This window comes from Bradyrhizobium sp. CAR08 (assembly GCF_052871955.1).
In genome coordinates this window covers 1-57032 of the sequence record NZ_JBIXJX010000016.1, presented here as the reverse complement: position 1 = coordinate 57032, position 57032 = coordinate 1, and the positions used below count along the sequence as shown (strand labels likewise).

Sequence of the window (57032 nt, the reverse complement as noted above, 5' to 3'; positions counted from 1 at the left end):
CTCTCAAGAGTGTCACATAAGTCTGGAGATCGGGCGGCGAATCCGGTTTTGAAGCCGCTTTCGCGGGTTAGCGTTAAATTTGCCCTTCCCTGACGGCGCCACGGCCACCGAAAGGAACCGTGATTTCGCACTGGCAAAGTTAACCCAACGAGGGAAATCCCCGGCGTTGCAAGGCGTCGCTTGGTACGGTGGCGCGTTGGCTCCGATAAGGAATGCCGTGACCAGGCTCGACAGACGCGAATTTCTCCTCGGCAGCGCCGCAGCACTCGCGGCAGCCGCATCGGCGTCCGCAGCGCCGGCGTCGAAACTCGCCCAGCGCTATCAGGGATTTGGTGCCGCGGCCACGCTCTGGGATCTGCAAGCGGATCCCAGGCTCGGCGAAGCCATCAGCACCTACTGCACACAAGTCGTGCCGGTGCTCGAGCTGAAATGGCCGATGCTGCGTCCGGACGCGCACACCTTTGCCTTCGAACGCGCCGACGCGATCCTGGATTTCGCCCGGCAGAACGACCTGACGATGCGCGGCCACGCGCTCGCCTGGTATCACGACATTCCGGACTGGACCAAGCAGATCAAGGATACCAAGGGCGTCGAGCGCGCCTATGTCGACCACATCGGCACCGTCGTCTCCTATTACAAGGACAAGCTGACGTCGTGGGACGTCGTCAACGAGCCGATCCCGGACAATCCGCACAGCCCGAAAGACCGACGCGAGTCGTTCTGGACGCAGCATCTGGGCAACCGCTGGATTCCGCTGGCGTTCCGCACGGCGGCCGCGGCCGATCCCTTCGTCAAGCTCGCGATCAACGAATACGACATCGAGTCGGCTAAGGACACGTTCATCGCGAAGCGCGCGGCCTACCGCCATCTCATCATGGAGCTGCTCGACCAGGGCGTGCAGTTGCACGCCGTGGGACTGCAATCGCATCTGCATGCCGAGCTCGAGATCGACACCCATGGGCTTGCCGAATTCGTCACCGAGCTGCGCGCCTGGGGCCTCGAGGTGCTCGTCACCGAGCTCGATGTCGACGACCAGAAGCTGACGGGGACGCCGGCGGAGCGCGATGCCATCGTCGCCAAGCGCGTCGATGATCTCCTGACCGCGATCTCGACCAGCGGACCAGTGCGCTCGATCCTGACCTGGGGCCTCTCGGACCGCTACAGCTGGATCAACGGCACCTTTGCCCGCGCCGACAAGCAGCCGAACCGTCCTTTGCCGCTCGACGGCGAGTTCAAGCCGAAGCCGTTCATGAACGTGATCAGCAAGTTCACGAGAGACGTGTAAGGTCTAGCGAGCTTTCGGCACTTCGAACTGAGCCTCGTCGCCCATGTGCTCGGGCGAAAGACTCGGACCGCGACGGTCGCGCGAGCTGAGGCGGAACACGTCGCGGATGTCGTCGATGGAGGTCGACGAATAGGACTGGATGCACAGCGCGACCTGGTCGGGCGAAGCGGCGCGCATCATCGCTTCGATGGCGGGACGGTCGAGGCGGGTGTCGTCCCAATGCGAGACCGCGATGCTGTCCTCGGTGACCCGATGAGCGACCAGATGCGCGGGCGCGTTCGCGACGAAATGGCCGTACATGAGATATTCCGAGAACTTCTTCTTCCGGCACAGTGCCAGAACCCAGTTCAATCCCGTTGCCGACTTGATCGAATCGGTCATCGCGCGCGCGGTGTCCCTGTCCCAGACCAGCGCGTTGCCGACATAGTCGTCCGCGGGGAAGGACCGGTCCTTAATGCCAAGGAGCTGATCGACGGTGCGGAGCCACAGGACATGCAAGGGGTGGGCGGCGTCGATCCCGTTGCGCGTGACGAACAGCGGGGTCTTCTCGGCGCCGGCATACTCACCGACGTCGAATTCGCGGAAGAACAGATTGTCCGAATCCAGGATGCAGACGCGCTGCTCTGGCGCGTTGAGGACGCCGGCGATCTTGAGGATCTGCTGAATGTGCCAGCCATGAACAGGTGACGACAGCAGCGACAGCCAGACGCGCCGTTTGCTGATGAACTGCAGAGCCGGCGGCAACGCCCACAGCCATTTCGGCAAATAGCGCGAGGCCGGAACGATGACGCGCTTGTCGGAAGCGAACCGCGCGAACAGCGGCAGATCCTCATCGTTAACGAGAACATAATGCCGTGTGTAGCCCGTCAACCAGGTGTCGATGCTCTCGCTGAGCAGCGAAAAGCGCTCGATATCCTTGGCGTAGCTGGCGGTCAGCAGGGCAACGGAATGCATGGCGCGCGCTCGTATGGCGATCAGGCCGCAGTCATAGCGGCGCTGAGACGCGTTGGATACTTACATTCGCAATCAAGGTAAAATGAAACGAAGCATTAGCCATCCGACGGCAACCCCTGCTCGATGCCGCGAAAGCGCAGCGGCGCCAGCGCGGAGGCGCGCTGCCACCAGTCGGCGACGCGGTCGTCGAGCGCGGTCAGACCGCGGCCTTGGCCGGGAAATATCCGGATCTGCTGCACCGCCTCGGCTTCGAACCCCCTGCCCTTGCGGGTGATCTTGAGGGCGGCGCCTTCGCGGTCCCGCTGGGTCAGCGGCACCAGAAGCCGGCCGCGCGGACGAAGCGACCGAAGCCAGAGCGGATGCGGCTGCGAGAAGCCGGCATGAACGATGATCACGTCGGCGGGTTCGCCGATGTCCTCGCATCCGTCGCCATGGACGACCGCGACGTTGCGATAGGCGCCAAGATAGGTTGCGGCGCGCGCCGCAAGCCGCTCGTCGCATTCGATTGCCTGCACCCTGCCCTTGGGCCCCACGATCTTCGACAGCACGGCTGAGAAATAGCCGAGCCCGCAGCCGATCTGGACCACACGGTCTTTTTCCCCGACGTCGAGCAAATCGATGAAATGCGCCCACAGGCTCGGAAGTCCGGTATCAAGCTTGCGGCGCGCATCGATCGCGACCAGCACATTGTCCTGGAGATGAACGGGATCGGCATCCGGCGTCAGCCGATAGTTGCGCGCCGCCTCGGTCTTGATGCGCCACGGCCCCTTCGCCAGAAACTTTTCGCGCGGAACAGTGCCGAGGGCTTCGAGCAGGCGCGTTGAAGAGATCCGCTCGCGTTTTGAGATCAGCTCCACGTAACGCGCACGCGCGGCGGCAAGATCGCTCATCTCACGGAATCGGCCCGTTTACGAACAAGCGCGTCCACGCCGAGCTCGTCGATCAGTTGCATCGCCTGTTTCAGGTCCGGCGTGGAAAAGCCCTCGCTGAACTTGCCGATGATCGGTACGAGCAGGAGACGAGCGTGCTCGCGCTTGCCGGCTTGGTGCGACAGTCGCGCGAGGCTGACGGCGGTGCGAAGCTCCCAGGACAGAGCGCCCTGCTTGCGCGCGATCTCCAGCGACAGGTTGAACAGGTCCTCGGCCTCCTGCACCGAGGCCGGATTCTCATCCGACAGGGTGATCTCGCCTTGCAGGCGGTAGACTTCGGCGAGGTAGGAGTGGTCGCCGGTCCGTCTTGCGGTCGCGAGCGCACCGTCCAGCGCGCGCAAGGCGGCATCGCGCATTCCGACCTTGGCGTAGGCCTCCGCGAGCAGGCAGCGGAACCAGCAGCCGGCGAGCCAGGAATCCATCGCTTCGTATTCGTCGAGGCCGAACCGCATCTGGCTGAGGCCTTCGTCGGCCTCGCCGAGCTGCGCCAGCGCCCAGCCGCGCAGGATCGCGGCCTGCTGCTTCCAGTGCAGGAAATTGTGCTCCGTGGCGATGATCATGGCGCGGTTGGCATGGTCGCGCGTGCCCTCAACATCGCGCAAATGCTGGCAGAGATAGGCGCCGAACACGAGCGCGAAGGCGAGCGTGAATGGGTGGCGGATCTTCTCGGCGTTCGCGATCGCCTGTTCGCTGTGCTGGCGCGCCGCGTCGGGCCGGCCGAGGAACCACAGGAGGTAGCCGAGATAGGACAGCGAGACGACACCGGGATCGGTGCCGTGCCGCTCCATCAGATCGGAGTGCAGGTCGGGGCTGTAGAGGTTGATGCAGCGGTGCAGATGATGCTGGGACGCGGCAAAGCGCCCGCGATAGAGCATAGTCATCGCGATCGAGCGATGCGCCTCGATCAGATAGCCGGTCTGCTGCGCCGGTTGCGTCCCCTCGTTCAGCCGCTCGCGCTTGGCGAACTTCAACAGCTCGACGCTGAGATCGTGCGCGCGGGTCAGATCGGCGCGGATGAAATGACAGACCCAGAGCCCGCGCGTGGCGGCGAAGGCCTTTTCGTCGTCGTCGAGCTGCTGGCCGAGTTCGAGGGCGCGGACGTAGTTCTCCTCGACCTCCTGCACGGCATAGCCCTTGGCGGCGATCAGCGCGTTGCCGAGCGCGATGCGCAATTCGAGCTCCATCTCATCGGCGCCCTGCATGCGCGCATTGGCCTGCACGACGCCGAGGCCGCGGCCCAGATGCCCGATCGCCTCTAGATTGGCGCCACTCTTGGCCGCCTGCTTACCGGCCTTAAGCCAGAAGCTGGCGGCGCTCTCGCTCTGGCCGGATTCGGTCATATGATGGGCGAGCAGTTCCGGTTCGCGCTCGGTCTTCTCGGGATACATCTCGGCCAGCACCTGGGCGATCCGGGAATGCAGCTTGCGCCGCTCGCTGTGCAGCAAGCTCGCATGCGCGGCGTTCTGAATCATCACGTGCTTGAAGGAGTAGAGCGCGTCGGGCGGATGGCCGCGGCGCATGATCAGTCCGGCCTCCTCCAAATGATTGAGCGCGGCCTCGATCTGTTCGGCGGGTGTGTTGGCGACCGCGTGCAGAGTCTCGTAGGAGAATTCGCGGCCGATGGTGGCACCGATTTGCGCGATCCGCTTGAACGGCCCCATCCGGTCCAGCCGCGCCATCAGCGAGTCCGTCAGCGTCGCCGGGATCGCAAGCTGCCGCCACGGACCCGACAGCACGTAGCGCCCGTGCCGTTCGGTCAGGAGGTTGGATTCGAGAACCGTCTTGGTCAGCTCCTCCAGGAACAGCGGCACGCCGTCGGTCTTGACGATGATCTCCTCGATGACCTCCTTGGGAAGCTCGCGTCCCGCCACGCGCTCGACCAGCGTCGCGCGCAACTGCCGGCTCAACCGGTTCAGCACCAGGGTCGTGATATGCGAATGGGCGTTCCAGCTCGGCTGGAATTCGGTGCGCGCGGTGATGATGACCAGGATTGCCCGGTTCTGTGCCCGGTCGACCAGGAGATCGATCACCTCACGGGACGTCGGGTCGATCCAGTGCAGATCCTCGAATGCGATCACCAGCGGCTGCTCGCGCGCAAGGCCGAGGAAATGATTGACCAGCGCAGCGACGGTCGCATCCTTTTGCTGCTGCGGCGACAGCTCGAGCGGCGGATAGCGGTCGCCGGTCGGAATGGACAACAGCACGGCAAACAGCGGCGCAACCTGCTCGATGTCGCCATGAGCGGCGGCGATCGCGGTCTCCAGGCTCGCCAGCGACTGAACGGACGCATCCTCGCGATCGAGACCGAGAGAGAATTTGAGCTGCTCGGCGAACGGATAGAACGCCGTGGAGGTGTAATAGGGCGAGCACTGGAACGAGACCTGTCCATGGCGATCGCCCGCGATCCGGTCGAAGATCTCCTGGATGATGCGCGACTTGCCGATGCCGGGCTCGCCGAACTTGACCACGACCTGGCCCTCGCCCTCCTTGGCCTGCTGCCAGCGCCCCATCAGCAGCGCAATCTCCTCCTCCCGGTTGACGAGCGGGGTCAGCCGCGTGCCCATGGCGGCGGCGAAGCGGGTCTCCACCCGCGAGGCGCGCATCACGTGCCAGGCCTGGGCTTTCTCCGAGATTCCCTTGAGCACGTGGACGCCGAGATCGCGGTAGTCGAACTTCCCCTTCAGCAGCGACTGGGTCGACGTGGAAATCACCACACCGTTGGGCGGCGCCAGGCCCTGCAGGCGCGCGGCGAGATTGACGGTTTCTCCGACCGCGGAGTCGCGCTCTTCGGTGCCCTGTCCGACTAGGTCGCCAACCACGACGAGACCGGTTGCGATGCCGATGCGGACGGCGGGTGAGTGGCTGAGCGCGCCACGCGGCTCGATCGCGCGAGCGGTCGACAGCACCCGGACGATTTCCAGCCCCGCACGCACGGCGCGCTCGGCGTCGTCCTCATGTGCGGTCGGATAGCCGAAATAGACCAAAATACCGTCTCCGACGAAGCGGGCAGCAAAACCTTCGTAATGCTTCACGACGCGGACACAGGTTTCGCGGAAGCTCGCGATCATGTCGCGCACGTCTTCCGGATCGAACTGCACCGAGAGCGAGGTGGAATCCACCATGTCGCAGAACATGGTGGTGAGCTGACGCCGCTCGGCGCCGACCTCCGTCCGGATTTGCGGGCGCGCCGTCGCGTCGGCCTTCTCCGCGGTTTCGGCCCGGAATAACGCGGTCATGGCGCGCTGGAGCCGCTTCCGATCGCCGAGCGGCAATCCGAGCTCGACCAGATCGGATTCGGTCAGGTCCGGCATGACGTCGAGATCGAGACGGTGCTGCGCGAAGAGATCGGTATAGTGGCTAAGACCGATACCCTCGAGCCAGCGCTTCAGCCCGCCTTCCGCTCCCGTGCCCGGCTCATTCTCCAGCATGGTGATTCCGCCCGACCAATCACTCCGTCGAAGGGCTTAGGGCCCCGCAACCACAGATTTTGGGGCCAAAACTTCACCTCAGACTGGACGCGTTTCCTAACTTCTTGGAAGAATAGCCCAATCGGATCAAAAGGGAACGGAATTGTCGGACGCCACACGCCCAGCCCCGCGGGAAGCGAGTACGACGGCCGAAGCGAAGATATTCGAGGATATCGGCGGTCTTCTCGATTTCCATGCCCGCAAGATGCCGGTGGCCCCCGCCCTCCTCGCCCCCGGCCGGCCGGTCCTCAACTACGGCGGGATTGGCGTGCGGACGCAGGATCTCGTCCGCACGCTGCGCGGGCTTGGCATCGCTTCTACCGACCGCATCGCGGTTGCGCTGCCGCGCGGTGCCGACAGCGCACTGGCCCTGATCGCGGTAGCCTCGAGCTGCGCTTGCGTTCCCGTCAATCCCGATCTGACGGCGGACGAGCTGCAACGCTATTTCAGCGAATTGAAGCTGACGGCGCTCGTCACCCGGGCCGACACGAACTCGGCGGCCCGCGATGTCGCCAAGGCGCTCGATATTGCGGTGATCGATTTCGTGCCGGGGCCGCAAGACGATCTCGGCGGCTGCGCGTTGGTCGGGCCGGCGGTCGGACCGGCGAGCAGCAGCGGCGCCTCGCGCGGCGACGACGACGCGTTCATCCTGCTGACCTCGGGCACGGCGGCGCGACCGAAGATGGTGCCGCTGACGCATCGCAATGTGTGCCTCTCCGCCTACAATGCCGGCCGCGCGCTCTCGCTCGCGTCCCACGATCGTCTGCTCAACGTCCTGCCGCTGTTTCACGCCCATGGTCTGATTTCCGGCCTGCTGACGGCGCTGGCCGCGGGCTCCAGCGTAGTCTGTACCGAGGGTTTCGACGCAGCCTCCTTCTTCGGCTGGATGCGGCAGCTGCAACCGACGTGGTACACGGCAGTGCCGACCATCCATCGCGCGCTGCTGACGGCGGCGGAAGCCAACCCGGATCTTGCCCGATCGTCGTCGCTGCGCGTGATCCGCTCCGCCTCGGCCTCGCTTGCGCCTGCGATCCTCGACGGGTTGGAGGCGACGTTCGGCGTTCCCGTGCTCGAAACCTACGGCATGACGGAGGCGGCCTCGCAGATCGCGGCCAACCCGTTCGAGCTGCGCAAGGTCGGATCGGTCGGCCGCGCCGCGGGCCCCGAGATCACAATCATGGACGAGACGGGCCGCGCGCTCGCCAGCGGCCAGCACGGCGAGATCATGCTGCGCGGACCCAACATGAGCCGCGGCTACTATAATGACGAGGCGGCGACGCAGGCTGCCTTCCGCGACGGCTGGTTCCGGACCGGCGATCTCGGCTATCTCGATGCCGACGGCTATCTCTTCATCGTCGGCCGCATCAAGGACGTCATCAACCGCGGCGGGCAGAAGATCTCGCCTCTGGAGGTGGAAGAGGTTCTGCTCAGCCATCCGGCGGTGCTGGAGGCCGGCGTGTTTGCCGTCCCGCACCCGAAGCTCGGCGAGAACGTCGCCGCAATCGTGGTGCTGCGGCCGAATTCCGAGGCGACTTCGGACCAGTTGCGCCAGTTCGCCCGGAAACGGCTCGCGGCCTACAAGGTGCCGAGCCTGATCCGCAGCGTCGCGACGCTGCCGAAAGGCGCCAGCGGCAAGGTCAAGCGCAATGCGCTCGCCGAATTGATTGCAACGGACGGCGGCGAGGAGGAGGCCCGTCTGCCGCGCAAAGCGCTGGAGACCGAGCTCGCCGGGATCTGGGCCGATCTGCTGGAGCTGCCGCAGGTCGGGGGCGATCAGGACGTCTTTGCGCTCGGTGCCGACTCGCTCGCGGTGACGCAGATGCGTTCGCGCCTGCGCGAACGCTTCAATGTCGATTTCTCGTTCGAGGACGTTTTTGATTGCGCCACGGCCGCCGCGCTTGCGGCCCGGATCGAGACCGCCGCAATCCATCGCGAAACGATGCTACCGGCCTGGCGCCAGGCCATGAAGGCAGACGCGCCGCTGTCGTTCCAGCAGCAGCGGATGTACGTGCTCTCGCGGCTCGACCCCACGCGCTACAATTATAACGTCGTCGAAGTCGCGCTCCTCAAGGGTGGGCTCGACGTCGCCGCACTTGCTGCGAGCCTCACCGCGGTGTCGGCGCGCCATGAGGCGTTGCGGTCGGTCATCGTCGAACGCGAGGGCGAGCCGGTGCAGCTTGTGCTGCAATCGCCCCCGCGGTTCGAGCGGATCAAGCTCAAGCCCTGCCCCGCGAACAAGCGGGTCGCTGTTGTCAGGCGCGAAGCACTCCGGCTCGCGCAACATCCGTTCGACCTTGCGAACGAGGCACCGCTGAAGGTCACGCTGCTCTCGTTCGACAAGAGCAGCCATGTGCTGGTGGTCAACGTCCACCACCTCGTCACCGACGGCTGGTCGCAGCGGCTGTTCTGGGAAGAACTCGCCGCCCATTATTCGGCAGCGCGCAAGAACGACGTGGCGGCACTGCCTTCGCCCGCCTTCCTGTATCGCGACTTTGCGCCCTGGCAGCAGAGCTGGGCGCAGACGCCCGCGGCCAAGGAGCAGCTCGATTACTGGCGGGTGCAACTGGACGGCGTCACCACGCTGCCGCTGCGAACCGACCGCCCAAGGCCGGAGGTCTGGAGCGGCCACGGTGCCCGTCACTATCTCGAATTCTCCAAAACCCTGTCGGCCGACCTGCGCGCGCTGAGCCAGAACCAGGGCGTCACGCCCTTCATGACCCTGCTCGCCGTGTTCCAGTGCCTGCTGTTCCGTCACACCGGACACGAAGATGTCGCGACCGGATCGCTGATCGCCAACCGCAATCAGATCGAGAGCGAGCGCCTGATCGGACTGTTCGCCAACACCCTGATCCTGCGCAATGATTTTGGCGGCGATCCGAGCTTCGGCGACATGTTGCGCCGGGTACGGCAGGTCACGCTCGATGCCTATCGCAATCAGGATCTCCCGATCGAGGAAGTCCTGCGCTCGCTTCAGATCGCACGAAGGACGGACGGCAATCCGCTGTTCCGGATCATGTTCATCCTCCAGAATGCCTCGATCGAGGCGGCACGATTCTCCGGTCTGTCGACGCGGCGGATCGAGATCGATCCAAAAGTGGCGCGATTCGACATCACGCTCGAACTGGTCGAGGCCGACGGCCGTTTCACCGGCTTCTTCGAATACGCCACCGATCTGTTCGACGCGGCGACGATCGAGGGCATGGCCGCTCAGTTCAAAACCCTGCTCAAATCCGTCATCGCCGATCCGGAGCAGCGCATCTCCCGCCTGGCACTCCTGACTGAGGCCGAACGCCGGCAGCTGCTGGCGCAGGGCCGGGGCGTGCCGGCCAATTTCGTCGCGCGCGGCAATTTGAGCGAAGGTTTCGATCGCCAGGTCAAGAAGACGCCGAACGCGATCGCGGTGTCGGACGGCCGCACATCCCTGAGCTACCGCGAGCTGGCGCGCCGCAGCCAAGCGGCTGCGCGCTGGCTCACTCTCGAAGGCGTCGGCGCCGAGGCCGTGGTCGCCTTGCTTGCAGATCGCGGGCCCGACCTGCTCGCCGCGATGATCGCCGTACAACGCGTGGGCGCCGCCTTCCTCAATCTCGATCCCGACCAGCCGCGGGAACGGCTCGCAACCATCCTCGGATCGAGCGGGGCCCGCATGCTGCTGATCGAACGGGCGCAGTCATCCATGGCGGAGGCGCTGCTCGAACCGCTGGTCGAGCGCATCCAAATGGCCGAGCTCGAGGACGCGATCGCGCCAGCGTCGGCCAAGCCGGCCCCCGCAAAGCGGCGCGCGGCGTCGAGCCTTGCCTATCTCATCTACACCTCCGGGTCCTCCGGCGCGCCCAAGGGCGTCATGATCGAGCAGCGCGGGCTGTCAAACCATCTGGCGTCGCTCATCTCCGAGCTGAACCTCTCGTCCCGGGACGTGATCGCGCAGACCGCGCCACAGAGTTTTGTCATCTCGGTGTGGCAGTTCCTCGCGGGGCCCATGGTCGGCGCGCGCGTCCACATCTGCGGGACCGCGATCGTGCAGGACCCGATTTTGCTCGCGCGCGAGATCGAGCGCGAGGGCATCACGGTGCTCGAGATCGTCCCATCGCTGCTGCGCGTGATCCTCGATCGCATGGACGAGGCACAAATCCGACGCGCCTTTGCGAGGCTGCGCCTTCTGATCTCGACGGGCGAACCGCTGCCCGTCGATCTGTGCAAGGCCTGGTTCGCCCGCTGTCCGAAAGTGCCGCTGATCAACGCCTATGGTGCGTCGGAATGTTCCGACGACGTCTCGCTGCATCGCCTGACCAGGGCGCCCACGACCACGACGGGCAACGTCCCGGTCGGCGCGCCGCTGCCGAACATGCAGCTCTACGTGCTCGACGCAAACCTGCAGCCGCAGCCGGTCGGCGTGACCGGCGAGCTCTGCATCGGCGGCGCCGGTGTCGGCCGCGGCTATGTCAACGATCCCGCGCAGAACCGGCAGCGCTTCCTGCCCGATCCGTTCTCGCGCAAAGCAAGCAGCCGGCTGTACCGGACCGGCGACCTCGCCCGCCGCCGTGCCGACGGCACGATCGAATGCCTCGGTCGCGCCGACCATCAGGTCAAGGTCCGCGGCTACCGTATCGAGCTCAAGGAGATCGAGAACGCGCTTGCCGACCATCCCAGTGTGCGCGCCGGCATCGTCGAGCCGCGTCGCGAAGCGAGCGGCGATGTCAGGCTGATTGCCCATATCGTCGCAAGATCCGGCAGCCGGAGCAGCGCCAGCGAGCTGCGCGACTTCCTGAAGAGCCGGCTGCCGGACCATGCCATCCCGTCCGCGTTCTTGTTCCTGGATCAGGTGCCGCTCAATGCCCATGGCAAGATCGATCGGACCGCGCTGCTGGCGCCGGCGCAGCAGGAAACGTCCGGACCGGATGCGGCCGTGCCGGCGCGGCGCTTCACCGAAAAGGTGCTGTCCGACATCTGGATCGACCTGCTGAAGGTCGAGAGCCTCGGCGTCACCGACAATTTTTTCGACCTCGGCGGCCATTCGCTGCTGGCGGGCCAAGTCATGGCGCGCGTCGCTCGGGCGCTCGGCGCGTCGCTGCCGATCAAGACCATCTTCGAGGCACCGACGATCGACGAGCTTGCCCGGCGGGTCGACGAGGCCGTGGCGGCAAAGCCGCGCAAGCCGGCCCCAAGTGTAGCGAGGTTGGCTAGTGCGAGCCTGGCCGAAGGCAGCCCTCTCTCGATCGCGCAGGACCAGATGCTGCGGATCGAGCAGAATCTTCACGGACTGCCGCTGTTCAATCTGCCTTTCGCTTTCCGTCTCCAGGGGCCGCTGAATCCGGCCGCCCTGGCGCAGGCGATCGACGACATCGTGCGCCGGCACGAATCGCTGCGGACCCATTTCGGCTGGAGCGGCGGGGAGCCCGTCAGCCGCATCGCCGGGCCCGGCGCTCTCGGCCGTGTCCTGAGTGTCGAGACGATCGGCGACGGTCAGTCCCACAATAACAAGCGGCGCAAGGCGCTGGAGCTGCGCAAGATCAATCTCCTGATCGAACAAGAGACCTATGTCCCGATCGACACCACGCGCGCGCCGCTGCTGCGCGCCCGGCTGTTGCGGCTCCACGATGGCGATCACGTGTTGCTGCTGACGCTGCACCACGCCGTCGTCGATGGCTGGTCGATCGGCGTGCTGTTCGAGGAATTGTCCTACCGCTATGCGGCGCTGGCCGGATATTCGTCGGTGCCGCTGCCGAAACCGCCGCCGGCCTTTTCGGACGTGGCGCGCTGGCAGCGCTGGTGGTGCGGCACCGATGCCGCCCGCCGTCAGGCGGCCGACTGGACCGAGAATTTGCGCGGGGCGCCTCCCCTCTTCGAGGGCGAATCAAGCCCGGGCCCGTCCAGGGGGCACCATCCGGTCAGTCTCGAACGTGAGCTGATCGGCCGGCTCGCGGCTTTCGGCGGCCAGCATAATTGCACGCTCTTCATGTGCCTGCTGACCGGCTTGAAGGCCGTGATGCTGGCGCGGACCGGCCGCGACGACATCTCGATCGCCACCGCCATGGCCAATCGCGCCCAGCCGGACACCGACCGGATCGTCGGTCCGTTCGAGAACACGGTGATCGTTCGCACCAAAATCACGCCGGAGCTGTCGTTCGCGCAGGCCGTAGTCCGGGTCCGCCAGAGCGTGCTTGACGCGCATGCGCGCCAGGAGCTGCCTTTCAACATCCTGGCCGATCATCTGGAGCAGGAGGGGGTCAATCCAGCCTCGCTGCTCCAGGTCTATTTCACTCTGCAAAATCCGCTGCGCCAGCCGCTCGATCTGCCTGATCTCACGACAGGATCGATCGGCAACATCGCCCGCGAAGGCCAGCCGGTGCTGCCGATCGACCAGACATGGCTGTCGCTGATGCTCAAGGAGCGGCCGACGGGAATCACCGGTTCGTGCAATTACAAGAGCGAGCTGCTCGACGGCGCTACGGTCGGCCAGTGGATGGAGGATCTCGTCGCGCTGCTCGCGGCCGCCCTCGCCCAACCCAACACACCGCTCGGCCGATTGCTCAATCGCAGGGCGGCATGACCGGCCGTACATCACGGACGAATACGGGGTCACTCGTCAAAGCTGTGAACGACCAAGTTGCATCTTGATTATTTGGCGCCATCGCGCAAGATTATTCTCGCGTTTTGATTTGGACGAGTATTTTCAACCGGGGAGTTCGTTATGGGTTTCATCAAATTTACCAAGGGCACCTCGTTGAGCGACAAGGACCGCAAGGCCCTGCAGAAGTTGCTCGGCGCCGAGAAGAAGAAGCTGCAGTCCGCGCTGAAGGACGTCGACGCCAGCATTTCGATGTTGGGCGGCTCCAAGAAGTCCAAGAAGAAGAAGACGTAAGACTCGTCGGCCGACGCCGCACGAATCTTCAGGCTTCAGTTTTCGGGCTTCATTTTTCACATTTGGCCGCTCGCGTGTCGAGTTGGGGTCTCGCACAAGCTTGCGCCCGTAAACCGGCCAGCAATCGACAAGGATTCGCCCGAGTGGACCGCTAGAAGCGGTCCGCTTAGTTGATTCTTGCTCAGTTGATTCTTCCGTCATGGCAGGGGATTTGGCCCCGGCCTGGCGCCATGGGCCCAATTGATGGCAGACGACAGAATTGAACTGTTTGTCGGATTGATCGAGAATTTTGACACGCCAGGTGCGATCGATACGTGCCGGCGCCTGCTCTCGGTCGACGAACGGGTACGAGCCGACCACTTCGTGTTCGAGCGGCACCAGCGACAGTATATTTTCGCGCACGCGATGTTGCGCCTTGCGCTCTCGCACGTCGCACCTGAGGTCGCACCGACCGACTGGTCATTTGCGGCCGGGCGTTACGGGCGGCCGTTTGTCGCATCACCCAGGACATCGAGCACGCTGCATTTCAGCCTGTCGCACGCCGACGGCTGCGTCGCCTGCGTCGTGTCGGGGCATGAGACCGTCGGCGTCGATGTCGAGACCGTGTCGCGTCGGGTGGCGCCGCTGTCGACCGCGCTTCGGTTCTTCGCGCCGGAAGAGGTCGAAACGCTGCGCAGGCTGCCGGAGCCCGCCGCGACCGAGCGCTTCTTCGACTACTGGACGCTGAAAGAAGCCTATCTGAAGGCCAGGGGTTTCGGCCTCAATTTGCCGCTCGACGCCTTCGCGATGCAGGTATCGCGCGAGGCCATCGAGATCAGCTTCAAGCCCGATATCCCCGACGATCCGCAAGGCTGGCGATTCCAGCTGATCTCGCCGTCGCCCTCGCATCGTCTCGCGATCGCGGACGGCTCCCGCGCCACCGGCGGCCTTCCCATCACCCGCAATGGATGGCCGCTACAGGAGGCGGCTGAATGACGCCGCGGCGGCTGCGCGTCTTTCCCGCGATTTCGCGCAACCGCGACCCCAAGAAATATGTCGACGAGCTGATGCGGGTGGCGCAGTTCGCCGATCGCAACGGCTTCGAAGGCATCCTGCTATTCGAAGGCAACGAAGTGTTCGTCGAGCCCTGGGCGATGGCCCAGCACATCATCGGCGAGACGACCCGATCCTCGCCGCTGATCGCGGTCAATCCGGTCTACATGCACCCGTTCACGGCGGCAAAATTCGTCTCGTCCTTTGCGCAGCTCCACGGCCGCAAGGTCTATCTCAACATGATCACGGGGACGGCGGTCAGCGATCTGCAGGGGCTCGGCGACGAGCAGTCGCACGCCGATCGCTATGTCCGGCTCGGCGAATTCGTTGCGCTGATGCGCCAGCTGCTGGCAAGCCCGCGTCCGACGACTTTCGAGGGCCGGTTCTACCGCGCCAGCAACCTGCAACTTCGGCCGCGCCTGCCGCCGGAGCTGATGCCGGAATTTCTGGTCGCAGGCCAGTCCGAGCCGGCACAGCGCGTCGCAAAGGAGACCGGCTGCATCAAGATGCAGATGTTGCCGCCGGATCTCGACCGCGGCCTCGATGCGCCGGGCATGAATTTTGGAATTTTCGCCCGCGAGGGACGCGACGAGGCGCGGCAAGCGGCAAAGGCGCGTTTCCGCGATAATGCCGACGATCGCGAGCTGCTCGCGCTCACCGTGGAGAACAGCGATTCCGTGTGGAAACGGCGCCTCTACGAGAGCCAGAGCGGCGAGCTCGCGGACAATGGCTATTGGCTGCTGCCGTTCCTGACCTTCCAGGCCGACTGCCCCTACCTCGTCGGCAGCTACGCGGAGATCGGCGCGAAGCTGAAGGAGTTTGCCGCGAAGGGGCTGACCACGATCATGCTCGACATGGTCGCGGACGAGACCGAGATGCAGCACGTCTGCAAGGCGCTCGCGGCAAGCGGGATGTTTTGAGTTGTGGATGAAGTCGACCTAACCATCCACATCGTCATTGCGAGCGTAGCGAAGCAATCCAGAGTCCCTCCGCGGAAAGATTCTGGATTGCTTCGCTACCCTCGCAATGACGGAGAATGATGGGCTACTCAGCGAGAATCAGCGCGCCTCTTCGAAGCCGGCCAGCACCGAGGTCAGGTTCGCGCCGAGGATGTCCGAGAGGTAGCCGCCCTCCTGCACGAACACGGTCGGCAGGCCCATCTTCGCGATGGCCTGTCCGATGCGGCGGAAGCCCGGCGTGGTGACGGCGAGACCCTTGAGTGGATCGTGCTCGGAGGCGTCGAGGCCGAGCGCGATGACGAGGGCGCCGGGCGCAAAGGACTCGATCGCCTTGCGCGCGACGTCCATCGCCTGGATGTAGCCGTCATCGCCGGTGCCGATCGCCAGGGGAATGTTGAGATTTGTGCCAAGGCCGGGACCTTCGCCGCGCTCATGCGCATAGCCCCACACGTAAGGATAATACGCGACGGGATCGGCATGGATCGAGACCGTGTAGACATCCGGCCGCGCGTAGAAGATTCCTTGCGTGCCGTTGCCGTGATGGACGTCGACGTCGAGGATCACGACACGCTCGTGCCTCTGCCGCAGATGCGCCGCCGCGATCCCGCTGTTGTTGAGGAAGCAGAAGCCGCCGGCCATGTCGCGATAGGCGTGATGGCCGGGCGGCCGGCAGAGCGCATAGGTCGCATCCTCGCCGTCCATCACCATCTGTGCCGCGGTGACCGCGACGTCGGTCGCAGCGCAGGCCGCAGCCCAGGTGCCCGGGCCGATCGGCGCCGCGGTGTCGGCGGTGTGCCAGCCGAGCTTGCCGGTGATATGGGTGGGATAAGTCGCGGCATGGCGCACCGGATGGATATTGCCGATCATCTCCGGGCCTGAATCGCCGAGCGCGGTCCAGGCCTCCCAGGCCTCGCTCAGGAACGACAGATATTCCGGACTGTGGATGCGCGCACGCGGTCCCTGCCCGAATGTGGTCGGCTCGACCAGTTGATGCTTGCCGTCCTTGAGCCCTTTGAGCAGGCGGTCGGCACGTTCGGGCTGCTCGGTGGTGCGCTTGACCACACCGCGAACCAGGAAGAATTGCGGATCGTGGCTGCGATGCAGCTCGGTATGGACGGCTTTCACTCGAACACTCCGTGGTCGCTTTGAGGGTGCCACAGATGTCTAAATCCCCGCGGCGGCGAGATGCAAGCAAGAAGAATGCCGCCCCTGTCGCACCGCCCTGCGCCGGAAGCAGATCCCTCGTGAAGCTCAGCAGCGCCCGCGCTGAAGGCAGTGCTCGCGGCCCTGCTGGTCGGTGCGGAAGGACTCGACGAAGCCGCCCTGACGCTGAGTGACGAAGATCGTCTTGCCGTCGTGGCCTCCGAAGGCGAGGTTGGTCGGCTCCTTGGCTCTCAGCGTGATCTCCCGCTCCACCGCGCCATTGGCCTTCATCAACGTGATCGTGCCCTTGAGGATGCGCGCAACATACAGGCGGCCAGCGATGTCGGTGCGCAGGCCGTCGACAGTGTCGGGCTGAAATGCCTTGACGAGTCTTGGACTGGTGAGCTCGTTGCCGGCGACCGTATAGGACCAGATCTGACCGCTGCTGGATTCCCCGACATAGAGCGTCTTGTCATCAGGGCTGAGATCTATGCCGTTGGTCGTGCCCATCGCGCGCGGCGCCGACATCAGCTGTCCCTGCACCGTTCCGTCGGCTCCCTTCGCGATGCGCCAGATGTGGCCTTCGCGACCTTTCCAGTTCGGATCGCTCGCGTAGATCGTGCCGTCGCGGGCGATGGTGATGTCGTTGGGCTGGTTCATCTCGTCGGAGTGAAACCAGATGGCGGGCTCGGTCGATCCCTTCGGGATCGCGAAGATGTTGTGCTTCTTGTAGTCGGCGATGAACATGGTGCCGTCGCGCGCGAAGCGGATGGCATTGCCGACGCTGCCCTCGGGCAGCGCCGTGAACGGCTCGGACGCCGTGCCGCCGACGGGCAGCTTGCCGATGGTGCCGGGCTTGCCGAAATTGACGACGAAGAGATTGCCGTCGAGATCGGCGGCCGGCCCTTCGATGCCGAACGTGTATTCGCCTGATGGCGTCACCTGCACGCTTTCGAACAGTTTCGTTTCCGCTCGGGCCGGTGCCGTCGCAAGGACGAGAACAACGCTACTGCACAGGCACCAGAAATTCCTGCCGGATGTAATAGCCATCGCCGTCGCTGCACTCGCCATTCAGATAGGCATCGGCCGGTCGGAAGAAGCGGCTGAAACCGGGTTTGTCTACAGCGTTCCTTTGTGTCACGACGACGACCTTGGCAGCCGGTATTTCGCCGCATTCCTTGTTCGTTTTGCCAAAGAACTTGCGCTGCGGCGGGCCGGACTTGATCCGCATCCGGATGCCTGGAACCATTCTTGACACCAGCAGATCCGCCGTGTCGAGCAGGCGCGTGTAACCGGGTTCGGCCTTCGGCAGGCCGTCGCCACCCGGCGGCATCAGTTTCTCCGCGCCCAACCCACGAAGCCGCGTGCGCAACTTTCCGGAATCGGGATCACCAGGATAGATCCAGCCATCCTGCGACAGCATGAAGCGAAGCACCGTCGCGTCCTTCTGAGCGTCCGATAGGCCCGGCTTCAGGCCGAAATCCGAGTGACAGCCGACGCAGTGCTTTTCGACGAGGCCCTTGCGCAAATTGGTGAGCCGGACGCTGTTCTGCGCGTCCCTGGCCACGAAGACCGCCAGTTGCTCGATCAGCGCCTGGCTACGCACGTCGCAGGGCAGCGGCGACGGCGCATCGCCCGCGGCGCGGTCGATCCGGATCACGGTCTGGTTCTTGTCCTCGACCAGCCAGATTGCGCCGTCCTCCGCGACCGTCATGCCGACCGGCGCACCTTGCGGCCGCGCGCCGTTGACGCGGTGCCAGCCTGCGATCAGCTCCTCGAACGGCGCGGCGGCGACGGCGCCGGCCTCGGTCTGAAAGCTGTGGGTCGGATCGGCCGCGCAACTGACATGATAGCGTACCGGCGCCGGGGCGGGCTTCGGGAAGCCGTGATCGTCGACGTCATAGACGATGACGCGGCTGCCGGTCGGGCGATAGCCATGCAGGCCGACCAGCAGCTTGCCCTCGAGCTCCGGAAATTTCGCGCCGCGATAATAGAGCATCGCGAGCGGCGCGCCGTGCGGCGGCAGCAGCGAGAACGGCGCCTTGTAGAGAGCGTTGGCGGTGCACAGCGATTTGTAGACCCCCGACCGCAATACGATCCGGAATTCTAGACTCGGCGTCGACAAATCGTAGCAATAGGGCCAGCCGTAATGCCTGCCCTGCTCGATCGCGTTGATCTCCTCGTTCGGCTTGAAAATGTCAGGCAGGTCGCGGCCGTTCTCGCCTTGCAGAAAGGCATAGCCCGCATCAGGGAAGTTCGGATGCAGCGCCAGCGCCATCGAGTTGCGCAGGCCGCGCGCATAGACACCGTGCGGCGGGTCGGGTTCGCCAGGCTTCAACGCCGGGAAGATACCGCCCGGGGGCGGCGTGAACAGCCAGATCGACGCCATTGCGGAAACGCCCTCGGCCGCCGCGCAAGGTCTCGTGATCGGCGCCGGCGTGATGCAGTCGTCGCTGTGCGAGCCGACATTGACGAACAGCCGGCCGTTCTTATCAAAGACAAACTGCTTGAATGGATGCGCGCTCTCGTCGAGCTTTTTGCCGTCGGGCAATGTGATCCGGCGGCCGGGCATGTGACGGACGACGGTCTCGACCGTGTCGCGCGGATTGTCGGCGAGCGGATCGAACCGGAAGATCGTCTCCGCGCTCGAGGCATAGAGCTTCTTGTCCGGGCCGATCGCGAGGCCGAACGGATATTCGATTGCAGTCAGCAACTCCTTGAACCGCTGTCCCTGGGGTGCCCGCGGGTCGAGCAACAGCAGCCGGCCATCGGTATGGCCCCAGCCCGCCATGTCGGCGACCACGAACAGGTCACGACCGGGCACCTGGATGATCGAGCGCGGGAATTTCAGCCGATCCTCCTCGCTGGCGACGAGGCCAGCGCAGAATCCCGCCTTCATGTCGATCTGGATTCTGGGAAAGGCGAGATCGGCGCTGCCGCAGGTCTCCGTGCCGATCGCATAGCCGCTCTTGCGGACCGGTTCTGATGAGCCTACCGAGGCGAGGGCCAGGAGGACCACCAAGGCGCCCGTGCATGCGCGCAGGCTTCGGCTTTCACGCCAAAATGTGAGGTGGTTCACGGCGCCTCCCGGACGTTCCGTCCAGGGTTGTTCCATGCCGCGGGAACGCCGTCCAGTTGATCAACACCCCCTTGTGATCAAACCAGCAGGGGGCTTGGCGCCGACCAATCTCCGTAGATTCCCTTACCGGGCTCGACCCGAATGTTTCGCGAAGGCTTGGAATGGTATCGGTTTGCCGTCCCAATCGCTCCCAATAGGAGACGCATATGGTCCAGGTCTATTTTCACTGCTCCAACTTGGACGGCACGCTGATCGATCGCAGCGGCACAGCCGTGACCAACCTGACCGAGGCGCGCGACCGTGCCGCCCAGATCATGAACGCGATGATCCTGACGCCCGGCGCTGAGGATTGGCGCGACTGGGTAATCCATGTCAGCGGCTCCGACGGCGAGGAGATCTTCGACCTCCCCTTCACTGCCATGCTCGGCAAGCCGCACTGAGGTGATGCCATGTTGCTCGCGTCACTGACCCTGCTCCGCCAGCCCCTGAACTTCATCGCCAGCAAATGGCTGACGCTGATCCGGATCGCGGGCAATCCCTACCGCCCCGAGCTCCACTACATGCGCGGGCCTGGCCCGAAATGGCACGCCAGGTATCAGGCCAGCCGGCTGGATCGCGCGCGCTGAGCCCTGCGGCTTCCGCTTCCCACTGATCGGTCTCATAACTCGTCATGCCCGGGCCTGTCCCGGGCTTTCTCGTCTTGGCATCTACGTCTTGCCGACTGCGCCACCCCCGCTGTTACACACCAGCCATGCCGCGTCGCCCTTTCGATGTTCTCGATGGGGGCGATGTGCCATTCTTCGCGGAGCTCAGCGCAACGAAGCCAAACCGAAGACAGCACACAGACATCATCATGCCGCACCAGTTCAGCCACACCCAAACCGTCCGCAAGCCCGCCGTCACATCCAAAGGCGGCATCGTCGCCGCGCAATCGCGGCGGGCGGCCGAAGTGGGGGCGCAAGTGCTGGCGGCGGGCGGCGACTGTGTGGACGCGATCGTCGCCACCACCTTCGCACTTAACGTGCTGGAACCCTGGAACAGCGGCATGGGCGGCGGCGGCGGGATGGTGCTCTACCGTGCCGCGGAAAATCGCTACGAGGTGATCGACTACGGCATGTGCGCGCCGCAAAGCCTGGGCGCCGCCGACTATCCGCTCAGCGGCGAAGGCGCGGCTTCCGACCTGTTTCCCTGGCAGCGGGTGAAGAACGACCGCAACATCCACGGCCCCGGCTCGATCGCCGTGCCCGGCGTCGTCGCCGGCATGGAGGAGGCGCATCGCCGTCACGCCAGGCTGCCGTGGAAGGATCTGGTCGCGCCGGCCGTCGCCCTCGCCGGCGAAGGCCTGCTGGTCGATTGGTGGACCACGCTGACGATCGCGGCATCGGCGTCCGATCTTCGGCGCTATCCCGCGAGCGCGACAACGTTCCTGAAGGACGGCCTCCCGCCGAGCGCGCCGTGGGGCATCAAGTCCGAGACGCGACTGCCGCTGGACACGCTGAAGGCGACACTGGCGCACCTCGCCGACGCCGGTCCGCGCGATTTCTACCAGGGCGATCTCGCCAGGAGCATCGCATCCGACATCAAGGCCGACGGCGGCGCGCTGTCGGTGGAGGACCTCGCCGCGTTCCGAGCCCATCTGCGCGATCCGCTGGCGATCCCCTATCGTGGCGGCAACGTGTTTGCGACGCCGGAACTCACAGCCGGACCGACAATGGCGCATGCGCTGCGCCTGTTGCAGCAGAACCTGAAGCCGGGAAGCGCGCCCGACGCGGCCGCCTATGCCGAATATGCCGCCGCGCTGCAATCGGCCTATCGCGAGCGGCTCAAGGATATGGGCGATGCCGACGGCAAGCGCTCGCTCGGCGCGGAATATCTGGCGCCCGCCTGCACCACGCACTTCTCCGTGGTCGACCGCCACGGCAATATCGCGGCGGTGACGCAGACGCTGCTGTCATCCTTCGGCTCGAAATACGTCACGCCGCACACCGGCATCGCGATGAACAACGGCATCATGTGGTTCGACCCGAAGCCAGGCACCACCAACTCGCTCGCCCCTGGCAAGCGCTGTCTCACCAACTACACTCCCGTCATCGCCGAGGCCAAGGACGGCAGACGGCTCGCGGTCGGCGCCTCCGGCGGTCGCCGCATCCTCCCGTCGGTGATGCAGATCGTGTCGTTTGCGATGGATTTCGGCATGGATCTCGATGCCGCGATCCACCAACCGCGCATCGACGCCAGCGAAGGCGCCATCGTGATCGGCGATACCAGGCTGCCGGCGGACACACGCGAGGCGCTCGCGGCGCGATTCGACTATGAGGAAGCGCGGGTGCAGTCCTTGCCGCAGAAGTTCGCCTGCCCGAGCGTCGTGATGCGCGACGGTGACACCAATTCCGGCGCGGTCGAGATCTTCCAGCCCTGGGCCGACGCGGTGGCGGAGGGCTGAGCCTAGATCCCCAACCGGTCGCGCAGGCGACCAGCGATCACTGCCGTCGTCACGCCGACCGGCCAGAAGGCATGCATCGGGATCGGCTTGATGCCGGTGACGGGCATGTCGAGCTCGGCCTTGGCGCCGCCGATCAGACGCCTCGCGAGCTGCGCGCCCATCGCGGTCGAGAGCGCGACGCCGCGACCGTTGCAGCCGAGCGAGATCAGGATGTTGTCCGCGGGCTCGTGCACATGCGGGTAATGATCCGCGGTGATGGCAAGCCGGCTGTTCCAGCCATGGGTCCAGGCCACGCCCTTGAGCTGCGGCCATAGCCGTTCGGCGTATCGCATGAGATAGGCGACGTCGCGCGGCGAACTGATCCAGCGCATCGGGCCGCGGCCCCCCATCAAGAGGCGGTTCTGCTGATCGATGCGGTAATAGACGGTGATGTGGCCGCTCTCGTAAAGGACGGGACGCGCCGGCATGATCGAACGGGCCACGTCGTCAGAGAGCGGGGCCGTGGCCGCGATCGAGGAAAACACCGGCACGATGGTGCGGCGAAGCGCCGGCCAGAGATCGTCGGTAAAACCGTTGGTCGCGAGCAGCACCTTGTCGGCATGCACCACCGCGCGCGGCGTCTCGATGCGCCAGCGGCTGCCCTCGCGACGGAGTGATAGTGCGGGTGTTTCGCCATACACCTTCGCGCCCGCGGAGATCGCGGCGCGCGCGAGGCCGCGGGCATAGCTGAGCGGATGCAGATCGCCGCCGCGGATATCGAGCATGGCGCCGATGTAGCGATCCGTGCCCGTCATCTCGCGCAATTGCTCGCGATTGAGGTACGACACCGGCATGCCACGGGCGATGCACTGCTGTGCGGTTGTCTCGATCGCGGCGGCGCTGGCCTCGTTATAGGCCGCGCGCAGCGTGCCGTTCTGCCGTGCTTCGCACGGGATCTGGTAGCGGCGGATCAAATCGTGGGTGAAGTTCGTCGTGCCGTAGGAGAACGCGACCATGCGGCGGCCGAGCTCAGCGCCGAAATCCGCCTCGATCTGATCGGGATCGTGCTTCAGTCCGGGATTGGTGTGACCGCCATTATTGCCGGATGCGCCCCAGCCCGGCTCCTGCGCCTCCAGCACCAGTGCCTCGACACCCTGCTCCGCCAGATGCAACGCGGTGGACAGGCCGGTGTAGCCACCGGCGATAATGGCGACCGAGACCGTCTTGTCGGTTTCGAGCGGCGGCGTGGCCACCGGCGCAACGGCGGTGTCGGCATAGAGAGACGGCGGCAGAGGCAGGCGCGTGGTCATGGCGAAGACCGGTCAGAGCGGATGCAGCACGCGGCGCAAAAAGTCCTGCGTGCGCGGATGCTGGGGTTGATTGAGCAGCGACTTGGCCGGCCCCTGCTCGACGATGACGCCGCCGTCGATGAACAGCACGCGGTCGGCGACGTCGCGGGCAAAGCCCATCTCATGGGTGACGACGACCATGGTCATGCCGTCGTCGGCGAGCTTGCGCATCACGCCGAGAACGTCGCCGACCAATTCAGGATCGAGCGCCGAGGTCGGTTCGTCGAACAGGATGGCCTTGGGCTGCATCGCCAGCGCCCGTGCGATCGCGACGCGCTGCTGCTGGCCGCCGGAGAGCTGGGGCGGATGCTCGTTGGCTTTCTCGGCAAGGCCCACCTGGGCGAGCAGCGCGCGGCCACGCTCGAATGCGGCAGCGCGTGGCTCCTGCTTCACATAGAGCGGACCTTCAACCACGTTCTCCAGCACCGTCCGGTGCGGAAACAGATTGAAGCGCTGGAACACCATCGAGACCTGGGTGCGGACTTTCACGATCGACGGCGCGTCGCGGTCGACCTTCAATCCCTCGACGCTGATCTCGCCGCGGTCGTAGCTTTCGAGACCGTTGATACAGCGCAAGATGGTGGACTTGCCGGAGCCGGAAGGGCCGACGATGCAGACCACCTCGCCCTTCTGGACGGACGCCGTGATGCCCTTGAGCACCTCGTTCGCACCGAAGCTCTTGTGGACGTCGGTCAACTCGATCATTTCTTGCCGGCCCGCTTCTCGAAGTGACGGACCAGCAGGATCAGCGGAATGCTCATGGTGAGATACATCAGCGCGACAAGCGTGAACACGTTGGTGTTCTTGAAGGTCGAGGACGCGATCAGCTTGCCCTGAAGGGCGAGCTCGGCGACCGTGATGGTCGAGGCCTGCGAAGAGTCCTTCAGCATCATGATCATGACGTTGCCGTAGGGCGGCAGCACGATCCGCACCGCCTGCGGCAGCACGACCCGGCGCATGGTCAGCCACCAGCCCATGCCGATCGATTGCGCGGCCTCGATCTGCCCTTTGTCGATGGCCTCGATGCCGGCGCGGAAATTCTCCGCCTGATAGGCCGAGTAGGCGATGCCGAGCCCGAGGATCGCGGCCTGCAACGCGGACAGGGTAACGCCGAGATCGGGCATCACGAAATAGAGGTAGAACAACAGCACGATGATCGGAATGCCGCGGATCACGTTGATCAGGCTGGCGCTGAGCAGCGACAGGACGCGGATGCCGGAGACCCGCATCATCGCCCAGACGAGGCCAAGAACCGTCGAAAGCAGCAGCGAGCCGATGGTGACGACGATCGTCAGCGCGACGCCGCTCATCAGGATCGGGAAGAATTCGGCCGCGTCGTGCCAGAAGCCTTTCATCGATCAGCTTTCATCGATGGCCTCTGCCGATCAACCCTGTGCCTTCAGACCCCATTTATCGAGGATCTTGTCGATGGTGCCGTTGGCCTTCAGCTTGGCGAGCGAAGCGTTGATCTTGCCGAGCAGCGCGGCCTCGCCCTTGCGCACGCCGATGCCCACCGAACCGACGGTGACGGGCTTGTAGCCATCGACCAGGCGCACCTCGGGGAAGCCGCCCTGCTTCAGATTGTAGGCGAGGATCGGATAGTCGGCGTAACCGGCCTTGAGGCGGCCGGTGTTCACGTCGCGCAGGATGTCGGGGATGGTGTCGTAGGCCTTGACATCGGCGAACAGGCCGGACTTCTTCAGCGCGTCGACGAAGGCGGTGCCGACCTGAGCGCCGACCGTCTCGCCCTTCAGATCGTCCTGGGTGGCGTAGGCCTTGGTGTCGCTCTTGGGGACCACGAGGCCTTCGCCATAGGTGTAGATCGGGTCGGAGAAGTCGACGACCTCCTTGCGCGGCGCTGTGATGAACATCGCGGCCGCGATGATGTCGATCTTGCTTGATGTCAGCGACGGGATCAGGGCCGAGAACTGCATCGGCTCGATCTGCACGTTGAAGCCGGCATCCTTGCCCACTTCAGTGACGAGATCGACCATGATGCCCTGGATGCTATTGGTCTTGGTGTCGAGGAAGGTGAAGGGAATGCCTGTCGGCGTCGAGCCGACCTTCAGCACTTGCTGCGCCGAGGCCGGCGCTGCTGCGGCAATCGCGAGTGCCGCGAGCGCGGCCAGACCAAAACGCTTCATCGCATCCCCCTTGGGCCCGACCGATGGCGGCGCTCGCAAACCTCGTCATCGCAGACGTTGCGGGCAAAGCCGTTTCGGCCTATTTTCACCAATATGAAAATTTGGTCACACTTCTGCGGCCGATGCAAGTGGTTTTCATGCACATGAAGGAAGCGGTTTGACGTGAGCGGTGGCAAGAGAATGCACAGGCCGGCCGCCGCAAAGCCGGTGAAGAAGGTGAAGGTGAAAGCCTCCGCCCGGGCTATCGCCAAAGCGGCCGAGCCGGCGATGGATGTTGCGGTCGGCCGCCGCATCCGCGATCTCAGGCGCATCAGGCAATTCTCGCTCGAGACGGTTGCCTCGCGCACGGAGCTGTCGATCGGTTTCCTCAGCCAGATCGAGCGCGGACTGTCGTCGCCGTCGCTGCGCGTGCTGGCCACGCTCGCCGACGTGCTCGGCGTCGGCATCGCCGCGCTGTTCGGCGCGAGCCCGAACGCCGACGGTGCACCAGATCAGGTGGTCACGCGCGGACTGCAGCGGCCCGAGCTGAAGCTCTGGCGCACCGGCGTGTCCAAGCAGTTGCTGAGCCCCGCCAGCCCCGACAACCGGCTCAACCTGTTCCTGGTGCATCTGGAGCCGGGCGGCTCCACCGGTGACGAGCTCTACACCCATGACGGCGAGGAAGCCGGCCTCGTTCTCGAAGGCGAGATGATGCTGACGGTGGACAGCGAGACGTGGTCGCTGAAGACGGGCGACAGTTTTCGGTTTGCAAGCCGTCGGCCGCACCGGTTTTCAAATCCAGCCAATGACGCGAAGGCGGTGGTGCTGTGGGTGAATTGCGTGACGGGGACGGCGTAGCGCAGCCGTCATTGCCAGCGAAGCGAAGCAATCCACATTCTCACCGCGGAGACACTCTGGATTGCTTCGTCCCGAGAGCTCCTCGCAATGACGGGAGGATAGAGTCTTAGCCAAACCGGTACTTGTACCGGTCCACTGTCAGCGCACTCACATCAATGTCCGGCTTTTTGCCTGACAGCATGTCGGCGAGCACGCGGCCGGAGCCGCAGGACATGGTCCAGCCTAGCGTGCCATGGCCGGTGTTGAGGTGAAGGTTGGCGTATTGCGTCGGGCCGATCACGGGCGGGCCGTCCGGCGTCATCGGGCGCAGGCCGCTCCAGAACGTCGCCTTGGAGAGATCGCCGCCTCGCGGGAACAGATCGGTCAGCGAGTGATCGAGCGTGGCGCGCCGCGCACCATAGAGCTGGCTCGAGAAGCCGGAGATTTCGGCGGTGCCGCCGACGCGGATGCGATTGCCGAGGCGCGTGATGGCGACTTTATAGCTCTCGTCCATCACCGTCGATTCCGGCGCGCCGGAAGCGTCCTTGATCGGTACCGTGATCGAATAACCCTTCACGGGATAGACTGGCAGCGAAATATCGAGCGGCGCGACCAGCCGCGACGACCAGCTTCCGAGCGCGAGCACGTAAGCGTCTGCCTGCAACATCCCAGCGCTGGTCGCGACGCCGCTGACGCGCGCCCCGTCGGTGACGATGCGGTCGATGCCGGTATTGAACATGAAGCGCACGCCGAGCGCTTCGGCATGCTTGGCCAGTGCCTGCGTGAACATGTGACAATCGCCGGTCTCGTCCTGCGGCAAGCGTAGTCCGCCCGCGAACTTCTCCTTCACGCCCGCCAGCGCCGGCTCGGCCGCGATGCAGCCCTCACGGCTCAGCACCTCGAACGGCACGCCGTATTGCTTGAGCACGGCGATGTCCTCACCGGTGCCGTCGAGCTGGGCCTGGTAGCGAAACAGCTGCAGCGTGCCCTGTGAGCGCTCGTCATATTGAATGCCGATGTCGCGGCGCAGGTCGCGCAGGCAATCGCGGCTGTATTCCGCGATCGGAATCATCCGGCTCTTGTTGATCGCGTAGCGTTCGCTGGTGCAGTTGCGCAGCATCTTGAGCAGCCAGACCCACATCACGGGATCGAGCTTCGGCCGGATCACCAGCGGGCCGTGCTTCATCAGCAGCCATTTGACCGCCTTCACCGGGACGCCGGGACCGGCCCACGGCGAGGAATAGCCGGGCGACACTTCGCCGGCATTGGCAAAGGAGGTCTCGAGCGCCGGTTCGGGCTGACGGTCGACAACCGTCACCTCATGGCCGGCACGCGCGAGGTAGTAGGCAGAGGTGACACCGATGACACCGCTGCCGAGGATCAGAACTTTCACGCTTGGTCAAACTCCCGCGGCATCACGCTCGCCGCTGCAAGAGGAACTCGGCAACGGCGAGAGCAATTATCAGGCCACCCGCTTGATGGCATCGCCGAGGATCGACACGATATCGTCGATGTGGCTCGTCTCGACGATGAGCGGAGGCGACAGCGCAAAGCTATCGCCGCTCATGCGGAAGTACAGCCCGCGATTGAAGCAGTCGACCATGACGTCGTAGCCACGCACGCCGACGGTGCCGTCACGCGGCGACAGCTCGACCGCGCCCATCAGGCCGCAATTGCGGATATCGACGACGTTGGGCAGGCCCTTCAGCGAATGCAGCGCGTCGCGCCAGTATTCAGAGATCGAAGCACCGCGCGTCAGCAGGCCTTCATCCTTGTAGATGTCGAGCGTCGCGATGCCCGCGGCGCAGGCGACCGGGTGCGCCGAATAGGTGTAGCCGTGGAACAGCTCCATCGCGTTCTCCGGGCCGACCATCAGGCCGTCGTGAACCTTGCGGCTCGCAAACACGGCGCCGCAGGGAACGGTGCCGTTGGTGATGCCCTTGGCCGTCGTCATCATGTCAGGCGTGACGCCGAAGAAGTTGGCGGCGAACGGCGTGCCGAGGCGGCCGAAGCCGGTGATGACCTCGTCGAAGATCAGGAGAATACCGTGCTTATCGCAGATGTCGCGCAGGCGCTGGAGATAGCCCTTCGGCGGCGGCAACACCGCGGTCGATCCGGGCACTGGCTCGACGATGACGGCGGCGATGGTCTCGGCGCCATGCAGGGCCACCAACCGCTCGAGATCATCGGCGAGCTCGGCGCCATGCTCGGGCTGATCCTTGGCGAAGGCGTTGCGGGTGAGATCGTGGGTGTGACGGATGTGGTCGACGCCCGGCAGCAGGGTCGCGAAGGCGCGGCGGTTGGCGACCATGCCGCCGACCGAGGTGCCGCCGAAGCCGACGCCGTGATAGCCGCGCTCGCGGCCGATCAGACGGGTGCGGCTCGCCTGGCCGTTGGCGCGGTGATAGGCGAGCGCGATCTTCAGCGCGGTGTCGACCGACTCGGAGCCGGAATTGGTGAAGAAGATGCGATCGAGGCCCTTCGGCGCGATCTCGGCCAGACGCTCGGCGAAGTCGAATGCCAGCGGATGGCCCATCTGGAACGACGGTGCGAAATCCAGCGTCATCAGCTGGCGCTCGACGGCGGCGGCGATCTGCTTGCGGCCGTGGCCGGCATTGACGCACCAGAGGCCGGCGGAGGCGTCGATCACCTTGCGGCCGTCGACGGTGGTGTAGTGCATGCCCTCGGCCGAGGAGAACAGGCGCGGCGCCTTCTTGAATTGCCGGTTGGCCGTGAACGGCATCCAGAACGAGTCGGTCTTGATGGTGTTCGGAATCTGATGAAGGGTCACGGGCCACGCTCCTTTGCTGACCTGCTACCAGAGGCACGGCTTGAAAAGCGCAACAAGTCCTTTTCTGAGAGGCTGCAAGCCATTGATTTAACTGGGGCTGCCGGTCCATATTTGCGCGATCCGCAACACCTGCAACACGGGACAGGGACATGAGCGTCGATATCGGTGGACGGCTGCGATTCATCCGGGCGCGCCAGAAGCTGTCGCAGCGCGAACTCGCCAAGCGCGCCGGCGTCACCAATTCGACGATCTCGCTGATCGAATCCAACCAGATGAACCCGTCGGTCGGCGCCCTCAAGCGCATCCTCGACGGCATTCCGATGGGGCTCGCCGAATTCTTCGCGCTGGAGCCGGAGAGCCGGCGCAAGATATTTTACCGCGGCGAAGAGCTGACCGAGGTCGGCAAGAAGCCGATCTCCTATCGGCAGATCGGCGACAATCTGTTCGGTCGCAGCCTGCAGATCCTGAAGGAGCGCTACGAGCCCGGCAGCGACACCGGGCGCGTTCACCTCGTCCATGACGGGGAGGAAGGCGGCATCGTGATCTCGGGAAAGCTCGAAGTCACCGTCGAGGACGAGCGCCGCATCCTCAATCCGGGCGATGCCTATTACTTCGAGAGCCGGCGTCCGCATCGCTTCCGCTGCGTCGGCGGCAAGCCGTGCGAGGTGATCTCGGCCTGCACACCGCCGACATTTTAAAGTTATCCGCGATCCTACGGAGCCACCGGTATCTTACGGAGCTTGAGCCATCTCAATTTCCGCAGCCTGATCCTCTATATATTTCGAGCCATAGCCAAGCAGCCTCCGCTTTCCGGAGCCGCTTCGTAACAGGGCTCGCTATGAAGATCACGCTCGCAAATGCAGAGGCCGCACTCGATGAAGTGCAGCGCGACAACGACAAGCTCCATTCGGAGGAGCTGCGCAAGGCCATCGCGAACTACATCGAGTCGCAGCGAGAAGCGCTCAAGGCTCTTCGCAAGAAGCTGCACTAGCAGGCGGAGAGCGAGACAGCCTCGCCGGCCCGCGGCCTCAGGCTACGTCAGCAACTCCTCGATCCGGATCGGAAAACGGCGGACACGCACCCCAGTCGCATGCCACACCGCGTTGGCGACCGCGCCCGCACTGCCGGTGATGCCGATCTCGCCGACACCCTTGATACCGAGCGCGTTCACGTGCGGGTCGTGCTCATCGACCGTGATCACGTCGAGCGGCGGCACGTCGGCATTCACCGGGATATGGTACTCGCCGAGATTGGCGTTCATGATCCGGCCCGTGCGGCGGTCGGTGATGGCTTCCTCGTGCAACGCAAAGGACAGGCCCCAGATCATGCCACCGAACAGCTGGCTCTGCACCATACGCGGGTTGACGATGCGTCCCGCGGCGAAAGCGCCGACCATGCGGGTGACGCGGACCTGGCCGAGCTCGGGATCGACCTTCACCTCCGCGAACACCGCGCCGTGGGCGTGCATCGCATACTCCTCCATCGCCGCCGGATTCGGCGCGCCCGTGCCGCGCGCCTCGAGCTCGGCGACGCCGGCGCGCGCGAGAATCTCGGAATAGCTTTCGCCGCGGCTCTCGTCGTCGCGCCGGATCAACCTGCCATCGCGCGCGATCACGCCGGCATTGCCGGCGCCAAACAGCGGCGAGCGCTCATCGTTGGTGGCGAGATCGGCGAGTTTTGCAATCACGGCCGCGCCTGCGCTGTGGATCGCGGCACCCGCGGTTGCCGTGTGTGCCGAGCCGCCGGCGATGCCGGCATCGGGCAGGTCGGATGAACCCGCCTTGAACTCGACGCGGTCGATATCAAGCCCCAGTTCGTCGGCCGCAATCTGCGCCAGCGCCGTCCAGGCGCCCTGCCCCATGTCATGCGCGCCGATTTCCATGGCGCCGGAGCCGTCGCGGCGAAGCACTGCGCGTGCCTCGGCCTGGAACATCAGCGCCGGGAACGTCGCGGTGCCCATGCCCCAGCCGACCAGAAGGCCATCGTCGTCGCGCATCTGCCGCGGCTGGAGCGATCGCTTCGCCCAGCCGAAGCGCGCCGCTCCCTGCTCGTAGCAGGCGCGCAATGCCTTGGACGAGAACGGCTTGCCGGTGATGGGCTCGACCTCGGCATAGTTCTTCAGACGAAAGGCGAGCGGATCGATGCCGCAAGCCCACGCCATCTCGTCGATCGCGCTCTCTAGCGCGATCGAGCCGGTGGCCTCGCCCGGCGCGCGCATGAACAACGGCGTGCCGGTGTTGACGCGCACGGCATCATGCGAGGTGCGGATCGCGGGCGCCGCATAGAGCGTGTGCGAGGCATCAGCCGCGGGTTCGTAGAAATCGTCGAACGTGCTCGACACGGTCCTCGCATGGTGATCGAGCGCGGTCAGGCGCCCCTCGCCATCTGTGCCGATGCGCAGCCGCTGCCGCGTCGGCGCGCGATGGCCGACCGGGCCGTACATCTGCTCACGGCGCAGCACCAGCTTGACCGGTTTGCCGACGAGCTTTGCCGCCATGATGCCGAGCACCGGAGGGCCGGCCATGAGCCCCTTCGAGCCGAAGCCGCCGCCGAGGAACGGGCTGCGGATGTGGATCTTGTCGTGCGCGATGCCGAATAATTCGGCAACGCGCGCCAGCGACAGCATGAGACCCTGGGTCGGCATGTCGATCTGCAGACTGTCGCCGTCCCAGGCAGCCACGATCGCATGCGGCTCCATCGCATTGTGATATTGCGGCGGCGTCTCGTAGATCGCGTCGATCCGCTTGTCGGCGGAGGCAAGCCCCGCCTCGACATCGCCGCGGTGATTTTCCGTGGGGTTGCCGACACCGACGACCGGCGGCACGAAGCTTTCACCCGCATCGAGGCCGATGAGCGCGGGCAGCGTCTCGTAGCGCGGCGCCAGCAGCGCCGCGCCTTCGGTCGCAGCCTCCAGCGTCTCGGCGATCACGACGGCGATCGGCTGGTTGGCGTAGCGGACCTCATTGCTCTGCAACACCTCCATCCGGAACACGAAGGGATTGGTCTTGATCTCGGGATCGATCGCGAGCCCAGGCTTGTGGTCTGGCGTCATGACATCGACGACGCCGGGGTGGCGCTTGGCGGCGCTGACGTCGAGCGAAGTCACGCGGCCGTGCGCGATGCTGGAAACGGCCATCACTGCAAACAGCATACCGGGCGGATGATTGTCAGCGGCGTAGGTCGCCTGGCCTTTGACCTTAAGCACGCCGTCGCGGCGGGTCAGCGGCTGGCCGATGTTCGAGCCGTGGCGCAGATGAGCGGGCGCGCTGGTGAGATTAACCTCAGGCATGAATGGCTCCGGACGTCGAGGCAAAGGGAGAGGCCGGCAGCGCGGGGATGCGCGCAGGCGTACCGGCAGCGGCGAGGCTCAGCGCGCGCACGACGATGCGGCGCGCGAGCTCGATCTTGAAGGCGTTGTCGCCGGACGGTTTTGCGTCGGCGAGCGCGCGCGAGGCGGCTTCCTGGAAAGCGTGCACCGTGGGCGCGACGTTCCTGAGCATGTCCTCCGCAGCGCGGGCGCGCCAGGGCTTTGCGGCGACGCCGCCGAGCGCAAGCCGCGCCTCCGCGATCTTGCCGTTCTCGATCCGCAGCGCAGCCGCAGCCGAGACGACGGCGAACGCGTAGGACGTTCTATCGCGGACCTTGAGATAGCGCGCATGAGCGGCAAAGCCGCGCGCCGCGGGCGGCAGACGCACCGCGACGATGAGATCCCCCGGTTCGAGCGCCGATTCACGCTCAGGCGTATCGCCGGGCAGGCGATGCAGTTCGTCGAGCGCGATCTCGCGCCGCCCGTTCCTGCCTTCGATCTCGACGATGGCGTCGAGCGCGACCAGCGGCACGCAGAAATCGGACGGATGCGTGGCGATGCAGTTTTCGCTCCAGCCGAGCACGGCGTGGGTGCGGTTCTCGCCGTCGCGGGCGTCGCAGCCGCTGCCGGCCTCGCGCTTGTTGCAGCGGCTTGCGGTGTCGTAGAAATACGCGCAGCGCGTCCGCTGCAGCAGATTGCCGCCGACGGTCGCGGCATTGCGCAGTTGCGCCGATGCGCCGGAGAGCAGCGCTTCGGCGACGGCCGGATAGGCCTTGGCAAAGTCTGCGTCATGCGCAAGATCGGCGTTGCTCACCAGTGCGCCGATGCGGATACCACCGTCGGCGAGGCGCTCGACCCGATCGAGTCCGTCGAGATGGGTAACGTCGACCAGACGATCCGGACGGCTGACGCCGCCCTTCATCAGATCGAGCAGATTGGTGCCGGCGGCGAGATAGACGGCGCCCGGCTGCGTCGCGGCCGCGACGGCTTCGGCGACCGTGGCGGGCCTGACATAATCAAATTGCTTCATGCGGAGCGCCTCTGATTGGATTCGTCCATGCCGGCCTGCGCGTCGAGCACGGCATCGACGATGCCGGCATAGGCGCCGCAGCGACACAGATTGCCGCTCATGCATTCGCGAATGCGCTCGGGATCGTTGCCGGCCTGTGCCTCGCTCATCATGCCGATCGCGCTCATGATCTGGCCGGGCGTGCAGAAGCCGCACTGAAATCCGTCGTGGGAGATGAAAGCGGCCTGCACGGGGTGAAGCTGGTCGCCGCGCGCCAGGCCCTCGATGGTGAGAATGTCGGCGCCATCATGACTGATGGCCAGCGCGAGACAGGAGTTGATGCGCTTGCCGTCGACGAGAATGGTGCAGGCGCCGCATTGGCCGCGGTCGCATCCCTTCTTGGTTCCGGTCAGGTGGAGGCGCTCACGCAGGAGATCGAGCAGCGTGACGCGCGGATCGTCGAGGACGAAGTCGCGCCGCGCACCGTTCACGGTGAGGCTGATGGAGTGGTTCATACAAGGCTCCGATCAGGAATAGACATGAGTGATCGCGCAGCGCGCCACCGCCGTGGCCGCCGTCGATATGCGCCCCCCGAACATCATCCGGGGCAACGACTTCAGCGAAGATACGGAGGCAGCCTCCGCTTAACAAGGGCCGGCGGGAAATATTTGGAATTCGTCAAAAGCCCGTGCGCATCAGCGCGATGCAGCCCCGTAAGGGTTCAATCTAACCAATTCGTGATCTACATTGCGTGGATGGACGACCACACCACCGACCAGACCCGCAAGCCCCGTGCCGATGCCGTGCGCAATCGCGAGCGCGTGCTCGAGGCGGCCAAGGCCGTGTTCAACGCGGGTGGTCCGGAGGCGAGCCTGGAGGCGGTGGCAAAACGCGCCGGCGTTGGCATCGGCACGCTCTATCGGCATTTCCCGACCCGCGAGGATTTGTTCGAGGCGGTGTACCGGCGCGAGGTCGAGCAGCTCAGCGAGCTCGCCGAGCAGTTGAAGAACGCCAGTGACCCGGTCGACGCGCTCAGGCGCTGGCTGCGCTCAGGAGTCGAATTCGTTGCCACCAAGAAGGGCATGGTGGCAGCCTTGGCACTCGCGGTGCAGAGCGGGTCGGAGTTGCATGCCTTTTCCTTTGAGCGCCTGACCAAGGCGATCGGCTCGCTGCTCGATCGCGCAGCCGCGGCCGGCGCGATGCGCGCGGACGTCAGTCCCGAGGACTTGCTGCGCGCGTTCTTTGGCATGTGCTACATGCACGACCAGCCCGGCTGGCAATCCTCGGTGCTGCGGATGCTCGACGTGTTCGTTGACGGTTTGCGGGTGCAGCCTGCCATGAAAGCCAAGGTCCGCGCGTCCGCCAAGCCTGCGAAGCCGGCTGCAAAGCGGAAGCGATAGCCCTCGAGATGTGCTAGGATCGGCGCCGCCGGGATTTCAACGCGGAGCTTGTCATGCGCATCGCCGCCTTGCTGGTCTTTCTCAGTGTCGCCTTCGGTCCCATCTCAGCGCGCGCCGACGATGTCGCGACGGCACAGAGTATCATCCGCGCCCAGGAGCAGGCATTCGGCCGTGACGACGCGCGCGGGGCCTATTCCTACGCCGCTCCTGCGATCCAGGAGATCTTCCCCGCGCCCGACATCTTCATGTCCATGGTGCAAAACGGCTATCCGCCGGTGTACCGGCACAAGAGCTTTGAATTTGGCGGCAGCAAGAGCGAGGGCAGCCGGATTGCCCAGCACGTCCATATCATCGATGCCAATGGCGAGGCCTGGGAAGCGCTCTACACGCTGGAGCAGCAACCGGACGGCAGCTACAAGATCACGGGTTGTTCGCTGCTGAAGGTGGGACAGGCAGTCTAGGTCGCAAAACCCGGACCGGTCCTGACTGCATTGATCCGCGAGCGGATCAGCAGCGTCAAGACGATGCCGATATTGAGCGCGTTCCACGCCACGCCGTTGGCGAACGCCGCCGCGTAGGAACCTGTCGCGTCGAAGATGACGCCCGAGACCCAGCCGCCGAAGGACATGCCGAACACGGACGCGAAGATCACGATGCCGACGCGGGTTGCGGCCTCGCTCGCCGGCATCGCCTCGCGTACGATGATGGCATAGCTCGGAACGATCCCGCCCTGGAACAGGCCGAACATCGCTGAGATCAAATAGAGCGAGGTCAGGCCGTCGAAGAACAGATAGAACACGAGTGCGAAGCCTTGCGCCACCGCACCGATCAGCAGTGTGGGGATGCCGCCGATCTTGTCGGCGAGGTAGCCCGAGCCGATCCGGCTGACGATGCCGCAGGCCATCATCAGCGACAGCATCTCGGCGCCGCGCGCCACGCCATATCCGAGATCGCCGCAATAGGCGACGATATGCACCTGCGGCATTGCCATGGCGACGCAGCAGGAAATGCTGGCGATCGAGAGCAGCACCGTCAGCGTGTTGGTCGAGAGCTTGAGGTCGACCCGCGGCGGCGCTGCATTGGCATGATCGTGAACCTTGTCGTCGCCCATCTGCGCGCGCAGGACCAGCACCAGGATGGTCATCAGGCTGACGCAGACGAGGCCGATGCCGATATGAGTGAAGCGCCAGCCGATCGTCTGCATGCCCGTGCTCACGAGCGGCGGCCACATCGTGCCGGCGACATAATTGCCGCTGGCGACGATCGTCACGGCCAGGCCGCGATAGCGCTCGAACCAGTGCGAGGCCTCCGCCATCAGCGGCGCAAAGGTCGCCGACGTGCCGAGCCCGATCAGGAAATACGCCGCCACGAACTGCCAGAGCTGGGTCGACAGACCCGCCAGCACATTGGCGACCCCGAGGAAGGCAATGCTGATCGCCATAGCCGCCACGATGCCGAAGCGGTCGGTGATCCTGCCGGCGATGACGCCGCCAAGCCCGAAACCGAACATCATCAGGGTGAAAGCCAGCGACACCGCGCCGCGCGTGGCGGAGAATTCGGCTTGCACCGCGGGAATCATGACGACGATCGCCCACATGCCGACGCCGCCGATCGAGCCGATCAGAAGCGCAATGACGAGGCGCATCCAGGCCTGACGCGAATCAGGGGTGAATGCTTCGGGTGTTTGTCCTGACTGATTTGGTGCGTGCACGGGCGGGACCATGGCCCGCGGATCACCACAGGGTCAACCATTGTGGCGCGATATTGGGCATGCACGGTGCACTGCGGTAAGATGGAGCTTGGCGAACGCGCGTTTTGTCATTATTTTGCAAATCAGCGCATGCAACACGGCGGCGCGGAGAGCATGTCGGCGGAATGTTGCTGCGATTGACACGATCGATGCGGATCAAGGTGGGGCGCTTCATTGCCTTCGCCTATCTGTTCTGCGTGATCGCGCCGGCCGCAAGCCTCGCCTGGGGTAGCGCTCCAGCACCGTGCCTCGACGACGCGCTTCTCGCCGACCGCGTGCCGGTGCATCACCAGATGCAGGCCGGCCACACGCATGACGGCGCCTCGCATGACCACGCCAGGCCGCATGCGCATCATCAGGGCGCCGCGCAGGACGCGCCCCCCACCCCTCATCATCACGGCGGCAAGGGTACGGCGGGACCGTGCTGCGCGATGATGTGCGTGAGCGCGCTGCCGGCCGACCTGCCCAGCGTCGCAAAGTCGCTTCAGCCGGTTTCCGCCTGCTCGCCCGAGATCGTGGCCAGCCTGCACAGCGCGGCGCCGCCCCTGCACTACCGCCCTCCGATCGCCTGATCTGACGCGCGACGACGTCAGGCCGAGCGCGCATCCGCGCGCGCGCACCTGTGGTCTCCAGACAGATCAGGGATGACTCATGCTTACGCTTTCCGGGGCGAAGTCCGCCGCTGCATCCGCGGCGCGGGGACGACACTTTCGATTCAATTGGCCGCTGCTGGCCGCGACGGCCTTGGCGTTGTCCGGCTGCATGCCGGCAACGATACAAGTCGCTGGCGCTGATCCTGCCGATCCCGCGGCCAAGATCGCGCGCGCCGGCTATCGTTCGACGATTGCGCCCTACACCAGCCTGCGGCCCGCGACGCCGGCACCATGGCGCGAGCGCAACGAGAGCGTCGCGCCGCAGCTCAAGCAAGACCGGTAGGAGCGCGCCATGACACATCGTCTCGCGCTAAGCCTGCTCGGTCTCACCTCGTTTGGACTTGCAGGCTGCGCCGCCTTCTCGCCCGACAGCGGCATGAAGGCCGTCTCGGAACTGACGAGCCAGACCATCAACAAGGATGTCGCCTTTGTGCGAACAACCGAAGGAGCCGGCGCCGTCGACGCGCGCGGTCGCCAGCTGCTGTCGCGAACACTCAGCATCGAGACCGCCGTGCAGATCGCACTGCTCAACAACAAGGGGCTTCAGGCCGCTTATAACGAGCTGGCGCTGGCCGAGACCGATCTCGTCGAGCAGAGCCTGCCGCCCAATCCCGTGTTCTCGGTCTCCCGGATCTCGGGCAACGGCGCCAGCGAAATCGAGCGTCAAATTGTCGGCGACATCCTCGCGCTCGCCACCCTGCCGTTCCGCTCGGAAATCGCCCGCGACCGTTTCCGCCAGGCGCAATTGCGCGCAAGCCTGGCGACGTTGCGGCTTGCCGCCGATGTCCGCCGCGCTTATTGGCGCGCCGTTGGCGGCAACGAGATGGTGGCGTTGCTGACGGATGCGAAGGCGACGGCGGAATCAACCGCGCAGCTCGCGGTCAAGCTCGGCGAAACTGGCTCGATCAACAAGCTCGATCAGGCCCGAGAACAGGTGTTTTACGCCGAAACCACCGCCGACCTCGCCACCGCGCGACAGACGGCGACGAGCGCGCGCGAAAAGCTGGCGCGCCTGATGGGGCTGTGGGACGGCGGCCTCGACTTCCGGCTGCCCAATCAACTGCCGCCGCTGCCACGCCGGCCGCAGGCTTTGCCGTCGATCGAAGCCGACGCGGTCGCCCATCGCATCGACCTGCAGATCGCGCGGCTCGAGCTGAGCGCGCTCGCAAAGTCGCTGAACCTCACGGAGGCGACGCGCTTCGTGACCCTGCTCGATCTCGCCGGCATCTCCCGCCGCACCCGGGATCCGGAAGGCGCGCCGTTCCGCGAGCGCGGCTTCGACGTGCAGTTCCAGATCCCGATCTTCGACGGCGGCGAGGTGCGGGTGCGGCAGGCGGCGGAGACCTACAATTTCGCCTTCAACCGGCTGACCGAGCGCGCCGTGAATGTACGCTCCGAGGCACGCGATGCTTATCGGGTCTATCGCTCCGGCTACGACATCGCCAGCCATTATCAGCGCGAGATCATCCCCTTGCGAAAAATCATCACCGAGGAGATGCAGCTCCGCTTCTCCAGCATGCAGGTCGATATCTTCGCGCTGCTCACCGAGGCGCGGCAGCGGCTCGCGTCGCTGCGCGGTGCAATCGATGCCAGGCAAAGATTTTTCCTTGCCCAATCCGACTTGCAGACCGCCGTCAATGGCGGCGGCGCGCCTGCTGACGGCGACAATTCAACCACTCTCGCCGCGGCAGCGCCTGCCGATGGCGGTCACTGACATGGAGGCCAACATGTTTTCCCGCCGAGGATTTTTGGGTAGCGCCGCGCTCGCCGGCGCATCCGTCGTCAGCGGCCGCGCCCAGGCCGCCTCGATTCCGGAAGCCCCGCACATGGACAAGGTCGTGATGCAGCCGCCGCTGCACCCCGTCAGCGGGCCGGACTATCGACCCGTCGTCACGCTGAACGGCTGGTCGCTGCCGTTCCGGATGAACGGCGACTGGAAGGAATTCCATCTCGTTGCCGAGCCCGTGGTGCGCGAATTCGCCGAGGGCATGAAGGTGAATTTGTGGGGCTATAACGGCCAGTCACCGGGCCCGACGATCGAGGCCGTCGAGGGCGACAAGGTCCGCATCTTCGTGACCAACAGGCTGCCCGAATACACCACCGTGCACTGGCACGGCATGATCATTCCCAGCGGCATGGACGGTGTCGGCGGACTTACCCAGCCGCACATCCAGCCGGGAAAAACCTTCGTCTACGAGTTCGAGATGAGGAAGAGCGGGACCTTCATGTACCATCCGCATTCGGACGAGATGGTGCAGATGGCGATGGGCATGATGGGCATGGTCGTCGTGCATCCGCGCGACCCGAGCTTTCGGGCCGTGGACCGCGACTTCGTCTTCGTCATGAGCACCTATCGCGTCGATCCCGGCACTTATCTGCCGAAGGTCAACGAGATGACCGACTTCAACATGTGGACCTGGAATGCGCGGGTGTTTCCCGGCATCGATCCGCTGCCGGTCAGGCTCGGCGACAAGGTGCGCGTGCGCATCGGCAATCTCAGCATGACCAACCATCCGATCCATTTGCACGGCCACAGCTTTGCGGTGACCTGCACCGACGGCGGCTGGATTCCGGAGAGCGCGCAATATCCGGAGACGACGACGGACGTACCGGTCGGCGCTGTCAGGGTGTTCGACGTGCTCGCCGACAACCCCGGCGACTGGGCGTTCCACTGCCACAAGTCGCATCACACCATGAATGCGATGGGACACGACATGCGCAATATGATCGGGGTGTCGCGCAAGGATCTCGTCAAGGCGGTCGGCAAGCTCGCGCCTGACGGCATGGCGATGGGCTCGACCGGCATGGCGATGGGCAACATGGAGATGCCCGCGCCCGACAACACGCTGCCGATGATGACCGGCACCGGTCAGTTCGGCCCGATCGAGATGGGCGGCATGTTCACGGTGATGAAGATCCGCGAAGGCCTCGCGCGGGACGATTATCGCGATCCCGGCCCCTACCAATTCCCGCAGGGCACCGTCGCCTACGAGGTCACGCCGCCGGCCCCGGAGCCCGTGCGGCAACAACCAGGCGGACCGCCGATGAAGAACATGAAGATGTGAGCGTTTCGATGAACCACCACCAACTGGAGCTACCAATGAAGACGACGATCAAGCTCGGTCTCGCGCTGGCCGCGCTTTCCACCGCGCCGGCCTTGGCCCACGACCAGCACGGGCACGGCACCTTTTCGGCCGGCGAGCCCGGCGATCCCAAAAAGCCCGCGCGCACCATCGAGATCCTGCTGAACGAGATGGACTATGCCCCCGCCAGGATCGAGGTCAAACGCGGCGAGCAGATTCGCTTCGTGCTGCGCAATGTCGGTAAGGAGGACCATGAATTCCTGCTCGCCACCACAAAGGAGAATCTCGCGCATGCGGTGGAGATGAAGAAGCACCCGCACATGGAGCATGACGATCCCAACGGGGTCAGGCTCGCGCCGAGCAAGACAGCCGAGATCCTCTGGAAGTTCAGCAAGGCCGGCACGTTCGAATTTTCCTGCCTGATTCCCGACCACCGCGACTACGGCATGGTCGGCCACGTCACCGTGAAGTAACGCAAGGGAGGCTCCCATGAACCGCATCATCCGTATCGCCGCCGCGCTGGCGCTGGCCGTCGGCCTTGCCACAGGTGCCCTGGCAGCCCAGGGCGCCGCGATCAGCGGCGAGGTCAAGAAGATCGACGAGGGCGCCGGCAAGATCACGCTCAAGCACGGGCCCGCGAAGAACCTCGGCATGGATGAACCCATGACCATGATCTACCGCGTCAAGGACCCGGCCGTGCTCAAGCAGGTGAAGGTCGGCGACAAGGTGACTTTCGAAGCCGAAGAGGCGACTTCGGGCTATACGGTGACCCGGATGGAGAAGGCGAAGTAGGGCCACTTCCTCCGTCCGCCGATATCGGCCCCAGACGCTTCCACAAATCATGGCCGGGCTCGTCCCGGCCATCCACGCCTTCGGCGGGACAAGCCGGGCATGACGACTGCTTGCCTGCCAGATGGCCGAAATACCCCGGTCAGCCCCCATGCCGCACCCTTTATTAACCCTTTGCTAACCATACACCCGGCAAGAATTGCCCAGTGGAGTCGAGTGTCGTCAGCCGCGTAGAACGGGAGCTCCCGTGGACGCCAGTGCGGTGCCTCACTTTCGGAACGGCGGCCCCTCGGCCGCCGCGCAGACATTTGGGGCGCGCGGACGGCAGTCGCGCGGAGGGGCAGCTACCATGGTCGACGTCACCGCAGGACAGGGCGTAGGCAGCACGAACGCCGGTTTCCCGACCCTTGCCGAAGTCGGCAACATCCTCAAGCGCGGCGATATCGCGCTCGCGCTCGGCGTTCTCACCATCCTGGTGGTGCTGATCCTTCCGCTGCCTGCGATAGTGCTGGACCTGTTCCTGGCGATTTCGATCACACTCTCGATCCTGATCCTGATGACGTCGCTGTTCATCCAGGCGCCGCTGGAATTCTCCGCTTTTCCGACCGTTCTGCTGATCTCGACCATGCTGCGGCTGTCGCTCAACATGGCCTCGACCCGCCTGATCCTGTCGCACGGGCACGAGGGCACGGATGCCGCCGGTCACGTCATCGAAGCCTTCGGCAGCTTCGTGATGGGCGGCAATTTCGTCATCGGCATCATCGTCTTCGCCATCCTGATCATCGTCAACTTCGTCGTCATCACCAAGGGTTCGGGCCGTATCGCCGAAGTCGCGGCACGCTTCCACCTCGACGCCATGCCCGGCAAGCAGATGGCGATCGACGCCGACCTCTCCGCCGGCCTGATCGACGAGACGGTCGCCAAGCAGCGGCGCAAGGATTTGGAGGACGAGAGCGGCTTCTTCGGCGCCATGGACGGTGCCTCCAAATTCGTCCGCGGCGATGCCATCGCCGGCCTCCTGATCGTCTTCATCAACGTCGTCGGCGGCATGATCATCGGCGTGGCGCAGCAGGGTCTGTCCTTTGCCGATGCCGGCCGCAGCTACACGCTGCTGACCGTCGGTGACGGCCTCGTCACCCAGGTGCCGGCGCTGATCGTTTCGACCGCGGCCGGCCTGCTCGTCTCCAAGGCCGGCGTGTCCGGCGCCGCCGACAAGGCGTTGATGAAGCAGTTCTCCGGATATCCGCAGGCGCTCGCGATGTCCGCGGCGGTCATGCTGGTGCTGGCGGCCCTGCCGGGCATCCCGACCCTTCCCTTCCTGGCGCTCGGCTCCGGCGCCGGTGCGCTCGCCTGGCACGCCCGCAACCGCAACCGGGCGACTGCCAGGGCTGAGGAAGTCGCGAAGACCGCACCTGCGCCGGGAACGCCGGGCGCAGCCGGCTCCGCTGCGGCGGAGGAGCCGATCTCCGCGGCGTTGAAGATGGACGATCTCAAGATCGAGCTCGGCTATGCCCTGCTGCCGCTGGTCAACGGCCCCGACGGCACCGATCGCCTCACCGAGCAGATCAAGGCGCTGCGCCGCTCGCTCGCGATCGAGATGGGTTTTGTGATGCCCGCCGTGCGCATCCTCGACAACGTCCAGCTCGAAGCCAACACCTACATCATCAAGATCAAGGAGGTCGACGCCGGCACCGGCAAGATCTGGCCGAACCAGTTCATGGTCATGGACCCCGGCGGCAGCCAGGTGCAGGTGCCCGGCATCCACACCACCGAGCCGACCTTCGGCCTGCCCGCGACCTGGGTCGATGCCAGCCTCAAGGAGGAGGCCTCGCTCAAGGGCTATACCGTCGTCGACGCCGCGACCGTGCTCTCGACCCACCTCACCGAGCTGCTCAAGGCCAACATGTCGGACCTGCTCTCCTATGGCGAGGTGCAGAAGCTGCTCAAGGAGCTGCCGAAGGAGCAGGGCGAGCTGGTCAAGGACATCGTGCCCGGACAGGTCACCGTCTCCGGCATCCAGCGCGTGCTGCAGCTGCTGCTCGCCGAGCGCATCTCGATCCGCGACCTCTCGACCATCCTCGAAGGCATCGCCGACTCGCTCGCGTTCTCGCGCAATCCGGCCACCATGGTCGAGCACGTCCGCGCCCGCCTGGCGCGGCAGATCTGTGCGCAGAACACCTCTTACAGCGGCTACCTGCCGCTGATCGCGCTGTCGGCGCGGTGGGAACAAGCCTTTGCCGAATCCATTATCGGCCAGGGCGAGGAGCGCAGCCTCGCGATGCAGCCCTCGAAGCTGTCGGAGTTCATGACCGGCGTGCGCGAGGCCTTCGAGCGCGCGGCGCGTGAAGGCGAGGCCCCGGTGCTGGTCACCTCTGCGGCAATTCGTCCCTTCGTGCGCTCCCTGGTCGAGCGGTTCCGGGCCCAGACGACCGTGCTGTCGCAGGCTGAAATCCACCCTAGGGCCAGGTTGAAAACGGTCGGAAGCATCTGATTTGCCTTAAGAAGCCGTGTGTTTTTTGGCCACAGGCAAATGGTTTTTCAGGTTTTGGCGCCTTGCCGATCGACAGCGGGCAAGGCGCTTGGCAGACACATTACAGCTTTGAAATAATTGCTAAATTGCACGATCAAGGGTCGTTTCTGATCGCGGCTTCTCACGTCCTGTCACGCCCTTGTGATCGCCTCTTGGGAACGAATCCCCCCAGTACTAGGTTGTTGGGCACCGGAAGCATGAACCTGCCCAAGCACGCAGGCGACTACTTCGGGTAGATGGCGGCAGGAGCCTTCCATGAACCACTCGATTTACAGCGCAGATCGCTCGACCCACCTCAAGATCGTGGTTGTCGCGCTCGTTGCCGGCATCACGGTGGCGGGTCTCGGGATCACCGCGCGTACGAGTTCAGATGAAGGCCTGACCCAGACCGCTCGCGTCATGAAGGCGGGCAAGCCGATCGCTATCACCAGCTCGAACGTTTCCCTCGTTCGCTAAGGAGATTTGAGTTTCAGGAATTCACGCGGCTCTTTATCAGCCCCCCAAAGTCGCCACGTGGATATGTAGACGACCCCAACCCCAAGTCGACTACAGAAAGCGCCCGCCCCCCACGGGCGCTTTCTCATGTCTGGGGTATGTCGTCACCGTGAGCGCACGCGCGTCCAGCTCCGTCATTGCGAGGAGCTCTTGCGACGAAGCAATCCAGAACCCATCCGCAGAGACATTCTGGATTTGCTTCGCTACGCTCGCAATGACGAAGAAAAACGTACCGCCGTCATCCCGCAACGGCACCGATACTACCGCGTCCCATAAGTCGGCGGCGGCGCCTGCACGGTTGGCGCAGCAGCCGCGAACAGCTCGTCCTTGCGTCCCGAGAGCGGCGGATAGATGCGCTTGCGGTTGATCGTCTGCTTGGTTGCCTTCGCGGCCGCGCCGGTGGCGCGGACTTCGCGGTCCCACCCTTCCGTGTAGAGCGCGCCCCAGCCGCCGAGATCGAGCACGGTCACGTACCAGTCGATCCGCAGCGGCAGCATCGGCAGGCCCGCGAGATCGGCGACCACATTGTGGCCGGCGAAGCGGCCCATGGGACGCGCGAACTGGCAGGACATCACGGTTGGATGCAAGCCGTCGACCACGCTCGAGGCGACGTCGCCGGCCGCGAACACGCCGCCGACATCCGCGACCCGCATCATGGGATCGACCAGAAGCCGCCCAAGGCGATCGCGTGCGTCCGGGAAGCTCGCCGCCAAAGGGCTCGCGCGCATCCCGGCACACCAGATCACCGTCCGTGTCGGAATGAACTCGCCCGAGCTCAGGCGCAGGCCGGCGGCCTCGACGGAGACGACGCGGACGCCAAGCCGTGTCTCGACGTCGAGCGCGGCCAACGCCGTATCAATGACGGGACGTGCATGTGCGCCGATCGTGGCGCCCACCACCGGATTGGGATCGACCAGGATGATGCGGCGGCTGCCGGTAATGCCGGCGCGCGCCAGCCTGTCGGGCATCTCGGCCGCGACCTCGATACCGGTGAAGCCGGCGCCGACCACGACGATCGTCGAGCGCCCCGGCGAAGGCGCGCTGCGTCCGAGCGAATTGAGATGATCCTCGAGGCGGAGCGCTGCTGCATAAGTGTCGACATCGAAAGCATGCTCGGCAAGGCCGGGAATGTCCGGACGCATCACTTCGCTGCCGAGCGCCAGCACCAGCCGGTCATAAGCCAGCGTCTCGTCGCCGCCATCCGTCACCAGCGAAATCTCGCGCCGTACCGGATCGATGGCTTCGACCTCGCCGATCCCGTGACTGACGCCGATCGGATCGAGCAGCTGCGGCAGCGGAAGCGCGACCTCGCTGAGGTCGGCCTCGTAATTGCGGACGCGGATGTTGTGATAGGGATTGCGATCGATGACACGAATCTCGATGTCACCGCCGGCCGCGCCGATCTCCTCGCGCTTGCGTGCGGCACCGATGGCCGCCCACAGACCTGCAAACCCGGCGCCGAGCACGACGATACGCGCCATGTCCGTTGACTGCATTTCCCAAGAGAGCGACGACGAAGCGACGAACGATCAGGCGGTCTGACCGCGCAGACAGATATAACTCATCCAGCCCGGCGGACCAACTGCGGTGGCACCGGCGCGCCGCACAAATTCTCGGCGCGGCTCAGGCCTCGCGCAGTTCCGACGGCGTCGCGGCAAAGCGCTTGCGGAAGGCGCGGTTGAAATAGGACAGATCGGAGAAGCCTGACGAATGCGCGATGTCGCTGATCTTGCGGGTCCTGGCGCGGGGATCACTGAGCAGCTTGCGCGCCTGCAGCAGGCGCTGTTCCAGCACGAACTCGGTGAAGGTCGTTCCGGCCTGCTCGAACAGACGCTGTGCCTGGCGCGGGCTCAAGCCGGAGCGCGTGGCAATCTCGGACAGGCAGAGATCGTTGCGGCCAAGCGCAGCCATCACGTCGGCGCGCATGAGATCGAGACGGGCCGCCGCATGACCTCGCCCGCGCGCGAGACTTGCATGTTCGGCGTCGGTGCCGAGCAGCAGGCCGACGAGATCGACCATGTGCTGCGCGGTGAGGCGCTGGCCGACGGCATCGAGATGCGGCGCATGATGGGCGGCAAGGGAGTGGTAGCGCAAGATCGTCTCGGCGAGCGCGCCGTCCGAGAGCACTTGCGACAGCTTGTCCTCGGCGCGCGGATTGATCTCGAGCAGCGCGCGGCGCGGCATGCGGATGGTGGTGAAGCGATCTTCCTCGGTGTGGCCGACGGTGCCGGTGATGCCCATGTCGACGAGCACCATTTGCGCGGGCGCAAGCTCCACGGCATGGCCGTTCTGCCCGACGCGGACGAGGCCCGCATGCGCGGCGATCAGGACGAGATCGTCGCTACCGTCGGCAAGGTGGCTCTGGGTACGTGAATATTGTGCGGAGGCGCCTTCGGGAATGGCGAGCGCGATATTGTCGACCACGCTGACCTGGAGCCGGCAATCGATGCTGTCGCCCCGGCTCGGCCCAATATCCAGGCCACAGGCCCCGAAAATCCGCTCGCGCCAATGTTCGAAGGCCGGACCGTGTGGCAGCCCCGCATATTGGTGAATGAAGATGCCCGACGTTTTCGCTGCATCCATCTGATTTCTCGCCCCTCTCCGGCACCATGATTGGGGGGCGCCGACTGCAAATTCCGGGCATTTGACGCCGCGAAACGCGGAGAGGTTCAAATCGGGGGCGGATTCGGCGGAATTTGTCGGAAGACGACGGCGGGACGGACCGTGGCGACAGAACCGATCAGGCATTGCCACCACATGTTGAAGCGTCCAATGCCCCCCGGGGTCGTCCTGGACAAGCGAACAGAGCGAGCGCCGATCCAGGACCCATTACCTCGGGGATTGAGTGGTTGCTCACCCGTGTTGCCAGCGCTCACTCTTGCAACAAGCTCTTGGGGCAATGGGTCCTGGCTTTCGCCAGGACGACAATGGAAACCTACTTCTTCGCGGGCGCCTGCGGCTGTGACGGCGGCACGGTTTCGATCAGCTTGCCGGAAAACACCGGCGCCGAGGTCGGCTGGCCGTTGGGCGAACCGCCCGCCTGCTCGAGCGTGACGGCGTAGGTCGCGCCGTTGACGACGTCGGCATCGTACGAGCCGAGCACCGGTCGTGCGGTGAAATCGCCGGCGCCGATCACGCCGAGCGAACGCGGACGCGGCAGCTTGTCGGAGATCAGCCAGAGCTCGAAACTCTTGCCGGGCTCCGGTGTCGCGCCCACTTTACGCACCGTAAAGTTCTTGGTCGCGCCGTCGATGGTGAGGATGAAGGCGGGACCTCCGCCCTGGCCCTGCAACAGGGCGACATATTGCGACGACGCCGGGAGCGGCGCCGGTGTCTTCACCTCGACGGTCTGGATGCGCGGTGCCGGTCGCAAGCCGCCCGGCAGCGCGTCGGGCAGGAAGATCTGAAGCGACAGCGTCACGAGCAGCGCGGCCGCGAGCGCGCCGACGGCGGATGCGATGGTGCGCCAGCGCTTCACGCGGCCCTCGAGCCGGATCACGTTGCTGTTGTCGGCAACCGGCGGCGGTGGCGCACGCGCGACCTCCGGGTCCGGCGCGTGGACCTGCGGCATGAATATCGGCACGACGTCGGGAATCGCATCGGTCTCAAGTCGCGCCGCGGCAGGCTGCTCCGCTTCAGGAGGCTGCGGCGCCGGCTGCATATTCTCCGACGGCACCTGCGGAGGCACGGTCTCGGGCGAGGAATATTCCGGCACAGGTGGCGGCGGCGCTGCGTCCGGCAGTGCTGGCGGATCCTGCGCAAAGCCCGTCCGCGCGAGCTCGGACCTGATGTTCTCCCACACGATCGGACGCGGCTCGATCGAGCCGACCATCTGGTTGAGGACGCCGAGCCGGAATGCCCACGCCTGCACGACATCGGCGAACGCCTTGTCCACCGCCATCATTGTCTCGACCTGCGCGCGCTCGCCGGCGTCGAGCGTGCCGAGCGCATATTCCGCGGCGAGCGCGATATGGTCCTCCGTATAGGCCATCACTTGCGGTCCAGACCCACCCTCACCGTATGAGCTCCCGTAGCCCGAATCTCATAGCCCGAGACATTCGCGAATATCCATCATGCTGCGCCGAAGCCACGTCTTCACCGTGTTGACGGGCGCCGCGAATTTCTCCGCCAATTGCTCGCGGCTCCAGCCGTTGTAATAGGCGAGAAGCACGAGCCTCTGACGGTCCGGCTCGAGCCGGCCGATACATTCCAGCAGCCGCTTCAATTCCTCGGTCATCTCCCTCCGCGCCAGCGGATCGGGGCTGTCGCTTGCGACTTCCATCGCCTGGGGCTCTTCCTCGATGGAGACTTCCGTCTTCTTGCGCACGATGTCGATGGCGCGGTTGCGCGCGATCGACGCCATCCATGTGATCGGCGACGCGAGAGCGGGATTGAACTGGCCGGCGCTGTTCCAGATCTTGACGTAGGTCTCCTGAATGACCTCCTCTGCGAGATCCTGTCGGCGCAAGATACGGAGCACGACGCCATAGAGTTTCGCGCGCGTGGCGACGTAGAGGCGCTCGAACGCGGCCTGATCGCCCTGCGCCATCGCCCCAATCAGCCCGACCAGCTCTGCTGGCGTCAGCATTCAGCCCCCCAATGCGCGGCCCGTCGCATTCCGCGCAGGCGCTGGCACTCCGCCACCATAGCGCGCGACAAAGCCGACCACCAAGGGGGCGCGGCGCCACACTGTGGACAGGGCATGCGAAAACCCGGACCTTGGGGTCCGGGTTCTGCAAATTCTCGCAGGTCTGGCGGCTAGCGTCTCAGGCGACGGCGCCCATGCGGGCACGCATCAGGCCGATGCTGTCGAGATCGGCCTGCTCGCGGGCGTTTTCCTCGGCGCGTTCGCGGGCCTGATCGCGCTCGTCGAGGAGCTCGACCTTCTTCAGCTCCTCGAAGGCTTCGGCCAGCGCAGCCTTGGCTTCGTCGAGCTGGCCCTTCAGCTCGTCGGCCGAGCGGGTCAGGTTCTCGCGACGCTGGATGGCCGCCTTGGCGTAGGTCGGATAGGCGAAGTGCGAGGGATCGTTGATCCCGGCGCGCTCCTGCTCGGTCGAGATCTCGCGTTCAAGATCGGTCGACATCCGCTGGAAGTCGGCGATCATGGTCTCGATCTGGGTGACCCGGCGGCGCTTCTCGTCGACCTGAAATTTCTTCAGGCGGATGAGTGTATCACGTGACTTCATCGACTCGTACTCCCCAGAAGTCCCTTGGCTGCACGTGGGACAACACCGGTCTCCCCACAGGCCCGAATGGGGCCAAGACCGGCTCTACTACTCTGTGGGATGGGATGATGACGGGACAAAGTTAGCGTTCCGTTTCCAAATCACCAAGGATTTGCGCCAACTGGCGGTAGCCGTCCGCCAGCGATGCATTTTCATCCTTGCGCTGGCGCAGGAAGGCCTCCAGCGGCTCGTGCAGGCGGATCGCCTCGTCGACCTCGGGGCTGGAGCCGGCGCGGTAGGCGCCCAGACGGATCAATTCTTCCATGTCGGCATAGGTCGCCATCACCGCCCGCGCCTTCTGGATGGTCGGCCAGAACTGCGGGTCGGCCGATTTCGGCATGGTGCGGGAGATGGATTTGAGGATGTTGATGGCGGGGTAGCGGCCGCGCTCGGCGATCGAGCGCTGCATCACGATGTGTCCGTCGAGGATGCCGCGGACGGCATCCGCAATCGGCTCGTTATGGTCATCGCCATCGACCAGCACCGTGAAGATCGCGGTGATGGCGCCCTCCCCGAGGCCCGGACCGGCGCGCTCCAGAAGCTTCGGCAGCTCGGTGAACACGGTCGGCGTGTAGCCCTTGGCGGTCGGCGGCTCGCCAGCGGACAGGCCGATCTCGCGCTGGGCCATGGCAAAGCGCGTCACCGAATCCATCAGGCAGAGGACGTCCTGCTCCTCGTCGCGAAAATACTCGGCGACCGCAAGCGTCAGATAGGCGGCCTGGCGGCGCATCAGCGCCGGCTCGTCGGAGGTCGCGACCACGACCACGGAACGGGCCAGGCCCTCCTCGCCAAGGTCGTCCTGCAAGAATTCCTGCACCTCGCGGCCGCGTTCGCCGATCAGCCCGATGACGCTGACGGCGGCATCGACGTTGCGCGCAAGCATCGACAGCAGCACCGACTTGCCGACGCCGGAGCCTGCGAAGATGCCCATGCGCTGGCCGCGGCAACAGGTCAGAAAGGTGTTCATCGCGCGCACGCCGAGATCGAGCGGCGCGCCGACGCGCTTGCGCGAGTGCGCCGGCGGCGGCGAATTGCGGTACGGCATCGGCGCCGGGCCCTGCGGCAGCGGCCCCTTGCCGTCGATCGGCTCCCCCAGCGCATTGACGACGCGGCCGAGCCAGGCCGCGCAAGGCCGCACCTGATTTGCGGCATTGGCGATGACGGCCTTGCAGCCGCGCCGTACGCCGTCCAGACCGGCGAACGGCATCACGACGGCGTTGTTGCCGGAGAAGCCGATCACCTCGCAGGGGATGGAACGGTTGCCGCCGGTCTCGATCACGAGCCGCGCGCCGACCGACATCGCATGGATCGGACCGGCGACCTCGACCATCAGGCCGCGCACGCCGACCACACGGCCATAAATATTGATGCCGTCAATGTCGCCGATCTGTTCGGCAAGAGCCTTCACAAGAGGGCCTTCATGAGGTGATCGCCTTCATAATCCGGGGTTTCGTGGCGAGAACCTTAAGTTTCGCCATATTTCTGAACGGCGCTTAACTTCGTGTTTACCCGCATCGTTAATCATTGCGTCACTGTCTTTGTGACTGAGCGTGGCTCCCCTTCAGAAGAAGGCTGAGTCGCGGGAGTCGGTTAGGCCCGTCTCTTAAAGTGGAACTTGAACGCAACCGGATAACGAAAGCTGCTTCGCACACAAGACCTTAGGGCGATTCGACGAAAATTGCATCTACAGGGCTTGCGTTCCAGAATCAGAATTTGTTAACCATCTGTTGTCAGGATCCGAATCAGTTGTTCAAAGGCGTTTTGTTGTGTGCCGCGAATGCGGCCGACCTGACGCCCAGGAGCGGCGACTATGGGGAACTGGCATGCGCGTTTTGCTGATTGAAGATGACAGCGCCGTCGCGCAGTCGATCGAGCTGATGTTGAAGTCTGAGAGCTTCAACGTCTACACGACCGATTTGGGGGAAGAAGGCGTCGATCTCGGTAAATTATACGATTACGACATTATCCTTCTCGACCTCAACCTGCCCGACATGTCCGGCTACGACGTGCTCAAGCAGCTTCGGGTCTCCAAGATCAAGACACCCATTCTGATCCTCTCCGGCCTCGCCGGCATCGAGGACAAGGTCAAGGGTCTCGGCGTCGGCGCCGACGACTACATGACCAAGCCCTTCCACAAGGACGAGCTGGTTGCCCGCATCCACGCGATCGTGCGCCGCTCCAAGGGCCATGCCCAGTCGGTGATCCAGACCGGCGACCTCGTCGTCAACCTCGACACCAAGACCGTGGAAGTCGGCGGTCAGCGCGTGCATCTGACCGGCAAGGAATACCAGATGCTGGAGCTGCTCTCGCTCCGCAAGGGCACGACCCTCACCAAGGAAATGTTCCTCAACCACCTCTATGGCGGCATGGACGAGCCCGAGCTGAAGATCATCGACGTCTTCATCTGCAAGCTCCGCAAGAAGCTCGCCAATGCCTCCGAAGGCCGCAACTTCATCGAGACCGTGTGGGGCCGCGGCTACGTGCTGCGCGAGCCGCACGAGGTCGAAGAGCGCATCCCCGCCTGATCCTGGGTTTTACCCGCGAGCCCTTCGGGGCTTGCTCCTCCCAGCCTGGACCCCGCCGCAAATGGCGGGGTTTTGTTTTTTGGGGACGCGAACGGGGCCTCATCGTCCTTGCGCCGTTGAACCGCTATCCTTCCCCCGCCGACGAATGGTCGCTGCACGATGGGGGAACGATGATCCTGCAATCACTGGCCGGCCTGCCCGCCTTCCTGGTCTATTTCTGCACCGGGCTGATCGCGATCGTGGCGTACCTGTTCGTCTACACCCGCATCACGACGCATAACGAATTCCAGCTGATCCGCGACAACGATCCGGCTGCGGCGATCGCACTCGGCCTCAGCCTGCTCGGCTTCGTGGCGCCGCTTGTCAGCGCGATCGCGCATTCGGCCAATGTGCTGGACTGCCTGATCTGGGCGATGATCGCGCTGATCGTCCAGATCGTCGTGTTCTTCCTGGTGAGAGTGCCGGTGCCGAACCTGTCGGCGCGGATTGCCGCCGGCGAACTTGCAGCTGCCATCTGGCTCGGGCTGTCCTCGCTCGCCGCAGGCCTGCTCAACGCCGCCTGCATGATCTACTGACATGACCGACAAGCGCTCCAAAAAGGAGTTCGGCAAGCGCCGGCCGGCGGCCGGACCGCCGCCTGCACAACAGCCGGTGAAGCGCTCCGGCCATGTCGCGCTGCTGGTGATGGGCACGATCGCGGTCGGCACCACCGCCTACACACTGATGCCGCGGCAGAATTGCGAGCCCTCCCCTGCCGGCATGGACCCGGCGGTGCAAGCGAGCACCTCGTGCAGCAGCAGCCGCAGCTCCTCCAGCGGCGGCGGCAGTTCGTCGCGATCGAGTTTCTTCAGCAGCGACTCCTCGAGCCATTCCTCGTCCGGAACGTCGTCCGATTCAGGCTCCGGCGGCGTGAGCCGCGGCGGCTTCGGCTCGTTTGGCCATGGCTTCTCCGGCGGCGGCTGACCCATGCAACGCATCGTCTGCCCCGAGCGCGACGACTGGCGGCAGACCGCCGAACAATGCGGCTTCGCCTTCCACACCATCGACGGTGAGCGCTATTGGGACGAGCGCGCCTATTACGCCTTCACGCTCGACGAGATCGAGCGTGGCATCGAGGCGCCGACCGGCGAGATCGACGCGATGTGCCTGGAGCTCGCCGGCCGCGTGATCGGCGACGAGCGCCATCTGCAGCGCTTGAAGATACCGGAGGCGTTCTGGAGCCTGATCGCCGAGAGCTGGGCACGAGACGACCGCAGCCTCTATGGCCGGCTCGATCTGAAATTCGACGGCAAGGGACCGGCAAAGCTGCTCGAATACAACGCGGATACGCCGACCTCGATTTTCGAAGCCGCGGTCTTTCAATGGACCTGGCTCGAACAGGCGATCGAAAGGCGCATCATCCCGTCGCGGGCCGACCAGTTCAACTCCATCCACGAACGATTGATCGAAGCCTGGAAGCAGATTGCCGCTACCCGCCACGTCCATCTCACCGGCACCACGGGCAATGAGGAGGACGCCGGCACGCTCGCTTATCTCGAAGATACCGCGCGCCAGGCGGGACTGACGACCACGCTATTCGACATCGAGGCGATCGGCTGGCGCAATGATACCGGCGGCTTCGTCGATCTCGACGACCGCGACATCACGCTCGCCTTCAAGCTCTATCCCTGGGAATGGATGTTCCATGACGCCTTTGGCGCAAAGCTCAAGGATGCACAGACACGCTGGATCGAACCGCCGTGGAAGGCGGTGCTCTCCAACAAGAGCATCCTGCCGCTGCTATGGGAGATGTTTCCGAACCATCCCAATCTGCTACCGGCGTTCTTCGAGGACGATCCGCGGGCAGCCGAGCTCGGTAGCTCCTATGTGCGCAAGCCGCTGCTGTCGCGCGAAGGGGCCAATGTCACGCTGGTGTCTGGTGGAATGCCGCTCGACGAGCAGGCAGGCCCCTACGGCGCCGAAGGATTCGTGCGGCAGGCGCTCGCGCCGCTGCCGAATTTTTCCGGCTTCTATCCCGTGATCGGAAGCTGGCTGGTGGATCACGAACCCTGCGGCCTGTCGATCCGCGAGGACGAAAGCCCGATCACCGGCAACGGCTCGCGGTTTCTGCCGCATGCGATCTTGTGAGGTGCGCTCTTCATTCCTTCTCCCCTTGTGGGAGAAGGTGGCGCGAAGCGCCGGATGAGGGGTTCTATCCGCGAGTTCAAGTGTCGGTGGGCTCGCGGATAGAACCCCTCACCCGTCTCGCCGCTACGCGGCGAGCCACCCTCTTCCGCAAGGGGAGAGGGGAAGAACGCATCTCACCGCGCCGCTGCTACCTTCAATGACGGCGGCATCAATCCACCCATCGGGCGCCCGGAGCGCGTCGGATTGAGCTGATAGAGGCCACGACGATCGGCGATCGGGCGGAACGCGTCGGTAATTCCGACGACGGATTCGGCGGCGCCCAACAGCAGCGTGCCGTCGGCTTCCAAAACCTTCGCCATGCGCTCGAAGATCACGGCCTTGGTGTCCTGGTCGAAATAGATCAGCACATTGCGGCAGAAGATCACGTCGAACGTGCCGAGATGGGAGAAGTCCTGCAACAGATTGAGCTGGCGGAACTGCACCATCGCGCGAATGTCGGCATTGAGCTGCCAGACTTCGCCCGCTTGCGTGAAGTATTTCATCAGGTGCTGGATCGGCAGGCCGCGCTGCACCTCGAACTGGCTGTAAACGCCGGCCTTGGATTTCTCCAGTACCTCCTGCGACAGATCGGTGGCCACGATCTCGATGCGCCAGCCGGCGAAGGCTGCGCCCATCTCCTTCACGCACATCGCAATCGAATACGGCTCCTGTCCCGTCGACGACGCCGCCGACCAGATGCGCAGCGACTTGCGCGCCGCGCGCGCTCGAAGCAGTCCCGGCAGAATCGTTTCGCGCAAGTGATCGAACGGGATCTTGTCGCGGTAGAAGAAAGTCTCGTTGGTGGTCATCGCTTCGACCACATCGCTCGCAAGCCGTCCGTCGCCATTCCTGATCTTCAGCACGAGATCGGGAATCCCGGCGAGGCTCGCCTTGCGGGCCAGCGGCAGCAGCCGGCTCTCGACCAGATACTGCTTGTCCGGCGAGAGATCGAGGCCGGAGCGCTCTTTCAGGAACTTGCGTAGATAGTCGTAGTCAACAGGCGTCACGAACGGTCTCCCGCAAACAGGCGATTGACCCTGGCGCCGATCTGGTTGAGCGGCAGGATCGCCGCGCAGATGCCGGCATTGGCGGCTGCGCCCGGCATGCCCCAGACCACGCTGGAGGCTTCGTCCTGCGCGATCACGCTGCCGCCGGCGGCGACGATGTCCTTGCCGCCGCGCATGCCGTCCGAGCCCATGCCCGTCAGGATCACGGACAGGATGGCGCCATGCCAGATGTCGATGGCGGACGTGAACAGCGGATCGACCGCGGGCTTGCAGAAATTGACGGCGGGACCGTCGTCGAGCGCGATCGCCACGTCGGCGCCGCTACGCACGACGCGCATGTGCTTGCCGCCCGGCGCAAGATAGATGCGGCCCGGCTTCACCGGCTCGCCGTCGACCGCCTCCGCCGCCGGCTTCCGGCTCGTGCGTGCCAGATGCTCGGCGAGAATGGTGGTGAAGGTAGGCGGCATGTGTTGGGTAATCAGCACCGGGACGCGGTCGATCACGGGGCCAAGCTCGGCGACGAGCGCCATCAGGGCCTGAGGACCGCCGGTCGATGAGCCGATCAGCAGCACCCTCGGGGCTTGGGTCGAGAACGGACGCGTGGATAGCGGCGAGGACGACGACGCATGCAAAGCCGGAGCCGCCGCGGACGCGGCAGGCCGCGCGACAACCGGCCCACGTGTCGCCGGAGCCGGGCTTGCGGGCGCGAGCGGCGGGCTCGCAACCGCGGCCTTGCGGCGCAGCCGTGCGCCGAGGTGGCGGATTTTCTGGATCAGGTCGTGATGGAAGATGTCCGCAGCCGAAGCCTCGCGCGTCGATTCCGGCTTCGGAATGTAGTCGGCGGCGCCGAGCGACAACGCCTTGAAGCTGATCTCCGCGTTGCGGCGGGTCAGCGTCGAGGCCATGATGATGACGAGATCGCGCTTCTTCGCCAGAAGTTGCGGCAGCGCCGAGATGCCGTCGAGCTCGGGCATTTCGATATCGAGCACGGCAACATCGGGATTGATGCGTTCGATCTGGTTGACCGCCTCGAGCCCGGTGCGCAGCGAGGCCGCGACCTCCATGTCGTGCTCGGCGCCGATCCAGCGCGAGATCAGACCGCGGATGACGACGGAGTCATCGACGACCATCACCCGCAACGGTCCGGCTTCCCGCGACGAGCCCGGGGTCGAATTACCTGCGAACGCAACACTCATTACTCACCAACTCAGACTGAAACGGTCAGTTGAAAACAAACGCCGAAGGAGCCGTTCAGCCTCCAGGGCGGTCGCTCAGATAAGGCCGACTTCCTGGAATTTCGCCGTCACGATGTCCTTGTCGAAGGGCTTCATGATGTACTCGTTGGCGCCAGCGTGCAGCGCGCGCGCGATATGCGCGACGTCGTTCTCGGTGGTGCAGAACACCACCTTGGGCTGGTCGCCGCCGGGCATGCGCCGGAGATGGCCGAGGAACTCATAGCCGTCCATCACCGGCATGTTCCAGTCCAGCAGCACCGCATCGGGCAAGCCGCGCTTGCAGGCCTCCAGCGCCTTCTCACCGTCCTCGGCTTCGAGGATCTGGAAGTCGAGGCCCTCCAGGATCCGGCGCGCAACCTTGCGGATGACGCTGGAATCATCAACGACGAGACAAGTTCGCATGTGAACCTCTGCTTCCCCCCCTTTTGCGGGGGCACTTCCAATTGCAGGTACGTCGGCGGATGTGCCGGCGTATCAAGCCGCCATCATATCGGGCGCGAGCTCGAGGACGCGATCGACGTCGAGGACGACCATGAGCTGGCCGTCGAGACGGTGGACACCGCCGGCGAGCTTGGCCATGCGGGGGTCGAGATTGACGGGGTTTTCTTCCATGCCGTCCTCGGCGAGCC

At 65.0% G+C, this 57032-nt stretch carries 50 protein-coding genes and 1 pseudogene; 25 read left to right on the top strand and 26 right to left on the bottom strand.

The window, feature by feature from the left end:
- Positions 1–217: 217 nt before the first annotated feature.
- Entirely contained in the window at positions 218–1285 is a 1068-nt protein-coding gene (locus ACIPUD_RS29300) for an endo-1,4-beta-xylanase (protein WP_446482008.1), read from the top strand.
- A 3-nt stretch (positions 1286–1288) separates the two neighbouring features.
- On the opposite strand, the gene ACIPUD_RS29295 is transcribed toward ACIPUD_RS29300, so the two are convergent.
- The 3 genes from ACIPUD_RS29295 to ACIPUD_RS29285 form a co-directional block, all read right to left on the bottom strand.
- The gene (locus ACIPUD_RS29295; RefSeq protein ID WP_377827903.1) at positions 1289–2239 is read right to left on the bottom strand and encodes a DUF6492 family protein; all 951 of its coding nucleotides are present in this window, start codon (positions 2237–2239) and stop codon (positions 1289–1291) included.
- Positions 2240–2334: 95 nt separating this feature from the next.
- The gene (locus tag ACIPUD_RS29290; RefSeq protein ID WP_446482007.1) at positions 2335–3129 is read right to left on the bottom strand and encodes a protein-L-isoaspartate O-methyltransferase family protein; all 795 of its coding nucleotides are present in this window, start codon (positions 3127–3129) and stop codon (positions 2335–2337) included.
- The gene (locus ACIPUD_RS29285) at positions 3126–6596 is read right to left on the bottom strand and encodes an ATP-binding protein (protein WP_446482006.1); all 3471 of its coding nucleotides are present in this window, start codon (positions 6594–6596) and stop codon (positions 3126–3128) included. The genes ACIPUD_RS29290 and ACIPUD_RS29285 overlap by 4 nt, the downstream gene beginning before the upstream one ends.
- 142 nt (positions 6597–6738) lie before the next feature.
- Here ACIPUD_RS29285 and ACIPUD_RS29280 point away from each other — a divergent pair, with 142 nt between their 5' ends.
- The 4 genes from ACIPUD_RS29280 (at position 6739) to ACIPUD_RS29265 (ending at position 15446) form a co-directional block, all read left to right on the top strand.
- Positions 6739–13182, top strand: a complete 6444-nt coding sequence (locus ACIPUD_RS29280) for an amino acid adenylation domain-containing protein (RefSeq protein ID WP_446482005.1) — start codon at positions 6739–6741, stop codon at positions 13180–13182.
- A 141-nt stretch (positions 13183–13323) separates the two neighbouring features.
- On the top strand, positions 13324–13494 hold the full coding sequence (locus ACIPUD_RS29275; protein ID WP_162847227.1) for a hypothetical protein: 171 nt from the start codon (positions 13324–13326) through the stop codon (positions 13492–13494).
- Between the two features lie 243 nt (positions 13495–13737).
- Positions 13738–14469, top strand: a complete 732-nt coding sequence (locus ACIPUD_RS29270) for a 4'-phosphopantetheinyl transferase family protein (protein ID WP_018455684.1) — start codon at positions 13738–13740, stop codon at positions 14467–14469.
- Positions 14466–15446 carry an LLM class flavin-dependent oxidoreductase gene (locus ACIPUD_RS29265; protein WP_446482004.1) on the top strand — a complete coding sequence of 327 codons (981 nt, stop codon included), beginning with the start codon at positions 14466–14468 and terminating at the stop codon, positions 15444–15446. Before ACIPUD_RS29270 ends, ACIPUD_RS29265 begins: the two co-directional genes overlap by 4 nt.
- A 138-nt stretch (positions 15447–15584) precedes the next feature.
- On the opposite strand, the gene ACIPUD_RS29260 is transcribed toward ACIPUD_RS29265, so the two are convergent.
- The 3 genes from ACIPUD_RS29260 to ACIPUD_RS29250 all read right to left on the bottom strand — a co-directional run bounded on the left by ACIPUD_RS29260 (position 15585) and on the right by ACIPUD_RS29250 (position 19707).
- Positions 15585–16610 (bottom strand): histone deacetylase family protein, encoded by a 1026-nt coding sequence (locus tag ACIPUD_RS29260; RefSeq protein ID WP_018455686.1) that lies wholly within the window; start codon positions 16608–16610, stop codon positions 15585–15587.
- Positions 16611–16736: 126 nt separating this feature from the next.
- Complete coding sequence (locus ACIPUD_RS29255; RefSeq protein ID WP_026233001.1) at positions 16737–17678, bottom strand: SMP-30/gluconolactonase/LRE family protein; 942 nt, start codon at positions 17676–17678, stop codon at positions 16737–16739.
- The gene (locus tag ACIPUD_RS29250; RefSeq protein ID WP_446482003.1) at positions 17635–19707 is read right to left on the bottom strand and encodes a PQQ-dependent sugar dehydrogenase; all 2073 of its coding nucleotides are present in this window, start codon (positions 19705–19707) and stop codon (positions 17635–17637) included. The genes ACIPUD_RS29255 and ACIPUD_RS29250 overlap by 44 nt, the downstream gene beginning before the upstream one ends.
- Positions 19708–19913: 206 nt before the next feature.
- Here ACIPUD_RS29250 and ACIPUD_RS29245 point away from each other — a divergent pair, with 206 nt between their 5' ends.
- The 3 genes from ACIPUD_RS29245 to ACIPUD_RS29235 all read left to right on the top strand — a co-directional run bounded on the left by ACIPUD_RS29245 (position 19914) and on the right by ACIPUD_RS29235 (position 22150).
- Positions 19914–20147, top strand: a complete 234-nt coding sequence (locus ACIPUD_RS29245) for a DUF6894 family protein (protein WP_007606355.1) — start codon at positions 19914–19916, stop codon at positions 20145–20147.
- Positions 20148–20156: 9 nt separating this feature from the next.
- Positions 20157–20333, top strand: a complete 177-nt coding sequence (locus ACIPUD_RS29240) for a hypothetical protein (RefSeq protein WP_018455689.1) — start codon at positions 20157–20159, stop codon at positions 20331–20333.
- Between the two features lie 227 nt (positions 20334–20560).
- Positions 20561–22150 (top strand): gamma-glutamyltransferase, encoded by a 1590-nt coding sequence (locus tag ACIPUD_RS29235; RefSeq protein WP_446482002.1) that lies wholly within the window; start codon positions 20561–20563, stop codon positions 22148–22150.
- Positions 22151–22152: 2 nt separating this feature from the next.
- Here ACIPUD_RS29235 and ACIPUD_RS29230 read toward each other — a convergent pair whose 3' ends face one another.
- Genes ACIPUD_RS29230 through ACIPUD_RS29215 form a run of 4 tightly spaced genes read right to left on the bottom strand, consistent with a single transcriptional unit; the run spans position 22153 to position 25622 of the window.
- Positions 22153–23439 (bottom strand): NAD(P)/FAD-dependent oxidoreductase, encoded by a 1287-nt coding sequence (locus ACIPUD_RS29230; protein WP_085357882.1) that lies wholly within the window; start codon positions 23437–23439, stop codon positions 22153–22155.
- A 12-nt stretch (positions 23440–23451) separates the two neighbouring features.
- Positions 23452–24183 (bottom strand): amino acid ABC transporter ATP-binding protein, encoded by a 732-nt coding sequence (locus ACIPUD_RS29225; RefSeq protein ID WP_018455692.1) that lies wholly within the window; start codon positions 24181–24183, stop codon positions 23452–23454.
- Positions 24180–24833 (bottom strand): amino acid ABC transporter permease, encoded by a 654-nt coding sequence (locus ACIPUD_RS29220; protein WP_018455693.1) that lies wholly within the window; start codon positions 24831–24833, stop codon positions 24180–24182. Before ACIPUD_RS29220 ends, ACIPUD_RS29225 begins: the two co-directional genes overlap by 4 nt.
- Before the next feature lie 30 nt (positions 24834–24863).
- Positions 24864–25622 carry an ABC transporter substrate-binding protein gene (locus tag ACIPUD_RS29215; RefSeq protein ID WP_018455694.1) on the bottom strand — a complete coding sequence of 253 codons (759 nt, stop codon included), beginning with the start codon at positions 25620–25622 and terminating at the stop codon, positions 24864–24866.
- Positions 25623–25802: 180 nt separating this feature from the next.
- Between ACIPUD_RS29215 and ACIPUD_RS29210 the strand changes: the two genes are divergently transcribed.
- Positions 25803–26459, top strand: a complete 657-nt coding sequence (locus ACIPUD_RS29210) for a helix-turn-helix domain-containing protein (protein WP_018455696.1) — start codon at positions 25803–25805, stop codon at positions 26457–26459.
- A 106-nt stretch (positions 26460–26565) separates the two neighbouring features.
- On the opposite strand, the gene ACIPUD_RS29205 is transcribed toward ACIPUD_RS29210, so the two are convergent.
- Both ACIPUD_RS29205 and ACIPUD_RS29200 read right to left on the bottom strand, forming a co-directional pair.
- A complete protein-coding gene (locus ACIPUD_RS29205) occupies positions 26566–27831 on the bottom strand; it encodes a D-amino acid dehydrogenase (protein WP_085350328.1) in 1266 nt (421 codons plus the stop codon).
- Between the two features lie 69 nt (positions 27832–27900).
- Positions 27901–29229: an aminotransferase class III-fold pyridoxal phosphate-dependent enzyme gene (locus ACIPUD_RS29200; RefSeq protein WP_446482001.1), complete on the bottom strand. Its 1329-nt coding sequence runs from the start codon at positions 29227–29229 to the stop codon at positions 27901–27903.
- Positions 29230–29378: 149 nt separating this feature from the next.
- Here ACIPUD_RS29200 and ACIPUD_RS29195 point away from each other — a divergent pair, with 149 nt between their 5' ends.
- Together ACIPUD_RS29195 and ACIPUD_RS29190 are read left to right on the top strand one after the other, a co-directional pair.
- On the top strand, positions 29379–29927 hold the full coding sequence (locus ACIPUD_RS29195; protein ID WP_007600574.1) for a cupin domain-containing protein: 549 nt from the start codon (positions 29379–29381) through the stop codon (positions 29925–29927).
- A 140-nt stretch (positions 29928–30067) separates the two neighbouring features.
- Positions 30068–30220, top strand: a complete 153-nt coding sequence (locus ACIPUD_RS29190; RefSeq protein ID WP_018455699.1) for a hypothetical protein — start codon at positions 30068–30070, stop codon at positions 30218–30220.
- 42 nt (positions 30221–30262) lie between these two features.
- Here ACIPUD_RS29190 and ACIPUD_RS29185 read toward each other — a convergent pair whose 3' ends face one another.
- Genes ACIPUD_RS29185 through ACIPUD_RS29175 form a run of 3 tightly spaced genes read right to left on the bottom strand, consistent with a single transcriptional unit; the run spans position 30263 to position 34060 of the window.
- Positions 30263–32518, bottom strand: coding sequence for a xanthine dehydrogenase family protein molybdopterin-binding subunit (locus tag ACIPUD_RS29185; RefSeq protein ID WP_018455700.1), 2256 nt, complete (start codon positions 32516–32518; stop codon positions 30263–30265).
- Positions 32511–33566: an FAD binding domain-containing protein gene (locus ACIPUD_RS29180; RefSeq protein WP_247294681.1), complete on the bottom strand. Its 1056-nt coding sequence runs from the start codon at positions 33564–33566 to the stop codon at positions 32511–32513. Before ACIPUD_RS29180 ends, ACIPUD_RS29185 begins: the two co-directional genes overlap by 8 nt.
- Positions 33563–34060, bottom strand: coding sequence for a (2Fe-2S)-binding protein (locus ACIPUD_RS29175; protein ID WP_018455702.1), 498 nt, complete (start codon positions 34058–34060; stop codon positions 33563–33565). The genes ACIPUD_RS29180 and ACIPUD_RS29175 overlap by 4 nt, the downstream gene beginning before the upstream one ends.
- Positions 34061–34300: 240 nt before the next feature.
- Between ACIPUD_RS29175 and ACIPUD_RS29170 the strand changes: the two genes are divergently transcribed.
- A complete protein-coding gene (locus ACIPUD_RS29170; RefSeq protein WP_247294712.1) occupies positions 34301–34945 on the top strand; it encodes a TetR/AcrR family transcriptional regulator in 645 nt (214 codons plus the stop codon).
- 53 nt (positions 34946–34998) lie between these two features.
- The gene (locus tag ACIPUD_RS29165; protein WP_247294684.1) at positions 34999–35406 is read left to right on the top strand and encodes a DUF4864 domain-containing protein; all 408 of its coding nucleotides are present in this window, start codon (positions 34999–35001) and stop codon (positions 35404–35406) included.
- Here ACIPUD_RS29165 and ACIPUD_RS29160 read toward each other — a convergent pair.
- Positions 35403–36668, bottom strand: a complete 1266-nt coding sequence (locus ACIPUD_RS29160; protein WP_026233006.1) for an MFS transporter — start codon at positions 36666–36668, stop codon at positions 35403–35405. The two genes, ACIPUD_RS29165 and ACIPUD_RS29160, sit on opposite strands and share 4 nt — an antisense overlap.
- 176 nt (positions 36669–36844) lie before the next feature.
- Here ACIPUD_RS29160 and ACIPUD_RS29155 point away from each other — a divergent pair, with 176 nt between their 5' ends.
- From ACIPUD_RS29155 to ACIPUD_RS29120, 8 genes are all read left to right on the top strand, one after another.
- On the top strand, positions 36845–37267 hold the full coding sequence (locus tag ACIPUD_RS29155) for a hypothetical protein (protein WP_018455707.1): 423 nt from the start codon (positions 36845–36847) through the stop codon (positions 37265–37267).
- A gap of 79 nt (positions 37268–37346) precedes the next feature.
- Positions 37347–37631, top strand: coding sequence for a hypothetical protein (locus ACIPUD_RS29150; RefSeq protein ID WP_018455708.1), 285 nt, complete (start codon positions 37347–37349; stop codon positions 37629–37631).
- A gap of 9 nt (positions 37632–37640) precedes the next feature.
- A complete protein-coding gene (locus tag ACIPUD_RS29145; RefSeq protein WP_247294686.1) occupies positions 37641–39062 on the top strand; it encodes a TolC family protein in 1422 nt (473 codons plus the stop codon).
- 13 nt (positions 39063–39075) lie between these two features.
- Positions 39076–40413 (top strand): copper oxidase, encoded by a 1338-nt coding sequence (locus ACIPUD_RS29140; protein WP_247294688.1) that lies wholly within the window; start codon positions 39076–39078, stop codon positions 40411–40413.
- 35 nt (positions 40414–40448) lie between these two features.
- Complete coding sequence (locus ACIPUD_RS29135; protein ID WP_085383679.1) at positions 40449–40904, top strand: cupredoxin domain-containing protein; 456 nt, start codon at positions 40449–40451, stop codon at positions 40902–40904.
- Positions 40905–40920: 16 nt separating this feature from the next.
- The gene (locus tag ACIPUD_RS29130; protein WP_085357864.1) at positions 40921–41223 is read left to right on the top strand and encodes a copper-binding protein; all 303 of its coding nucleotides are present in this window, start codon (positions 40921–40923) and stop codon (positions 41221–41223) included.
- Positions 41224–41569: 346 nt separating this feature from the next.
- On the top strand, positions 41570–43711 hold the full coding sequence (flhA, locus tag ACIPUD_RS29125; RefSeq protein ID WP_446482000.1) for a flagellar biosynthesis protein FlhA: 2142 nt from the start codon (positions 41570–41572) through the stop codon (positions 43709–43711).
- A gap of 294 nt (positions 43712–44005) precedes the next feature.
- A complete protein-coding gene (locus tag ACIPUD_RS29120; protein WP_018455714.1) occupies positions 44006–44206 on the top strand; it encodes a hypothetical protein in 201 nt (66 codons plus the stop codon).
- Positions 44207–44505: 299 nt separating this feature from the next.
- Here ACIPUD_RS29120 and ACIPUD_RS29115 read toward each other — a convergent pair whose 3' ends face one another.
- The 6 genes from ACIPUD_RS29115 to fliI form a co-directional block, all read right to left on the bottom strand.
- Positions 44506–45726: an NAD(P)/FAD-dependent oxidoreductase gene (locus ACIPUD_RS29115; RefSeq protein WP_446481999.1), complete on the bottom strand. Its 1221-nt coding sequence runs from the start codon at positions 45724–45726 to the stop codon at positions 44506–44508.
- A 142-nt stretch (positions 45727–45868) separates the two neighbouring features.
- On the bottom strand, positions 45869–46828 hold the full coding sequence (locus ACIPUD_RS29110) for a helix-turn-helix transcriptional regulator (protein ID WP_085357861.1): 960 nt from the start codon (positions 46826–46828) through the stop codon (positions 45869–45871).
- A 352-nt stretch (positions 46829–47180) separates the two neighbouring features.
- Positions 47181–48236: an anti-sigma factor gene (locus tag ACIPUD_RS29105; RefSeq protein WP_247294696.1), complete on the bottom strand. Its 1056-nt coding sequence runs from the start codon at positions 48234–48236 to the stop codon at positions 47181–47183.
- Between the two features lie 51 nt (positions 48237–48287).
- Complete coding sequence (locus tag ACIPUD_RS29100; protein ID WP_018455718.1) at positions 48288–48833, bottom strand: sigma-70 family RNA polymerase sigma factor; 546 nt, start codon at positions 48831–48833, stop codon at positions 48288–48290.
- Between the two features lie 178 nt (positions 48834–49011).
- Entirely contained in the window at positions 49012–49431 is a 420-nt protein-coding gene (gene fliJ, locus ACIPUD_RS29095; protein WP_007606301.1) for a flagellar export protein FliJ, read from the bottom strand.
- 121 nt (positions 49432–49552) lie between these two features.
- Positions 49553–50878, bottom strand: coding sequence for a flagellar protein export ATPase FliI (fliI, locus tag ACIPUD_RS29090; RefSeq protein WP_018455719.1), 1326 nt, complete (start codon positions 50876–50878; stop codon positions 49553–49555).
- A 415-nt stretch (positions 50879–51293) separates the two neighbouring features.
- On the opposite strand from fliI, the gene ctrA reads away from it, so the two are divergent.
- From ctrA to ACIPUD_RS29070, 4 genes are all read left to right on the top strand, one after another.
- Complete coding sequence (gene ctrA, locus ACIPUD_RS29085) at positions 51294–51995, top strand: response regulator transcription factor CtrA (RefSeq protein WP_007600544.1); 702 nt, start codon at positions 51294–51296, stop codon at positions 51993–51995.
- A gap of 170 nt (positions 51996–52165) precedes the next feature.
- The gene (locus ACIPUD_RS29080; RefSeq protein ID WP_018455720.1) at positions 52166–52570 is read left to right on the top strand and encodes a DUF350 domain-containing protein; all 405 of its coding nucleotides are present in this window, start codon (positions 52166–52168) and stop codon (positions 52568–52570) included.
- A gap of 1 nt (position 52571) precedes the next feature.
- The gene (locus ACIPUD_RS29075) at positions 52572–52958 is read left to right on the top strand and encodes a hypothetical protein (RefSeq protein ID WP_018455721.1); all 387 of its coding nucleotides are present in this window, start codon (positions 52572–52574) and stop codon (positions 52956–52958) included.
- 3 nt (positions 52959–52961) lie between these two features.
- A complete protein-coding gene (locus ACIPUD_RS29070) occupies positions 52962–54122 on the top strand; it encodes a glutathionylspermidine synthase family protein (RefSeq protein ID WP_446481998.1) in 1161 nt (386 codons plus the stop codon).
- 173 nt (positions 54123–54295) lie between these two features.
- Here the strand turns inward: ACIPUD_RS29070 and ACIPUD_RS29065 are convergent, their stop codons facing one another.
- The 4 genes and pseudogenes from ACIPUD_RS29065 to ACIPUD_RS29050 form a co-directional block, all read right to left on the bottom strand.
- Complete coding sequence (locus ACIPUD_RS29065; protein ID WP_085357855.1) at positions 54296–55168, bottom strand: CheR family methyltransferase; 873 nt, start codon at positions 55166–55168, stop codon at positions 54296–54298.
- A complete protein-coding gene (locus tag ACIPUD_RS29060) occupies positions 55165–56364 on the bottom strand; it encodes a protein-glutamate methylesterase/protein-glutamine glutaminase (protein ID WP_247294705.1) in 1200 nt (399 codons plus the stop codon). Before ACIPUD_RS29060 ends, ACIPUD_RS29065 begins: the two co-directional genes overlap by 4 nt.
- Before the next feature lie 75 nt (positions 56365–56439).
- Positions 56440–56805 carry a response regulator gene (locus ACIPUD_RS29055; protein ID WP_007600538.1) on the bottom strand — a complete coding sequence of 122 codons (366 nt, stop codon included), beginning with the start codon at positions 56803–56805 and terminating at the stop codon, positions 56440–56442.
- A 72-nt stretch (positions 56806–56877) separates the two neighbouring features.
- Positions 56878–57032 (bottom strand): annotated as a pseudogene (locus ACIPUD_RS29050) (chemotaxis protein CheW); the annotation flags it as partial.

What these genes read in the sequence shown, in the direction of transcription:
- ACIPUD_RS29295 (WP_377827903.1), bottom strand. Translation starts at nt 2,239, where the DNA reads ATGCATTCCGTTGCCCTGCTGACCGCCAGCTACGCCAAGGATATCGAG.
- ACIPUD_RS29290 (WP_446482007.1), bottom strand. Translation starts at nt 3,129, where the DNA reads ATGAGCGATCTTGCCGCCGCGCGTGCGCGTTACGTGGAGCTGATCTCA.
- ACIPUD_RS29285 (WP_446482006.1), bottom strand. Translation starts at nt 6,596, where the DNA reads ATGCTGGAGAATGAGCCGGGCACGGGAGCGGAAGGCGGGCTGAAGCGC.
- ACIPUD_RS29275 (WP_162847227.1), top strand. Translation starts at nt 13,324, where the DNA reads ATGGGTTTCATCAAATTTACCAAGGGCACCTCGTTGAGCGACAAGGAC.
- ACIPUD_RS29270 (WP_018455684.1), top strand. Translation starts at nt 13,738, where the DNA reads ATGGCAGACGACAGAATTGAACTGTTTGTCGGATTGATCGAGAATTTT.
- ACIPUD_RS29265 (WP_446482004.1), top strand. Translation starts at nt 14,466, where the DNA reads ATGACGCCGCGGCGGCTGCGCGTCTTTCCCGCGATTTCGCGCAACCGC.
- ACIPUD_RS29255 (WP_026233001.1), bottom strand. Translation starts at nt 17,678, where the DNA reads ATGGCTATTACATCCGGCAGGAATTTCTGGTGCCTGTGCAGTAGCGTT.
- ACIPUD_RS29245 (WP_007606355.1), top strand. Translation starts at nt 19,914, where the DNA reads ATGGTCCAGGTCTATTTTCACTGCTCCAACTTGGACGGCACGCTGATC.
- ACIPUD_RS29240 (WP_018455689.1), top strand. Translation starts at nt 20,157, where the DNA reads ATGTTGCTCGCGTCACTGACCCTGCTCCGCCAGCCCCTGAACTTCATC.
- ACIPUD_RS29235 (WP_446482002.1), top strand. Translation starts at nt 20,561, where the DNA reads ATGCCGCACCAGTTCAGCCACACCCAAACCGTCCGCAAGCCCGCCGTC.
- ACIPUD_RS29230 (WP_085357882.1), bottom strand. Translation starts at nt 23,439, where the DNA reads ATGACCACGCGCCTGCCTCTGCCGCCGTCTCTCTATGCCGACACCGCC.
- ACIPUD_RS29225 (WP_018455692.1), bottom strand. Translation starts at nt 24,183, where the DNA reads ATGATCGAGTTGACCGACGTCCACAAGAGCTTCGGTGCGAACGAGGTG.
- ACIPUD_RS29220 (WP_018455693.1), bottom strand. Translation starts at nt 24,833, where the DNA reads ATGAAAGGCTTCTGGCACGACGCGGCCGAATTCTTCCCGATCCTGATG.
- ACIPUD_RS29215 (WP_018455694.1), bottom strand. Translation starts at nt 25,622, where the DNA reads ATGAAGCGTTTTGGTCTGGCCGCGCTCGCGGCACTCGCGATTGCCGCA.
- ACIPUD_RS29210 (WP_018455696.1), top strand. Translation starts at nt 25,803, where the DNA reads ATGCACAGGCCGGCCGCCGCAAAGCCGGTGAAGAAGGTGAAGGTGAAA.
- ACIPUD_RS29195 (WP_007600574.1), top strand. Translation starts at nt 29,379, where the DNA reads ATGAGCGTCGATATCGGTGGACGGCTGCGATTCATCCGGGCGCGCCAG.
- ACIPUD_RS29190 (WP_018455699.1), top strand. Translation starts at nt 30,068, where the DNA reads ATGAAGATCACGCTCGCAAATGCAGAGGCCGCACTCGATGAAGTGCAG.
- ACIPUD_RS29185 (WP_018455700.1), bottom strand. Translation starts at nt 32,518, where the DNA reads ATGCCTGAGGTTAATCTCACCAGCGCGCCCGCTCATCTGCGCCACGGC.
- ACIPUD_RS29180 (WP_247294681.1), bottom strand. Translation starts at nt 33,566, where the DNA reads ATGAAGCAATTTGATTATGTCAGGCCCGCCACGGTCGCCGAAGCCGTC.
- ACIPUD_RS29175 (WP_018455702.1), bottom strand. Translation starts at nt 34,060, where the DNA reads ATGAACCACTCCATCAGCCTCACCGTGAACGGTGCGCGGCGCGACTTC.
- ACIPUD_RS29170 (WP_247294712.1), top strand. Translation starts at nt 34,301, where the DNA reads ATGGACGACCACACCACCGACCAGACCCGCAAGCCCCGTGCCGATGCC.
- ACIPUD_RS29165 (WP_247294684.1), top strand. Translation starts at nt 34,999, where the DNA reads ATGCGCATCGCCGCCTTGCTGGTCTTTCTCAGTGTCGCCTTCGGTCCC.
- ACIPUD_RS29160 (WP_026233006.1), bottom strand. Translation starts at nt 36,668, where the DNA reads ATGGTCCCGCCCGTGCACGCACCAAATCAGTCAGGACAAACACCCGAA.
- ACIPUD_RS29155 (WP_018455707.1), top strand. Translation starts at nt 36,845, where the DNA reads ATGCGGATCAAGGTGGGGCGCTTCATTGCCTTCGCCTATCTGTTCTGC.
- ACIPUD_RS29150 (WP_018455708.1), top strand. Translation starts at nt 37,347, where the DNA reads ATGCTTACGCTTTCCGGGGCGAAGTCCGCCGCTGCATCCGCGGCGCGG.
- ACIPUD_RS29145 (WP_247294686.1), top strand. Translation starts at nt 37,641, where the DNA reads ATGACACATCGTCTCGCGCTAAGCCTGCTCGGTCTCACCTCGTTTGGA.
- ACIPUD_RS29140 (WP_247294688.1), top strand. Translation starts at nt 39,076, where the DNA reads ATGTTTTCCCGCCGAGGATTTTTGGGTAGCGCCGCGCTCGCCGGCGCA.
- ACIPUD_RS29135 (WP_085383679.1), top strand. Translation starts at nt 40,449, where the DNA reads ATGAAGACGACGATCAAGCTCGGTCTCGCGCTGGCCGCGCTTTCCACC.
- ACIPUD_RS29130 (WP_085357864.1), top strand. Translation starts at nt 40,921, where the DNA reads ATGAACCGCATCATCCGTATCGCCGCCGCGCTGGCGCTGGCCGTCGGC.
- flhA (WP_446482000.1), top strand. Translation starts at nt 41,570, where the DNA reads ATGGTCGACGTCACCGCAGGACAGGGCGTAGGCAGCACGAACGCCGGT.
- ACIPUD_RS29120 (WP_018455714.1), top strand. Translation starts at nt 44,006, where the DNA reads ATGAACCACTCGATTTACAGCGCAGATCGCTCGACCCACCTCAAGATC.
- ACIPUD_RS29115 (WP_446481999.1), bottom strand. Translation starts at nt 45,726, where the DNA reads ATGGCGCGTATCGTCGTGCTCGGCGCCGGGTTTGCAGGTCTGTGGGCG.
- ACIPUD_RS29110 (WP_085357861.1), bottom strand. Translation starts at nt 46,828, where the DNA reads ATGGATGCAGCGAAAACGTCGGGCATCTTCATTCACCAATATGCGGGG.
- ACIPUD_RS29105 (WP_247294696.1), bottom strand. Translation starts at nt 48,236, where the DNA reads ATGGCCTATACGGAGGACCATATCGCGCTCGCCGCGGAATATGCGCTC.
- ACIPUD_RS29100 (WP_018455718.1), bottom strand. Translation starts at nt 48,833, where the DNA reads ATGCTGACGCCAGCAGAGCTGGTCGGGCTGATTGGGGCGATGGCGCAG.
- fliJ (WP_007606301.1), bottom strand. Translation starts at nt 49,431, where the DNA reads ATGAAGTCACGTGATACACTCATCCGCCTGAAGAAATTTCAGGTCGAC.
- ctrA (WP_007600544.1), top strand. Translation starts at nt 51,294, where the DNA reads ATGCGCGTTTTGCTGATTGAAGATGACAGCGCCGTCGCGCAGTCGATC.
- ACIPUD_RS29080 (WP_018455720.1), top strand. Translation starts at nt 52,166, where the DNA reads ATGATCCTGCAATCACTGGCCGGCCTGCCCGCCTTCCTGGTCTATTTC.
- ACIPUD_RS29075 (WP_018455721.1), top strand. Translation starts at nt 52,572, where the DNA reads ATGACCGACAAGCGCTCCAAAAAGGAGTTCGGCAAGCGCCGGCCGGCG.
- ACIPUD_RS29070 (WP_446481998.1), top strand. Translation starts at nt 52,962, where the DNA reads ATGCAACGCATCGTCTGCCCCGAGCGCGACGACTGGCGGCAGACCGCC.
- ACIPUD_RS29060 (WP_247294705.1), bottom strand. Translation starts at nt 56,364, where the DNA reads ATGAGTGTTGCGTTCGCAGGTAATTCGACCCCGGGCTCGTCGCGGGAA.
- ACIPUD_RS29055 (WP_007600538.1), bottom strand. Translation starts at nt 56,805, where the DNA reads ATGCGAACTTGTCTCGTCGTTGATGATTCCAGCGTCATCCGCAAGGTT.